Origin of the sequence: Oceanobacillus luteolus (assembly GCF_042678205.1) — a bacterium.
In the GTDB taxonomy this organism is placed as follows: domain Bacteria; phylum Bacillota; class Bacilli; order Bacillales; family Amphibacillaceae; genus Oceanobacillus; species Oceanobacillus luteolus.
Genome location: NZ_JBHUDE010000017.1, coordinates 57,672 through 115,342, shown reverse-complemented (window position 1 = coordinate 115,342; position 57,671 = coordinate 57,672). Strand labels below are relative to the sequence as shown.

The following is a 57,671-nucleotide window of genomic DNA, read 5'->3' as shown; positions in this document are numbered from 1 at the left end:
GACAGGTGAATCCGCCTGGCTATTACTAGGATATACTGGATTTGTATTTATGACAGGTTTATCCGGTATTTGGGTAGCAATAGGCATTGCCATAGGTGTTATTTTCGCCTGGCTTTTCCTGGCTAAAGTATTTATGAGGGAAACGCAAAAATATAACGTGTTAACGATACCAGATTATTTGGCGGTACGATTTGGCCAAAAGGCGAATCTCATTCGGTGGTTGGCAAGTATACTCATTGCAGGATTTCTCATGTTCTACGTCGGAGCTCAATTAGCTGGAGCAGGAAAACTATTTTTCACCACTTTTGATTTACCTATTGTATATGGTGTAATCATTGCAACCGTTGTTGTTATATTCACTGCATTCTCTGCTGGATTCATCTCAGTCGTCTGGACAGATATGATCCAAAGTGTCCTGATGCTCGTTACGTTAGTCGGGCTGCCGATTTTAGCATTAATTTATATCAATACGAATGACTTGTCCATCGCCCAGTCCATCCAAACAGCAGGCAGTTCGTTTGATTCTTGGTTTGGAGGCTTGACTGGATTTGCAATTGGTGTACTTTTCTTTAATAACTTTGCTTGGTTCTTTGGTTTTTTAGGTGGACAACCACAACTGAGTGCACGCTTCATGGCCTTGAAAAATGAAAAAGAAGCGAACCAAGGAGCTTTCGTTGCAATTGTATGGACAATCCTTGCCTATGGCGGTGCATTCATGATCGGAATTACAGCAATTGCTATGTACGACCAAGGATCATTTGCGGATGTGGAAACCATTTTGCCTACTATGATCCTGCAACTATTTCCAACATGGATTGCGGGCATTTTATTAGCTGGGGTGCTTGCAGCGATTATTTCAACTGCCAACTCGCAATTATTAGTCGTTACTAGTTCCGTAACAGAAGATATTATCAACAAGACCCTGAAATTAAACCTAACAGAAAAACAACTTTTATGGCTGTCTCGATTATCCGTTATGTTATTTGGAGTCATCGGGATGATCATCGCTCTTGTGTCGGAATCGTTGGTATACCTTGTTGTAAGTTGGGCTTGGGCAGGTGTTGGTTGTACCCTTTCCCCAGCTATCCTAATGACATTTTTCTGGAAACGTTACTCTAGCGCAGGTGTCATTGCAACGATTCTATCCGGATTAGTCTTCACTATTATATGGATTAGTACTCCGTTAGAAGCAATGATCACGTCCCGCTTCTCAACCTTTTTCATCGCGGCCCTATTCGGGATTGTATTCAGCTTGATATTTCCGGATAAAGAGGTGGAGGAAAAAGCGGACAATCTACAAGGCGCACTTTAGATTGGATTCTGGATTGAAGGAAGAAGATTTCAATCTCATTTGTTGTCAAATCAAAAAAAGTGGTTGAGACAAAACCAAATTTTTCTGCTAAACACGAGGGCTCTTGTTCGATTTTATAAGTGAACAGAGAGTCCTACTTTATGCATTTGGGTTATTGAATGGTTCTATGATGCATTTATCATAGAATCCCAAGTGCCTTTGTATGAATGGGTTGAATCTGAGAAAGTACACCGTCAACACCCCAAATCTAAAGAGCGATATGAAAAAACTTCACTAAAAAAGGATCTAAGCAAATTTGTGATTGCTTGGATCCTTTTATTACAGTTTTTGGCTAGTTATGTCCCAATCCCTTTTTCCTTATCTGTAACTATTTCACGGCCATATACGTAGTCCTAGTACACATAATAGCATTGACCTGTTTGCGCCCCATAAATACTTTTCTTGTATGCCAGAGAAACACTTTTAGATGATACCGGTTCATAGCCTACAAATAATGAACCATATTTTTCGGATGATTCTTCCAGCACGTTCGGACTCACTGTATTGATGCGAATTCCTCTAGGTAGCTCGATCGCTGCGGATTTAACGAAAGCTCGAATTCCGCCACTTGCCATGGCAGCTGACGCGCCGGTGACGAGCGGGTCATCCATTGTGATTCCGGTTGTCAGTGTAATGCTTCCTTTATCACGGATGGAATTCAAACCAAGAAGCACTAGATTGATTTGTCCAAGCAGTTTACTGTTTACCGTTCGTTGATTTTGTTCCGGTGTCATTTCTTCCACCAAACCAAAATGGGTCTCCCCTGCTGCGGATACTAAAGCATCAACCTGGCCTACCTCGTCAAACATGGCACGGATGCTTTCAGGCGACGAAATGTCGACCGATACATCTGAGTTGCTTCGACTTGCCTTGATGATTTCCACATTTTCCCCTTGCAATTCCTCGACTACTGCTTTACCTATCGTACCACTTGCACCTACTACTAATATTCTCATTCCTTCGCCTCCCCTTTTTATTATCTTTCAACCCGCCGGACCACCAGCCACATACATCACCTGTCCATTAACAAAAGACGCTTTCTCATCCGCAAAAAAAGCTACTGCATTGGCGATGTCTTCTGGTTTTCCGCCTCTACCGACAGGGATTTGTTTGATTCGTTCGTTTTTAAATTCTTCAAATGACTTGCCCACCCGTTCGGCGGTAGCTTTCGTCATTTCGGTTTCGATAAAACCGGGAGCAACCGAATTGACGGTGATGCCGAATTTACCGAGTTCAATTGCTAGCGTCTTCGTAAAACCTTGGAGACCGGCTTTTGCTGCAGCATAATTTGCCTGCCCGCGATTCCCTAAAGCGGATCTAGAAGATATGTTGATAATCCGTCCATATTTTTGCTCAACCATATATTTTTGAGCGGCCTTAGTAACATGAAAGGACCCCGTCAAATGCACATCCAACACTTGCCGCCAATGCTCACTGGACATTTTAAACAACAAGTCATCCCGAGTGATTCCAGCGTTATTCACTAGAATATCAACCGAGCCGAACTCGCCCGCAATCTGCTCGATGGCAAGGTCCGTTTGCTGTTCATCGGTGATATCCACCCTCAAGGCGAGGAATTCATATTGATTGTCTATAAATTCCTTCTCTGTCTCATACAAATTTTCATCGACGTCTAGAATGGCAACCTTTGCCCCTTCTTCAGCAAACTCTTTCGCAACCGCTTTTCCGATGCCACGGCTTCCTCCTGTCACTACTGCTACTTTTCCGGCGAACCTTCCAGTCATTTTTGTCCCTCCCTTACCGCTTCTTGCAAAAACTCGATATTGGCCAATCAGTTTTCTAGGATTCTGCTGGTGATAAATATTCCTCCATCGGAACATCATATTTATTACCTAAAGCCTTCAGCTCATCAAACATAGCCTGCGAGAGAGTCAACCCTTCCCTGGTATGCTTCTCTCTGTTCCTTTCCTCGATATCTCCAGGCATGTATACCTTTTCGAATCCTTCAGCAGGGGAACTTTTTACCGTTTGTTCGATACGATCATCCATCCTTCGTTTAAACGTTTCGATATCCACAAAGGATTCTGAATTGATCACCATAAATAGGTGGCCGAGATTCTGTGGTTCCTTATCCTCATACATCCGTGGAATATCCTTACCGAATAACGCACCGGTCATGACACCCGACATGATATCGATCATCATTGCAAGCCCAGATCCTTTTGGTCCTAATGGCAGTAGATAGCCATTCAATGCTTCTAAGGGATCTGTCGTGGGTTTCCCCTCCTTGGTGATTGCCCAGCCAATTGGGATATCCTCACCATTTTTGGCCGCCAAGTTTATTTTGCCGCGGGCTACATTGCTCGTCGCCATATCCAAAACAACCGGGTGACGATTCGTTGGAATGGCGATGGAAAGGGGATTCGTACCGAGCGTCGGTTCATTGGATCCCCAAGGGACCATAATGGGAGTCGTGTTGCACATGGCAATGCCGATGCAATTTTCTTCGGCGGCCATTTTCGTAAAATAGGATGCTGTTCCAAAATGGTTGGAGTTCGTTACGCCAATCGTTGCAGAACCATATTTTTTAGCTCTCTTGATCGCTTGCTGCATGGCGATTTTACCCGCATATTGACCCCAGCCGTTATTGGCATCATATAATGCGGTCGTTTCAGTTTCCCTGATGATTTCCAGATTCGTATTCCTGTTGACGATTCCCTCTTCCGTCCTCCGCAAATAAAGGCTGAGCCTCGTCACCCCATGGGAATCGACTCCTATCATATTTGCGTCAACCAAGCTATCAGCGATAACTTCCGCTTCCTCTGTTGGTATGGAATTTTTCTTCAGTATTTCCTCACAAAACCGTTTCAGGTTATTAGCAGCTATTTTCATCTGATCTTCTCCTGACTAAATTAAGATGGATGAACCCCTGTATAGCCCAACTCTTTCCATATATCCATCACTGTACGTTCCAATTTGCTCAAGATGAATGTTTCACGTGTTTTCGAATGGTCAATATAAGGGATACTCACTCCCATTGCGGCAATCATCTTTCCTTCGTAGTCGTAAATCGGATACGACATCCCAATCGTCGCTTGGTAATGTTCGGAATAACTGATGGAATAGCCGCGCTCCCTGATCTTTTCAAGTTCCTCTTTTATCTTTTCCTTTTCATCCAATGTATTTGGTGTGAATTTATTAAATTCCACATGATTCAAATACGATTCCACCTCGTCGTCGTCCAATCCAGATAAAAGGAGCTTAGGTGCCGACCCGGCATACAACGGGGCACGAGCACCAACCTTTCCGACTAAGCGTACCGGTTTTGAACTGTTCACGGTCTCTACATAAACAGCCTCGTACCCTTCCATAATCGTGAGATGGACGAGTTCATCGATTTCCTCATTCAATTTTTTCATATGGGGACGGGCGACTTTACTATATTCAAGTTGGTCACTTACAAATTTTCCGTACTCCAATAACTTCAAAGACATGCGGTACGTCACATCATGGCTGGATTTTCGGTCTTTAATCAATAGACCGGCCTCTTCCAACCCGCCGGCAAGCCTGAACACCGTCGTTTTCGGCATAGCGGCAATCTCAGCCAATTCATTGATGGTCATGACCGGCTTTTCCAAAAAACAATCCAACACTTGTATTGCCTTCACTAAACTTCTACTCAATACGATCCACCCCTAATTAACATCAGGATTTATAATTGGTTCAGCAATAAAACGTAACCGAGTGCAGCTATAAATACGGCAAGAAAGTATTTCCCATTCCAGATCACTCCCACCCTCACACCATTCGTCTGCACACAAGAACTGATGATGATGTTCAGTGCGTTCAACGGACTGAGCGTGGATGAAAACATCCAAGAAAAGATGCACATGAACGCGGCGGCAAATAATGTGACATCAACTTCTGGAACGAGGAGCAGGGGAAATATAATTGGTATGGCAATGATTTGATGGATGCCCAAGAGCGCCAACATCGTAATAAATGAAACGACAAGCAATGTAACCAATAACACTGACCATTGGGACGCCCATATAATCGCACCACCCAAACTGGAAGTGATTGGTGTATGCATTAAGGCGTTTCCGAAAAGACCCGCACTCAGAAACAGAGAGATTTCAATATTTGATCTGGAGATCAGCTGTTCTTTATACCGACTCATCTCCACCTTCATCCATCCCCATTTATTTCGAACGAGTGTCCAAACGAATGGAATCAAGATACAATTTATACTCACCAATAGAAGCATCGGCAATTTGGTCAGGTACTCCAAACCAATCAAAAGCAAGACTAAAAACAGTACGAATGAAATCAGCAAAACATAGTCACGCGAATTTTCTTGCTTACTTTCTAAGATAGGCTCTTCCCTTGTGGCTGCGATTTCACTTTTTTCCGGACGAAATAAGATAATTGCTGCCAACACCATGATGAGAGAAAATAGGATTCCGATAGGCATGTAGGTCACATAAGGAATATTCGCCATCGTAATGACGACGCCGACAGAAGCGAAAAATGGTGACCATACGACTGCTGGAGTAAATCCCCCGATATAGGCATGGGATAATAGTTTCGATTCCATTGGAGTCTTGCCTACAAATCCATGGACGACCCGGATTGCCCCCATATTCAAAATTGGAGCAAGCATCATCATAAAGCTGCTCACTCCAAAAAATGATTTCCGTTGATTTTCTTTCCATTCATCCAGTTTGGCGACCACCGTCTTGATCAACCCCTCCCCCTCAAGCGGGAGTGAAATCATCGGGGCGAGTAAAATAATCGATAACAGTGCGAGGTTCTGTGTAATACCATCCACTAGATGCAACCATTCGTTCCCGTAAATATAATGAATGAATACACCGGCCAGAAATAAAATTCCGGTAAACCATTTGTTCTTTGTTGCCAGTCTGCTGAATGCTAGGATAAATGCCGTTAAACAGAGTACAATGTACAACATATCCACTACATCATTTTTAATGAGCGCCTGTATGATGTAGAAGAAACACATCATCATAATAATTATAAAATGAAACATGGATCAACCAGCTTTCCCTTTTTACAGAAACATTCCACACCCTATATAATAGGAAGAAACAGAAATCAGGACGATTACGAATCGTGTTTCACAACACGGAAAGTCCCCGTGGAATGGGCAAGTTTATTATCGTCTTCATCATATAGTACAGCCTCGACCAATACGGTGGAACGGTTTTGATGGATTGTGTTTCCGACTGCATAAATCGTCCCGTCACTGACTGCTTTTAAAAAGCGGACATTCATGTCCAGTGTAATCACTTCATCATAGCCGAGTGAACGTGCCGAGAATCCCATCGCCGTATCCAAAATGGATGCATAAACGCCACCATGGACAGATTCCCTCACATTGATGAATGCAGGGATGATCGGGAGTTTCAGCGTCACACTTCCTTTTTCAGCCTTTTCCAGTTCTAGTCCGATGAAATTCCAAAAGTTACTCTGCTCAAAACCTTGTATGATCTCCTGCATATTTATCCCTCCACGGTTGAAAGGGCATCTAAATTGACAATCGTCTCTACATTTTCGCCTTCCACTGCTTTAATCAGATTCTTTGCTATTGTTGTACTCGTTTCCTGTGCCGCTTCTAAGCTGATTCCGCCCATATGGGGAGTCTTAACTATTTCATCTACTCCAAGGAATGGGTGGTCTGATGGTGCCGGCTCTTCGCGAAATACATCTACACCAGCAGCACGGAATTTTTTAGCCTTCAACGCTTCAACCAAATCCTCTTCATTGATGACGCCACCACGAGCGGTGTTGATCAGAACTGCATCTTCCTTCATCAAGTTGAAATAGTATGCATCGACCAACCCATCTGTATTATTATTCAACGGGATATGTAGACTGATTACATCACTTTCCCGGAAAACTTTTTCCATGTCTTTCGTAAGCTCCACACCTAGTGAATCTGCTATCTTCTGTCTTTCCTCAGGAATTCTCCGCACATAGGCCTGGACATCCATATTGAAGCCGTTCTTCATGATTTTTGCAACTTCTTGTGCGATGGAGCCGAACCCGACAAGCCCGAGCTTCTTGCCGTGTAATTCCGATGTGAATTTCCCATCGCGGTAGGAGTAATTTCCTTTCTCCATTTCGTTATGGAATTTTACCGTATTCTTCATTACAGCAAGGATGAGGCTGACTGCATGTTCTGCGGTAGCTATCGTATTGATTTTCGGAGCATGCAGGATGCGGATCCCTTTCTTTGTCGCATACTCCACATCAATGTTATCCAGTCCAACACCTGCCCCGGATATTGCTTTTACATCGGTGCATGCATCCAAGATTGCTGGAGTTATCCGTGCCGGTGCCCGGAGGATAATCCCATCGACTTTGGTCGATTGCAAGAAAGTTATAATCTCTTGTTCATTAAACTCATTAAATTTAGTCACGTTCGCGTTTGATTGTAAAACCGCTTCCCCATCTTCATGATACATAGGAAGAATTTGTAAAATGTGCATATGATCCAACCTCCTCATTAACGATTTAAAGATAGATGGTGATTCTAAAAGAATCACCATCCATGATTATCTGTCCAAATATTCAATAACCGTGGAAATTCCTTGTCCACCACCGATACATAGTGTTACGAGACCATATCTTTCTCCTCTACGTTCCATTTCATGGAGCAGTTTTGTCATTAGGATGGCGCCAGTAGCCCCAATCGGGTGTCCAAGTGCAATCGCACCACCATTTACGTTTACTTTATCGATATCCATCTCCGCTTCTCTGATTACAGAAAGCGCTTGGGCAGCGAATGCTTCATTCAGTTCTACGAGACCAATGTCTTTAATTGAAAGACCTGCTTGTTTCAACGCTTTACGAGTAGATTCCACCGGACCGATACCCATGATTTCTGGTGAAACCCCGCTGGAAGCCTGGCCGATGATTTTCGCTTTTGGCTTCAAGCCGTATTCATTGAGCTTCTCTTGATTCATCATTAATACGACAGACGCACCGTCATTTCTTCCGCTTGCGTTACCTGGAGTCACCGTACCGCCCTCTTTAAAGACTGCTGGAAGTGTCGACAATTTTTCCGGTGAAGTCAAGAAAGGATGTTCGTCCGTGTCAAACGTGACGGTCTTTTTCCTTTCCTTCACTTCGAATGGCACGATTTCATCCTTGAAGCGTCCGGACTTGATTGCATCATCTGCGAGCAGCTGGCTGCGATGTGCAAATTCATCCTGTTCTTCCCGGGAGATGTTATATTTTTCGGCAAGATTTTCGGCTGTTAGCCCCATTGTCAAATTCCCGTATTTCTCGATTGGCTGAGAGCACGGTTGGCTCTCCGTGTTTGGATCGAGCAATATACCGTTACCTGCACGGTAACCGAAACGAGCATTTCTCAAATAATATGGAGCCGTACTCATGCTTTCCGCTCCACCTGCTACAACGACATCGGATAAACCAAGTTTAATTTGCATATCCGCATTGTTGATTGCCTGTAAACCTGAACCACATTGACGATGCACCGTATAGGCGCTGACATCCACCGGCAAATCTGCACGCAATGCTGCAAGACGTGCAAGGTTTGATGTGTCTGCACTTTGCTTCGCCTGACCGAGGATGACTTCATCGACCTTAATATCCGTACCATTCCGCTGCATTAGTTCACGAATCACACTTTCAGCCAAATAATCAACGGTCACATCTTTTAACGTACCGCCCATTTTACCGATGGCGGTCCTCACTGAACCGACAATGTATGACTCATTCATTTAACTGCAACTCCTTTTTTCGCTTCACGCTTCAATTCATTTGCAATGATATTTTTCTGGATTTCCGACGTTCCTTCGTAAATCTTCGTGATCCGTGCATCGCGGTAGTAACGTTCAATCGGATAATCCCTCATATAACCGATACCACCATGGATTTGTACAGCAAGGTCCGCCACTTTATTGTAGACTTCAGAACCGTAAAGTTTTGCAATTGCCGCATCCTTGACGACACGCTGGCCTTGGTCTGTCATCCATGCAACTTTGTAGGTAAACGCTTCTAGCACTGCAATCTCTTTCGCCATCTCAGCGAGCATATGCTGTACTGCCTGGATATCAACAATCGGCTGACCGAATTGCTGACGCTCGTGGGCATATTCCAAGCTATGTTCTAGAAGTCTTTTACTTGATCCAAGATTTCGAGCTGCAAGTCCCGCACGACCGTTGGCAAGGATTTTCAACGCATTAATATACCCTTGTCCTTCTTCACCAAGCACGTTCTCTGCAGGCACTTCCATATCTTCAAAGAAAAGCTCTGCTGAATGGGAACCGCGAAGACCCATTTTTTCTTCCACAGCTCCAAGGACGAATCCTGGGAAGTCCTTCTCAACGATGAAGGAAGTGATTCCTCTTGCACCTTTTGAAGGATCCGTAACAGCCATTACGGTAAACACATGACCATCGACCGCATTTGTAATGTAGTGTTTAGATCCGTTAATGATATATTTATCACCTTTTTTCACTGCAGTCGTCTTCATATTTGCTGCGTTTGAACCAGCACTCGGTTCAGTAAGTGCAAATGCGGCAATCCATTCACCGGTAGCCATTTTCGGCAAGTACTTTTGTTTTTGTTCCTCCGTACCAAGCTCTACGATCCCGACCGTACCGATTCCGGTATGTGCTCCAATCAATGTCGTATACCCGTTATGCGTTTTACCGAGTTCTTCGTAGATGGCACATTTCCCGACCATATCAAGTCCGAGTCCACCATATTCCTCAGGGATTCCTAAACTGAATAGTCCCATTTCCTTTGATGCTTCTACAATATGCTCAGGAATTTCATTTTTTTCCTCGATTTCCATTGCAACCGGTTCTACTTGCTCCCTGACAAACTTTCTCACATTCTGTCTTAGAAATTCGATATCTTCCGAAAAATTAAAGTCCATGTTAACCTCTCCTTATTTGTTTTTAAATTCTGCTTGTCTCTTTTCAAGGAAAGCAAGCGTCCCCTCATTTTTATCTTCCGTGCTGAATGCTACGGCCTGGGATAGCTTTTCCATCCACATCGCTGTATCTGCATCGATGTCATAGCCTTTATGTACAGCTCGTTTAGCAAGCATGACAGCCACTGGTCCTTTCTTCAGTACGGCAGAAGCAACTTCTTGAATTTTATCTTGCAATGCTTCTTCTTCAACAAAATAAGACACAAGTCCAATTCTTTCCGCTTCTTCCCCGTCGATGATCTTGCCTGTCAAAATCATATCAAGGGCGCGACCTTTACCGACCATACGGGAAAGCCGTTGGGTTCCACCTGCAGCTGGAACAATGCCTAGATTTAATTCAGGCAAGCCGAACTTAGCGTTTTTCGTTGCCAGGCGAATGTCACAGGCCATAGCCAGCTCGCAGCCCCCACCAAGGGCATAGCCGCGGACCGCTGCTATCGTCACTTTACTGCAGTTTTCAATTTTGTTATATAAACCTTGCATCCCCGGAACAAGTGCCTCAAGGGGCTGTCTTTCATTCAATTGGCGTATATCCGCACCGGCGGCAAATGATTTTTCACCTGCTCCTTGGATGACGATTACTTTAACTTCATCTTTTCCTTCAGCTTCCGTAATCGCCTCGTCGATTTCTTGCAACATACTTGCATCTAAAGCATTTCGTGCTTCCGGACGGTTTAACGTCAGCCAATAAATTCCGTTTTCCAATTGTACGTCTACATTCCTATATTGAGTAGTCACGATTTCCCTCCTAATTGTAATCATAAAAGCCGCGGCCTGATTTCTTACCTAGGCGACCTGCTTTTACATACTTCACTAACAGGGGTGATGGGCGATACTTTTCACCTAGTGTAGCGTGCAAATATTCCATGTTTCTTAGGCGAGTATCCAGACCGACGAGATCAGCCAACTCCAACGGACCCATCGGATGGTTCAGACCAAGCTTCATCGCTGTATCGATATCCTCTGCGGAAGCTACCCCTTCCATCAGTAGATTCATCGCTTCATTACCAATGAGGCAATTCATCCGGGATGTAACAAAACCAGGAAATTCATTTACCTCAACAGTAGTTTTATTAATCTTCTCGGCAACTTCATGAACGAAATTCACCGTTTCATCTGAAGTTTCCAATCCTCGAATGACTTCGATCAGCTTCATTTTATGCACCGGATTGAAGAAGTGCATGGCAACGACCTTATCCGGCCTTGAAGTCTGTGCACCGATTTCCGTCGGACTCATCGTCGATGTATTGGATGCAAGAATCGTTTCAGGTGGACAAATTTCATCCAGTTTTTTAAATACATCAATCTTTATATCCATTTTCTCGAGTACAGCTTCAACGACCAATTCTGCGTTTTCCGCTGCAGTGTTTAAATTGGAATCAAAAACTAGATTGTCTTTGGCAGATTGATAGACTTCCTCCGTTAAGTACCCTCTTTGTAAACTGCCATCCAACAGGTTATAAATATCATTCTTTGCTCTTTCTAAAATCTCATCGCTAATATCATTGACATACACGCTATAACCACTAATTGCAAAAGCATAAGCGATTCCTTTTCCCATGACGCCAGAACCGACAACGGTAACTTTACTCATGTAATCATCCTTTTTGACTTTAGTTTTATATGAATCTGCTGAGTGTTCATTTACTTAAATTATAAGAGGGATGCACCCAGCTACTATATTCACTTGGTTCACGTTTCATTCTGCAATAATTCTTTACGATAAAAACGTTGTAGAGTATAAACGCCAGCAAGAACAACAAGTCCAATCAGATCTGTAAACAAGCCTGGCACAACCATTAAGATGGAACCAACTAGCAGGATGAGCCGTTCATACCAAAACGCATGTCTTAGCAGCCATCCTTCCACAGCTGCAGCTACACCAATGATACCGATGATTGCTGTAATTGTAGCCACGATGATTTCCAATGGACTTCCTACCAATAATAGAACTTCTCCATATACGAAAATAAACGGTACGATAAAGGCAGCAATTCCAAGCTTCACTGCTGACATACTCGTCTTCATCGGATCCGCTCCAGCTATACCAGCTGCAGCAAATGAAGCGAGTGCCACCGGTGGTGTAATTGCGGAAACGGATGCAAAGTAAAATACAAAGAAGTGAGCGGCAAGTGGTGAAACACCTAGTTCAATCAAAGCTGGAATGGTTAACGGAACTTGCACAATATATGCAGCAACTGTCGGAAGCCCCATCCCTAAGATGATACTTGTAATCATGGTAAGAATTAGTGTAATAAATAGTACTCCACCAGACACGCTGATGATAAGACTGCTAAATTGTAGTCCGATACCAGTAAAGCCGATAACTCCAATAATCAAACCAGCAGCTGCACAAGCAATAGCCGTTTCTAAGGAGGCTCTAGCACCAAGATCAAGTGCTTTGACGACTGATTTCATATCCATTTTTGCCACTCGATTGATTAATGCAACTAAAATCGTAGCCCCGATAGCGAATAGACCTGCTCTCATTGGAGATGTCCCTGTACTAAGCATGACGACAATTACGATGAGTGGCAGAAAGAAAATAAATCCTTTTTTAAATACGTCCCACGTCCGTGGCAATTCATTCTTATTTAACCCATGTAGACCTGTTCGCTTTGCACGCAGATCTACCTGCATAAACACACTGACATAATATAGGAGCGCTGGGATAATGGCCGCGAGAGCGATTTCTATATATGGAACACCTAAGTAACTGGCAATGATAAAAGCGGATGCGCCCATGATCGGCGGTGTTATTTGTCCCCCTGTGGAAGCAACGGATTCAACCGCACCTGCAAAATGTCCTTTATACCCTGTCTTTTTCATCATCGGGATGGTGAAGGCACCTGTTGTAACCGTGTTGGCAACCGCACTTCCTGAAATCGTCCCCATGATGGCACTTGCTAAAACAGCAACCTTTGCTGGGCCACCCCGATATTTCCCCATACCTGCTACTGATAGATCAATAAAGAATTGACCTGCCCCGGAAACTTCCAAAAATTTCCCAAATAAGATGAACAGAAAGATAAATGTAGCAGATACTCCGAGAGGGGTACTGAAAACCCCTGATGTCGTATAATACAAATGGTCAATAATCCACTCCATGGTGAACCCGCCATGGGATATTGCGCCAGGCAAGACCTGCCCAAAGAATCCATACACTAAAAAGATTAGGATAATGATAACGAGTGCATTTCCTACTACTCTTCTCGTTGCCTCAATCAACACTATTCCTGCTACAATACCTAATAATATTTGCAGCGAAGAAAGTGGTTCAATATACGTCATTCTTGCTGATATATCCACGGCATTGAAGACAAAATAACTGTAAACAACACCAGAAACTCCGATAAACAACCAATCATACCAAGGTATACTTTCTGATTTGGCCGCCTTTGCCGCTGGTTTATAAATTGCAAAGACGAGCATCAGGGCAAATCCAAGGTGAGCAGATCGCTGCATAATGGATTCAAAAATACCAAACAACGCGGTATATAAATGAAATAGCGACATGGCGATGGCTAGGAGGGAAATAATCAAGCCTGCCTTCCCTTTTAATGGACGCAGTTTTCCCGCCTTATTACCGTCATCATCATATTCATCTGACTTTTTCTCTTCTAGTTCGACCTGTTGCTTTAGGCTCTCCATGTTTTCACTCTCCTTTACCCCAGTGAATCACTTCTTTTGTTTTATTCCATAGCTCCAACTTCTTTGTAGTATCGAATGGCGCCAGGATGCATTTCACCAACGTTGTTTTCTACGGAGTATTCCGCGTCAAAGTCATTCAGTGTAGCGGAGAGTGTTTTCCATGCTTCATCATTTTCCACTACAAGTTTCGTCAGATTATACACATCTTCTTCCGGCATCGTGTCATTATTTACGAGTAATACAGTATACGGAGCCACTGTTTCAACATCTTCTTCCTGCTTCGGATACGTACCTGCTTCAATCGTATATGGAACATAACCAGGATTATCTTCATACAGCCCATCGATGATTTCTTGATCAAGTGAGATTAATCGGATTCCGACCGTCGTGTCCATCTCCTGCCAAGTAGCAGCCGGTGCAGCTAAGTTTCCAACCCAAGCATCAATATGGCGGTCTCGCATTAAATCTGCTGCTGCTTCTGTACCGGTATATTCAATCCCATCCAAATCATCATAAGACATGCCAACGAGATCTAAGATTTTCTGAAAAGCAATCTCTCCACTATAACCTTTAATTCCAGGGCTCACTTTTTTCCCTTTCAAATCTTCAACCGAATATATATCGGAGTCAGCCCGGACCACAATCTGAACAGGGTTCGGATATAGTGTTGCGACAGTACTGAAGTTATCAATCACTTCTTCAAATTCACCTGTTCCATTATTCGCTTCCGAAATAGCTTCACCATTGGTAAATGCAATATCAAATGTTCCATTGCCAAGTCCTAAAATATTTGCAGTTGATCCGCCTTCTACGATTGAAACCGCTGAATCCGGGAAGATTTCGTTCATCTTATCACTCATCGCACCTGCAAGTGTGTACCAGACACCACCTACTGTAGCAGCACCAAATCCAATTGTGTCTGGAGTAGTTAAGTTACCTTCAGCATCCGCTTCGCCCGCACTATCTCCATCATCACAAGCGACTAAAGCAATCATCAGTATTGAAACGATAAACAAGGTAAGATATTTCTTCATCTTCTCTGACTCTCCTTTTTTTCATGACTATTTGTATTGCTGAAATACCAGTACGACAATTGCTCCGTCCCACTCACAATGTTACCTCCGATATAAAACGCTTTCATTTCAATGATAACGTTTTGCTATCATCCATTAACTACTGAATCTTGATAAGTAAACGGAGCTCCTGTTATCTCTTGTAATTCCTCCAATCTCAAGTCGGATAGTTGCTCGACCAGCTCAGCGCCATTCTCTGTAAACTTGAATACTGCATGTTCCGTAATCAGCATATCGGCTCTACCATTTCCGCTTGTTGGAAATGTCAGCTTCTCTACAAGTTTCGGCTTACCATCTTTTGCTTGGTGCATAGATGCAACTATGATTCGTTTTGCTCCAGCGACTAAGTCCATTGCGCCTCCAACACCTAAAATATCTTTTCCTGGAATCGCCCAGTTGGCAATTTCTCCGAATTGATCAATTTGCAGAACTCCCAACACCGCGACATCAATATGACCACCGCGTATCATGACGAAGGAATCGGAACTGTCAAAGATGGATGCACCTATATCCAATGTGACTGGGTGTTTACTCGCACTGATTAAATCCATGTTGACGTTCTCCTCATCTGGCGTGGGACCCATACCAAGGATGCCGTTTTCCGACTGCAGTTCCACTTTTTTATCCCCTAAGTAATCAGGAATCAATGTCGGAATTCCAACCCCAAGATTGACCATATCCCCATCTGATAATTCTTGTGCTACCCGCTTTGCAATCTTAATTCTACTCTCCAGCGACAACGTATCTCCCACCAATCTTCACATAATTATTCATGACCAAATAATCTACATAGACATGCGGCGTGACGATTTCATAAGGACTCAATTCTCCCACTTCAACAATTTCATCAACCTCTGCAATAACGGTTTTGCCCGCAGTAGCCATGACGTGGTTGAAATTTCTTCCTGTATAATCATAGACAAGGTTACCTTTCGCATCCGCTTTCAAAGCTTTAATTAAAGAAACATCCCCCTTAATCGCCCTTTCCAAGATATAAGTCTCACCGTCAAATTCTTTTTCTTCTTTTCCTTCCGCAAGTTTCGTTCCGGCCGCTGTTTTTGTATAGAAACCGGCAATCCCTGCTCCTCCACAACGAATGCGTTCAGCTAGTGTCCCTTGTGGTACCAGTTCAATCTCCAAATTTCCTTTGGACCACTCGTTTACTGCATCACGATTGGATGTGAAATATGAACCGACTGCCTTTTTCAGGCAACCTGTGTGCAGAAGGATACCAAGACCCTTATCCTTCTCACCTAGATTATTACTCACTACAGTTAAATCTTTCTTCCCTAACGTGGCCAATTCATCGATCAACGTGAATGGAGTTCCTGAAAGTCCAAACCCGCCGACAAGCAATGTATCACCATCGTTTATCAAATTCGATAGTTCAGAGCGTTTAATTACTTTACTCAACAATCTTCCTCCCCTCACACTCATAGAAAGCAGAAATAATACTTGAAGCACAGCGAAAGCTATTAATCATTCCATTTTACGGAATCTTCATTCTGCATTCTGTTAGACATATTATATTTAAAGGATTATCAAAAGTCAATGATTTTTAAATTTTTTATTAATTTAAATTACACCCTAGTTTTTAAAACCATAATGAAGTCGCTGTTTATTTACTTTCTTTCGATGAAACAGGGGTAAAAATGACTAAAGGAGGTAAATTCGTATTAAATATAAAAGACCCACCTTCCTCATTCGTTAGGAAGACGGGTCATATATAGTATTTTATAAAGGCTTTAATTCACCACACAAAGAGATTGACCAACATGGAGCACCCTATCCACCTCTTCGGCAATCAACATCGCTGTACGTGACTGAGCTTCCACGGTCAAACCAGCAATATGTGGAGATAGTCGGATCCCTTCCACCTTTAGCAGCGGGGAATCAATTTGTACAGGTTCCTTCTCTAGGACATCCAGATAAGCACCTGCAATTTCCTTAGCTTCAACTGCTGCTGCCAAGTCCCCTTCATGCACAATTCCACCCCTAGCCGAATTAATGATATAGACATGGTTTTTCATCGATCGCATATTATCACGATTGATCAGATGTCTCGTTCCATTCGTAAGTGGCACATGAACCGAAATGAAATCAGACGTCTTCAACAGTTCCTCTAGGTCGACTTGTTTAATTCCAGTCTCCTGGACAACATGGTCAAACGGAGCAACAAAAGGGTCGAAACCGATTACATTCATGCCGAATGCTTTAGCACGTTTGGCAACACGATGGGCAATCTCCCCCATACCGACGAGACCAAGCGTCCGATTATTTAATTCATAGCCAGTAAATAGCTTGCGATTCCAATTCCCTTCTCGTACATCCGCATCAGCAGCTTGTAATGGACGTGATGCATCAAGCATTGCCGCCATCACATATTCAGCCACAGATGTTGCATTGGCATTTCTTGCAGATACTACAGGGATATTTCGCTCTCTTGCACCTTTTAAGTCAATATTATCTAGTCCGACACCGAGACGTCCGATAACTTGTACTTTTTCCGCTGCATTTAAAAATTCCGTATCCACCTTCGTTTCGTTTCTCACAATTACCGCATCATATGCTGGAAGCAAGCCTAACAATTCCTCCCGTTTTCGGCTCAACTCCATATCATAATCCACGGTATACCCCTTTTGTCTTAACGTCTCAATCCCATCATCCCACATTAACTCCGTCACAAGAATTTTCATGAATTTCTTCCCCCTTTGTATAAAAGCGATCATGTACAAATTTCATTGCCTAATTATAGTGTTTGTTTTTTGATTTTGCAATATATATTATTGTGGTTTTATTCTGATATCTTCTTTTACAGAATTTTACTTAATCAAACGGAAGATGCTTTTAACCATTCCGTACCTCTCTGAAATTACGGGCAATTTCTTCAATGACCGGTCTTCTTTTTCTTGTAGTAAAATCAATCATGACCTTTGTGACTTCTGCTTCACAAATGATTTCATCATCTTGATTGATGATTTGTTGTTGAAATACAAAACTAGTATTACCTAATTTTTTTGGAGCTGTGATTACCCACAACACATCATGAAGCAGTGCTTCTTTTTTATAAAGAATATCTATTCTTAGAACGACCGTACCTAGATTAGCCTGATGAAAATCTTCATACGAATACCCTGCATTTTTTATGTACCAGGCTTCTCTTCCATGCTCCAAATAATTCAAATACACACTATTATTAACATGGTTCAATCCGTCAATATCCTCTTCACTTACTATGATCTGTTTTTCTGCATCCATCAAAACCCCTCCATGTTTGGTTTTAGATTAAACATAAACGAACGTTCTATTGTAGTCAAGCTCAGTTATGGAATATTTAGAAAATAAGATATAATAAGTTCATAGAGGAGCATACCTAAATTGAATTTACCTGCAAATAATGAAATAATATAGTTATAAATACGACTAGATACATAAGGATTACAGGGATGGAGGGGTAACAATGAAAATTACGGAACTACAAACGCAGGAAGAGCGGGCAGAGTTGCTCAAGGAGACGGTAAAACCTTTTAAAGAACGTGCTCAAGAACACGATGAGAACTTAACTTTTCCTTTTGAAAACTTCAAAGAATTAAAGGATATAGGCTATCCTGCTCTTACGTTGCCTAGAGAATATGGTGGCGGAGGAATTTCACTTACTGAAATGCTTCACTTACAGGTAATCATCGGAAAGGCTGATGGATCAACCGCTCTTTCCATTGGATGGCATATGGGCATCATTAAACACTTAGGTGAAAATAAATCATGGAACGAGGAAACGTTCCAAAGAGTAGCAAAGGATGTAGTTGAAAATGGAGCCTTATTAAATAATGCAGCATCAGAACCGGCTACCGGCAGTCCGACACGTGGAGGTAAACCGGAAACATACGCGAAAGAAACGGAAAATGGTTGGATCATCAACGGAAGAAAAACATTCACAACTCTTGCTCCGATCCTAGACTATTTTGTCGTCAGTGCATCGATTGACGGGACCGATGATGTCGGTAATTTCCTGATCCAACGGGATCTGACAGGTGTGAGCATTGATGAAACTTGGGATAGTATCGCTATGAGAGGAACAGGCAGTCATGATCTTGTTCTTGAAAATGTTCATGTAGAAAAAGATGCGTTGGTAGAGTATCGTAAACCGAAGAAAGAAGCGGCCGGATGGCTCTTGCACATCCCAGCTTGCTACCTCGGCATCGCTCTGGCTGCTCAAGAATACGCCAATCATTTCGCACGGACCTATTCACCGAATAGCATGGATAAGTCAAAAACGATTTCAGACTTTCCTAATGTGAAACAAAAAATGGGAGAAATGGAGTTGTCTGTTCTAGAAGCAAAACATTTCCTCTTTTCAGTCGCGAGAAAATGGGATGAAGCCGATGATGAAACAAGACAAACAATGGGATCAGAACTTGGTGCCGTGAAATTATCTGTCGTCAATAAAGCAATCCACATTGTCGACTTGGCGATGCGGATTACCGGTGCACGCAGCCTGTCACAAGCTAATCCGTTGCAACGCTATTACCGTGATGTACGTGCAGGACTTCATAATCCACCGATGGATGATATGACGATCATGAATTTGGCGAGCGGCTGACCCCACAAAAGTACTGTGGGGTCTTTTCCCTTCGGATAAATGATACAATACTTTTATATCCATTAAACAGAAAGGGTCATGACAAGTGAAAAAACGATTAGGTGGAAGCCGAATCATTAAAACAGGCTTAGCAGTATTATTGACAGCTTGGGTTTGCGAATTAATTGGTTGGCCACCTGTCTTCGCAGTAATTACAGCGATTGTAACGATCGAACCAACTGTTTCAGACTCCATCAAGAAGGGGATTGTACGTTTTCCAGCTTCAGCAATCGGTTCAGCCTATGCCGTCATATTTATCTCCTTATTCGGCAATTCCCCTATCACCTATACGTTAGCAGCTGTTCTTACTATAGCCACTTGCTTTAAATTAAACCTTCACGCCGGATTACTTGTAGCAACCTTGACATCTGTAGCGATGGTTGAAGTAATACATGAGCATTTATTTATTGCCTTTTTGATTCGATTAGGTACGACGACCATTGGACTTGTTATTTCAACCGCAGTCAATATGTTTATCCTACCTCCAGATTACAGAGAGGACATTTTTACTAACATCGGAAAAATTACGAATCATACTGCCTACCTGATAAATAAGATATACTCAGACAGTATAAGTGTAAATAAAGCCAATAGGACAAAATCATCTACATTGCTCATTAAATTGGAAAAAAAGCTTAACAACACCCTTAGACTGATTCAGTTTCAAAAGGACGAGCTAAAATATCACCCTTTAGTGGCTAGTGAAGAAAAGTTATTTCTTCAACTGGAGGAACAGGCAAAATTACTGCAAAAGATGCACGGTCGCCTGGAGTACTTACTTCATCATCCAATGGATGACTTAAATTGGAATGAGGAAGAAAAAGAATTGATTCATACCGTTGTACAGGAACTGGCAGACAGTTTACAAGACAAACGTAGATTTGATTTATCCATACATCTTGAAAATAAGCAAAAAATCACTTCTAGATTTTGGCAAGACCGTACGAATTTCATGAAAAATACGGAAAGTCACTCAACAACCATTCAGCCTGAAATAATCCTTCTATACGAACTATCAACGCTATTCAACTTAGTGGAACGATTTTTAAAAGAAGATAGGGATAACTCAAAAGAGCCAGAACGGATGATGACATAAATCAACCGTCTTGGCTCTTTACGTATTTGGGGATTCACTCCACTCTATTCACTTACATTTCCCTCAGCTGGAATAGGTGTTTCTGCTAAGATTCTTGCCATGTGAACAAGATTATGGCTTGCTGTTTTTGCGTTCTGCTGTGTAAATTCATTTTCTTGTCCATTTGCTTCGATATAAGAAGCTCCAGGTCCTGCTTCGCCCACCCAATAAGCAAGCGGATTAGGCGGTAACGTGAAGCCATAATGTCCTAAACTGAAGAGTATATCTCTAGCCGCATGTTTGGCACCATCTTCATTTCCAGTCACTACTACACCAGCAACTTTATTATAGTAAATAGGTTGTCCTTTTTCATTCGTCTCCGAACCCGATCCACTAATTCGTTCCATGACCATTTTAGCCACACTCGCTTTTTCTCCAAGCCATATTGGCGTTCCAACAAGCAGAATATCTGCCTGCTTAATTTTGTCAGCAATAAGCGGCCACTCATCACCCTCTCCCATATCTGCCTCTACGCCAAAAGCTACATTGTAATCAACCACTCGGACCGTTTCTGATTCCACTCCATTTTGGTCAAAGACCTGAATGAATTCCTCTAATAATGCATCTGTATTGGATGTCTCAGTAGATTTCTTTAATGAACAGTTTAAGATTAAAGCTTTCACGAAAACACTCCTTTTTTATCTTTGATATATAGGTCCTGTTCCCTGTTTTACTGAAATATAATCTTATTTCACTATGTCGCTTGATAATACAGGATGAAATACTTGTATGACACGCTCAATTCCACGTTTCATTCTCCATACATAAGGGAATCACCTGCAGTATAGACATTTATATAGCAACTTATCAATTAATGACAAGAAAGGATTGGATTCATTTTGAGTAAATATCTTTATGGGAACACACCGACTTTTCTCGGCGCAAAGAATCTATCTGCTGGAGAGTCTCTAGAAGATGTGGATGCTGTAGTTTACGGAGTGCCTTGGGAAGGTGCCGTCACTTGGGGTGATTATACAGGATGCGAACTAGGGCCAAAAGTCATGCGTTTGACATCTGGAAGATATAGCGGCTATTTGCCGGAACTTGACCATATTGACGTATTTGAACATGTGAAGCTTGGAGATGTCGGAGATGTGGATGTCGTTCCAGCAGATGTCGAGGAAACGATGAAGAGAATTACTGATTTTACGAGCAAGCTTTGGCAAAGCGACAAATTTCTAATCGGCCTCGGTGGTGACCATGGAATCACATTTCCGATCGTAAGAGCACTGGCAGAACAAGGTAAAAAGGTCGGTATCCTTCACCTGGATGCACATTACGACAACCTCCCCTCACATAATGGAGATCAATATGCACGTTGCAGTCCTTTCGCCCGTTTGTACGAACAAGAAGGTGTGCGCAACGAAAGCATCATCCATACAGGTATTCATGGACCAAGAAATCTTCCTGAAGCCGGAAGAAATGCACGGGATGCAGGTGCGGTCACAGTGACGATTAATGATATCCGTAAGCAAGATGATCTGGCGAAGTATGCCCGTGAACTATACGCAATGGCTAGCAAAGATGTCGACTGTGTCTACTTAAGCATTTGCAGTGATGTATTGGACTTTGCTTTTAATCCCGGTGGTCCTGTCGACGGCAACGGATTAACCTCTTATGAGCTTGTGACACTTGTTCATGAAATCTGTAAGCAGGGTGTCATCGGCATGGACTTTGTAGAAGTATACCCACAGCAGGATAACAACCAAAATTCTGCCCACTTTGTTTCTACAGTTATTTTATATGCCTTGGCAGGGTGGATCCATTCGAAAAAGTGATAAAGATGAGTAGAACGCATAGAGATAAAAGTAAGACATGTAATAAATTGGAGGAAATTTTATGGCATTGACCAAAAGCGAGGAAAATACAGAACCACAGAAAAGAACGTGGAAAGACAGGCTGAAAGTCATTGGACCCGGGGCAATCGTTACTGCGTCCTTCATTGGTCCAGGAACGGTCACCACTGCGACTAGGGCCGGTGCATCATTTGGTTTTGCATTATTATGGGCGATACTTTTTTCCATTATCGCCACAATTATACTACAGGAAATGACGGCAAGACTCGGAATCATCTCGCGCAAAGGACTTGGTGATGCGGTCCGCGAACAATTCGTAAATCCCATACTTAAATACGGTTCCATGTGGCTCGTCATCATTGCAATCAGTATAGGATGTGCCGCTTACATGGCCGGTGACCTGCTCGGCACTTCACTAGGCATTTCGACATTAACCGGTATTTCACCAAACATACTTGGACCAATAGTAGGGGTCATCCTTTTGATTCTAGGCCTTTCCGGCAGTTATAGACTGATTGAGAAATTAATGATTGTACTTATTGTCACTATGTGTCTTACCTTTATCACTACGATGTTTATGACAAAGCCAGACTTAGGAGAATTATTCCAAGGTGCATTTATGCCTAACATCCCTGCTGGATCAATCATTATGATTATTGCACTAATCGGGACAACAGTCGTTCCCTATAATTTATTCCTGCATGCTTCCAATGTTCAAGAACGTTGGAACAAGCCCTCAGATTTAAGAGATTCACGTTGGGACACCATCATTTCCATTAGTGTCGGAGGATTGATTACTGCAGCAATCATCATCACTGCGGGCGCTACGATTAAAGGTCTGGAAATAAAAAGTGCCGCAGACCTTTCATTACAGCTCGAACCAATATTGGGTGAATGGGCACTTGTTTTCATGAGTATCGGGTTGTTTGCAGCCGGATTCTCTTCCGCGCTTGCCGCACCACTTGGAGCAGCAATGACAGTGAGCAGTGTGTTAAAATGGGGCAACAACATGAAAGATAAACGTTTCAAAATTGTATTCGTAATCATCATTTCAATTGGTATTATCGGTTCGGCACTGAACCTGAATCCACTTAGCGTCCTGCTTTTTGCTCAAGCATTGAACGGAATTCTACTTCCGGTCATTGCGATCATGCTGCTTATCATCATGAATAATAAAAAATTCCTCGGTAACTATACCAATACTTTAAGGGCTAATATTTTCGGAGGAATTGTGGCACTGATTTGTACGGGATTAGGTATCTACAGCTTAGTGGATGCGATTCAATCGTTTCTTAGTTAATATGTGAATCAAAAAAGCTAGAACAGGTGGATGTTGCTATCCAGATGTTCTAGCATTTTTTACTTTCCTACCATACTTGATGGGATTCGATGATATAGCGGCGATAACAAGACATGCAAAATAATATAGCTGACAATACCAGCAACATTTGCAGCAACATCAATTAATTCTGCACCACGGCCGAAGAATGGCTGTATGAACTCGATCAGTAGTCCATACGTAAATGTTAGAAGGAATACTATTACGAACTTCTTAGTCACTTGCCGCAGCAAGGACGCCAATACGAAAAACAACAGGAAGTGACCTGTAAATTCAATGTTGCTGAATTCTCCATGTAAGAAATTAGACCAGCTTGGATTTGGATGAAACTGGAAATGTACATCTCCCGAAAATACGGCAAAAGCTGGGGTGGAACAAAGCATCAAGAATATAGCAATCATCCATATCAAAATTACGAATACCATAGGTCTTCCCTCTCTAATCATGTTTATCCGGTTTCCATGAATGATATAAACTTTATCTTATTTAAGGGCTCATAGCAAGGGCGGGAACTTCCTGTGAAGATGGGTGAGGTGGTAAGGTGAGCGCCTACGGAGCTGGAGTGAGCGAATTTATTATAGGTCCGAGCGGGTTTCAATTGAGGGCGAGCGCCTTTTTATAGTCTGTGAGCGGAATTCACGTAATGACGAGCGCTTTTCCCATAAAAGTGAGCGGATATTTAGGAATATGAGCGCGTTCACTAGGATAGTGAGCGGGCTTATCTTACCTTATCAAGAAAGAATCCGTGTAATTCGAAACAAACCGGAAATCCTATATATAAGGAGGCGAAGATATGGGCAAGAAAGAATTAAACCAATTTAAAAATAACGTCATGAAAGCAAAGGGGTATAATGTGAACAGCGAGAAACCTGATGACGTTAAATACGAGGTTGCCAAAGAGCAAGGAATCCCCTTGCAGGAAGGCTACAATGGACATCTAACTTCCGAGCAAGCGGGAAAAGTTGGTGGCCCGATAGGAGGAAACATGGTAAAGGAAATGGTAAGAATGGCACAGGAACAGATGAGACAGAAAAAATGAATCTTTTATGTATAGAGTTCCCCACTTGAGAATTTACCCTTTCGCTTAACTATAAATAAAGGAGTACAAGGACATAGTCCCCTGTACTCCCTCATTATTCTTAGATACTTATTCTACGTTCAAATACAACTTACCTTCTGCTTGCTCCCTTGTTGTATTCTTAAAGTCATCAACCACTTTGACTTCGATGACCGCTCCATCAGCAACAACATTGCTTGTCGCTGTGTAGAATCCTACATAGTTACCAGGAGATGTTTCCATCATCGGCAGCTCTGTAACATTCCTCGCAATGCCAAGATTCGTCAATGGCATGTGGATAGAGAAGGTTGCACGTAATCCTGGTTCACTTTGGAACTCAATTTTAACTGATTGACCTGCTTGTAGTTCTACATCTTCAGTCGGTGTCAAGTTCGTAATTTCAGGTGCAGTGTACTTGGCAAACACAGTTACTTCCTGAGTCGTCTCATTACCGGCCAAGTCAGTTGCCACAACCTCAATCACGTTTTCACCTTCATCCAAAATGATTCGTTGAGAGAATGAACCATCTTCAGAAACAGTTGTTGTGCGGCCGTTTACCGTCACTTTATCAAGGTTGGCATCTTCCACTGAACCTTCGACCGTTGTCGTTTCCCGATTGGTCTTCTCACCATCTTTTGGACTAGTAACCGCCAATTCTGGTGCTTCGGTATCCAGGGTTACCGTTACTGTTTCCGAGTTTGCAGCGTCCTCGCCGTCAATATACGTTACTGCGACGAATTCGTTTGCTCCCTCTTCCAGCTCTGTGTCGATTGCGAAGCTTCCATCTGATTCAACTTCGACAGAATCGATAACCTCACCATTTTGCTGAACTTCAAGCGTGGTTTCCGGAGAAGCTGTTCCTTCTACCGTAACTTCCGCTTCATTTGTAACTGTTCCGTCCGCAGGTGATGTGATAACTGGATCATCAACACCATAAGCTACACGGGCACGAATCATATAGTTACCTTCTGATGCAGGAGATGGTGACCAGCTTCCTCCAACACCTTGGTAGCTTCTCCCCGCATTTTGACTGCTTTCATCTGTCGCTAGACCAGGGACGTTAGGATTTGCCTGAGTTTGTACGTAAACCATAAAGAAGTCCCCATCCACTTGGATACTTTCTTCTCTCAAGTCCACGACCGTCCACTCATTTAGATCCCGAATTGCTTCTGCTTCAATTGGACCAGCCAATTTCTCAGCAGGCATCCCGTCTTCTCCAGCAGACCAGACTTCAACTGCAAATGGTGTATCTCCCGGTATCGGCCAATCTGTACCATGGAACTGGAACACACCATCCGTTACAAGCGCTGTATCCCTGCCCTCAGGAAGAGACATTTTCACAGCCCATTTGTTTCCTGCATCGTAAAATGCACGAGCGTTTTCAGCTGTTCCATCATCATAATAAATCTCGCCGCCTGGTACGGTGTAGAATGGCTCCAGCTCAATATCGAGTGAAACGTCACCACTCAGGTCGACTTCAACTTCTTTAGATTGATAGTCTCTTGCAACAACTTTTAGTGTATACGTTCCCTCGTAACCGGTTAATTCATAGTTACCGTCTTCATCCGTTACGACAGGTTCCACATTCGCATCTTCCGCTAAAAGAACTGTAGCTCCTTCGATTGGATTACCAGTACGTTCGTTGGTAATTGTTCCACTTACCGTTCCTTGTGGAAGTTCATCCAATACAAAGTTGGCAGTGACACTTTCATCTGCTGTCACTTCAACATTTTTTTCTTCTGACGCAAAACCGTAAGCCTCTGCTACAACTGTGAACTCACCTGCTGCATGCATTAAGCGGTAAGAACCATCTTGTGGGTTTGTGCTGACCGAACGATTCGTTTCCAGCACACTCACTTGAGCAGCAAGTGGAATGCCACTTGATTCTTCTGCAGTTTGCTCAGCATCTTTTGCTGAAGCAGAATCAGCATCTTTTCCAGAGGATTTAGATGGCTTTTCAGCGCCTAGGGACGCTTTCTTTTCTGCTTCTTTCTCCGCTTCCTTCTTCTCTAATTCTTCCTTCGTTTCAGTTGGTAAATATTTAGCAATTTCTTCAGGCGTCATGTTGGTCGTTTCGCCTTCTGAAGTATCGGTTAATGCAACATCATCGATATACCAGCCCGGTCTTACTACACTTCCATCAGAGTAAGCATAGAAACCGATATAAACCTGCTGACCTGCATATGCTGATAAATCAATGTTTGCATCCTGCCAAGTTTCTTCAATGCCGCCAAATAGTTGAAGCTCTGTCCATTCCTCTAAATCAGTGGAAATGACTACTTGACCATAATCCCAGTCTCTTCCAGTAGAAGAGGAGCGTTCAAAGTTATGCCAGCTCTTGAATTGTAAATAAGATTCTCCTTCAGGCAAGCTGATTGCCGGCATTAACAAGGTTGCATCCATTCTTGACGGATAATTTGCATCAAGATCTGTAGCATATACATTTTCACCGGATACTGCTTCACCTGGTCCAGAGGTTGGTACTCCTCTTTCCCATACATCGTTTTCCCCGAATGACGTCCAGCCGACAGCTGTATCTTCAAAGTCTTCGGAGTATCCGACTGTAATTGGATCCGCGAGCGTTACAACATATTCCGGAGTTTCCACTTCATTTCCAGCATAGTCACTCACTGTCCATTTGTACGTGAACTCGTCCCCTGTAATAAATTCACTTGGAACAGTTACCGAGAACAAGCCATGTGTCGCATTATCTTCAACAAGTTCTGTTTCAAGGTCTTGGAATTCACCATTATCATCTAGATAATGTAGTACCGCGTCACCAATCAACAAGTCATCATAGACATCGATGCTTAAACGTAGTGGCATACCCTCATACGTTTCAACAGGTGACTCATGTTCAAAGGTTGGTGCTACATCATCATCGGCATATTGAGATACATCTGTTAACGTGACATCATCAATATACCAGCCCGGTCTATGAACACTACCATCGGAATGCGTGTAATAAGCAAGATAGATACGCTCTCCTACGTAGTCACGTAAGTCCACTTCCACACTGGACCAGTAATCTTCAATCCCATAGAAGTTGCGGATTGGCTCCCAGTTTTCCATGTCAGTGGAAATGACCAACTGACCATAATCATAGTTCGTACCTGACGAACTTTGCTCAAAATTATGCCAGCTCTTCAGTTGCAGAAAGGCATCCCCATCTTCCGGCATATCAATAGGCGGCATAACTAATTCCGCACGCATATTACCGGTATAGTTATCAGCCAGATTCGTGGCATAGACATTTTCTCCAGAAACTGCTTCACCTGGACCTGAGGTTGGTGCGCCCCATTCCCAAACGTTATTCGTTCCAGTTTTCAACCAGCCAACCGGCTCGTTATTGCCTTCGAAATCTTCAGAGTAACCAATTGTAATACCGGACATAACGTTGACAGTATATTCTTCTGTTGTCACTGTATTATTTCCGAAGTCATTGATGACGAAAGTGTATGTGAATGTCCCTTCTTCAATCGCTTCACCTGGCACAGTGACGGAATACTCACCAGAACGGAAGTCACCAGCCGTACGTGTTGCTTCTAAAACTTCATCACCATAGTGAAGTTCTACCGAAGTGACGCTCACATCATCTGAAACCTGAATCGTTAAATCTAAATCCAATTGGGAATACGTTTCTGCAGGTGCTTCATGCTCATACGTCGGAGGAGTTGTATCCTCTCCATCCTTCGTAACCTGCCCTTCAATGGTTCCTAATCCGGAGATTACAGAAGAAACTGCAGCAAATGCATCGACAATTCCATGCCCGTAACCGTTATTCGGGGACTCTGGGAATTGATCGTCGGTTCCTGCAGCCGAATCAGCTGTTTCCATCAGTACTTCTTCTATCGTATCCACGTCAAGACCTGCATTCGCTGACCTCAACAAGGCAACTGTTCCGGCAACTGCTGGTGATGCCATTGAAGTACCGTTGTACGCAGCATAACCGCCACCCGGAACTGAGGAACGAACTCCTTGACCTGGAGCTGCGATATCCGGTTTGATTTCATCATATGGTGATGGACCTAATAAGGAGAAAGTGGCCCGTTCATCATTGGAATTCGTCGCACCGACTGCAAAAGATTCTGGATAGTTTGCCGGCACAGCTACTGATCCCGGTCCACCTGGATTGGACAATGTCGTATTTCCAGCTGCAAAAGCAGGGAAAATATCTGACGCTCTCCATGCAGTTACTGCATCACGATACCACTCATTCAGACCTGGTCCGCCACCCCAAGAGTTGTTCACCACATCTGGTGCTTTCGTTACGTCACCGCCTGGAGCTAAAATCCACTCTGCCGCAGCAAGTAAATCCCTGTCATAAGCTCCCAATGGCGTAAATGCTTGAACAGAAATCCACTTCGCACCTGGCGCAACACCCACTTGGTTGGAACCGTCTGGCTCACTACCTACCATCGTTCCAGTTACGTGTGTTCCATGACCGTCATCGTCATACGGTACATCTCGTCCATTTACTGGATCAAAGAAACTGTACGTATGATCAACTTCGCCGGTAGCTGGGTCATATCCTCGATATTTATCGCGAAGTGCCGGATGTTGCCAATCAACACCAGTATCGATACTCGCAACAACCGCTCCTTGACCGTCAACACCCATATCCCAAACTGCCGGTGCGCCGATGCGCTCGATACTCCATTCGACGGATGCTGTTTCATTTTGCGGAGCTTCTTCTATATCTACCGTACGAATCAACTCACGCTTTTCGTTTGGAAGGATCTTTTCTACTTCTTGGAAAGAAGCAACTTTTTCTGCAACTTCTTTTGTCGCTGTAACAGCTATACCATTAACGATAAAATACGGTTGAACATCTTCTGCTTGTCCATTCTGTTCTGCTTCTTCAAGGTAATCCAACACATTTTGTTGGGACTCCAATGCAGTCTGCTTCAATGCAGAAATAACGGCAGATCGCTGTGCATGTTCCTGATTCATTGCCGAAAGATTTGCTTTTTGTGCACTCACTTTAGCTTCTTCGGCAACCTTCATCGTATCAGTCGTCTCTTTAAACTTAATTAAAAACGTTACCCTCTCTTCTTTTTCCAACTCTTTTTGTAAGCTATTGCTCACTTTGTTCTCTACGTTAACGTTGGAGTCGTTTAGAGAGTGACTAATCTTTCCGTTCGACTGTGCAAAGGTCAAGCCTGGAGTAAATAATGTAAAAATCATGATGATGGACGCGAAAATACTAAATGCACGAGCCTGTCTTTGTTTTTTCCTCAAGATTCATCCTTCCTCTCATTTTTTTGTTTTCTAAATTTAAACTCCTGCCCCCCTTTTATCTACTTGTAAACCTACTGCCTCAGTCTAGTTGTTAACATAACTATAGTAGAATGAGAGAAAAGATAAAGGCGATTCTTGTCGAAAAAAACTCTTGTTTTTGTAATTGATAGATTAGTAATGAGTTTTCCTAGTTTTGTTCATAGGTAGAAACCCTGTTTTAATCGATCAAAGATACAAGATTCCCTTAAAATATAACTTTTCTACTATTTCTTTATAAGCAGCCGAATGACCTGTTTCTAAAAATAATGATATTTACTCATTCAATTAACGAAAAAAACGCTATACTTTCTCAACACATGAAATAGGGGACTTATGAACTATTAAGATGCATCCGAAAGGAGTACTTCATTTTCAGATAACATGAGGTAATATAGGCAAAAGACTCATGTGAAAGGAGGCCGAAATTTCCATTAATTTCTATTACTTGATTTCATTTCTACTCAGACTTAAAAAGTGAAGCTTGTTATATGAATATATTATCCATACAAGTTACTAGCTTAACCTGTAATTGACAATGAAAAGTAACCCGTAGAATGATATATATTCGTACTTATATTTTTCTAATAGGTATCATATCTTTATAAAAAAATAAAATCCATATTGCGTATTTGCAATATGGATTTTATTTGAGACAGAAACTATTTTTCATCTATTACTACATCATCTAAATTAATGCTTCTTCACCTTTTTCTTGCTTAAATAACTTATTATCATACATTTTAATAAATGGCAGCCAAACAATAAATGCTGCAAAAGCGGAAATCAATGCAAGAATTATCGCCATATAGTCTCCTCCTGTACTTAAGAAAGCACCCGCACCTATCGGAGTAGGCCAAGGAAGTTGCGCGATAACAGGTCCTATAACATTTAGTTTAATTGCCCAGTAACCTACTGAAGCTGATACCATTGGTGCTAGGAAAAACGGAATTGCTAAAAACGGATTATATACAATCGGTAATCCGAATATTAATGGCTCATTAATATTAAAAATACCAGGGGCTAGAGCTGCCTTGCCTAAAACTTTTAATTGCTTTGATTTAGCTAAGAATGCAATGAAAATACACAGCCCTAAAGTGGCTCCAGATCCACCAATATATACAAATGCATTCTGGAATTCGCCAGCGAATGGAATATTTTCCCCATTTATGTTAGATTGCAAGTTTGTAAGAACGATTGGTGTTAAGAAGCCTGATATAATAGTTGCACCATGTATACCTACAATCCAAAGTGCTGAGATAAGGAAGTAAATAACTAGAATACCTAACCAGCTACTTGTTAAATTAACCACGAAGCCAAATGGAATAGCAACAATCTTAAATATGTCTGTCCCTACTGCAACTAGAACACCGTTAATTAATAAAACAACGAAAGCTACTAAAAATGCAGGGATTAATGCCGTAAACGATCTGGATACACCCTCTGGTACTGCTTCAGGCATTTTAATAACCCAGTTTTGTCTCACACATAATCTATATATTTGTACTGCTATAATAGACATGATGATGGACGTGAATATCCCTGTGGCTCCTAATCGACTTACACCCTCTGCAATCATTTCCCATCCATGAACAATTGTATTATTTTCATCGATTTGATGAATCAGAGACATTTTCCCATTTTCAATAACTAACTGAGGAACAGTCATAAAAAATGCAAATAAAGATAGTAATGCACCATTTAATGGGTTTAAGTTTAATTCTTCTTCTTCAGCATATATTTTTGTATACTCATAACCAATAACAAGCCCAAAGTATAAAGCTAATAATCCCATAGTTGCTTTGTTAGCTAACATATACAAATCGCTAATTCTAAAAAATGTATTATCAAAAAGGTTCTCTAGAAATGTAAATGTATCTGGTAATACGTTTAATACTAAGAACATCGATCCTACAATTACAAACGGAATAGAGGCCATCCCTGCAGCCATAATTGCACGAACTATACGAAAGGATGCGATTTTACCCATGGGACTCATTAGATACTTTTCCAAGAAAGCAAATACTTTATTTTCATTTTCCATCGTAATTCCCCCGATCTATTCTTAATAAATAGCCTCTTCATATTCCTTTATACATTCATACTGTTTATCTTCATTGTGCTGAATTGAATGTAAACGCTTAACAATAATTGCACTTAAAAATATTCCTATCATCAAAATCGCTATAATGAATAGTTTAGACTGCTCTTTTTCTATTAAGAAAGGATAAAATATAGTAAAGGTAGAAGAAAGATAAGTCGGAAATAGCAATATAATATTTGTAACAAGTTGAATGTAAAAATAATACTTTGTATACTTAGCATTATTAGTATGACTGCTAAATATCTTCACCTGTTCCGCAGCACTAACGACAAAGACAATAAGTAAAACAACTGGAATTAAAAATAGTGACGATTTACTCATTCCCAATAGAATTAACCAATATAAATTCGTAAAAAAGAATAGTGACGAAACATATCTTACAAGTAAATATCTATTAAAATACATTGTCTTTACACTTAAATTCTTTCTATTGCGTTCTATCTGTGACATTCCACTATTTTTCATTAAAATCCCTCTTCTATCAATTCAGCTCCTCGCTACTTGCAAAAGCAGTAGCGAAGAATCTGTATATTACGTACTTATATCTAATTCTCACTTAATCAACCTGTCTTCAACATATATCAATCATTTATCCAGTTCTTCCAAAATAACATTTGCTAGCTTTTCAATCCCCATTGGAATAGGAACATACGCCTGGGGCGGGATATTTACAACTGGTCTGCCTACACGATCTCCAGCTTCTTTAAGCCTTTTATAATACATTTTTGTCTGAGGGCTTATCAAAAATAAATCAAAGTCATTTTTTTCAATCAACTTCTGACCCTCACTAGATCCTGCTGCATCTATTTCAATATCATGCCCCTTATCTTTAAGAAGTTCTGACGTTTTCTTTGCCATTAACGAAGATGACATACCACCTGCACAAATAATTAATGCTTTTTTCATTTTTATTCCTCCGTTGAATTATTTTTTTATAAATTTCTTTGATTTATATTGCGAAATATGCAAAGATAGCGTTTACACGTCATTAAATCCTTTTCCCATTGCTCTCAATAACTTCCTTATACCAATAGAAGCTTTTCTTTCTCATACGGCGAAGGTCATGTACCCCTTCTTCATGCTGATTAACATATACGAAGCCATAGCGTTTCTGAAATCCGTTCAACCAACTTAACAAATCTGTAAATGACCATACGCAATAACCAATCATTTCCACACCATCAGTAATCGATTCCTGAATTGCTTTTATATGTGTACGAATATACTCAATGCGATAATCATCATTAATTGTGGAGCCGTCTTCCACCTTATCGTGTTCACCAAGTCCATTTTCACTGATTAAGATTGGTAAACCATATCGGTTTGTAATTCTGCGAAGGCCTATTCGCAATCCCTGTGGGTCTATATTCCAGTCCCAATTTGTTCTCTCCAAGTTCTCATTCATAACAGTTTTATAGAGGCCTGGTATTCCTGTATCCTCCATCGTCCCTTTTTTACCAGTAGTATTAAAATGACCTTCCAAAGTAGCGCCATCTAAAGGATTTTCTTCATACGTTGTTGTTTGATAATAGTTCACACCCATAAAGTCAGGCTTTCCTTCTTTTAGTAATTCAAAATCGCCTACATTTACTTCTGGCGCTATTCCTCTACGTTCGAGGTAATCCCAACTTGCTTTCGGATATACACCCCAGGCATAGACATCCATCCACCAATGATTTGTTAATTCCTCCGCATTTTCTGCCGCTAGAATATCTGCTGGTTTTGATGTAGCAGCATATGCGGGTGAGTAAGCAAAACTTGGACCAATTTTCCCATCAGGAATATAATTTCGAAATTCTTTAATAGCAATCGCATTTGCTAAATTAGCATGGTGGTTCACTTGATAATATAACTTATCATCTTTCACCCCAGGCGGGTGCATCCCTGTTTGATATCCTAGTCTAGTGAATATATTTTGCTCATTCAAAGAAACCCAATATTTCACACGATCTCCAAACTCCTTAAATAATGTAATACTATAATTTTTAAAGTCCTCGACAATTTGCCTTGACTCCCAACCACCATATTCATCTTGAAGTGCTTGCGGTAAATCCCAATGATAAATGGTTAATATTGGCTCAATATCATGTTTAACCAGCTCATCAATTAAACGATTATAAAAATCTATTCCTTTTTGATTTATTTCACCTTTTCCTTCAGGAAAAATACGTGTCCATGCTACAGAGAATCGGTAGGTTTTCATACCCATTTCAGCCATTAAAGCTATGTCTTCTTTATAACGATGGTAATGATCAACAGCTACATCGCCGTTTGTTCCTTTGAATGTTTTTCCCGGAATACGGACAAATTCGTCCCAATTAGATTTCCCTTTTCCATCCGTATCCCATGCACCCTCTACTTGATAGGCAGCAGAAGCCGCTCCCCATAAGAAATCATTTGGAAATGGTTTAAGCTTTTCATGTAACATTGTAAAAGCCACTCCTTTTTTTGATCTTTCTATCGTTCTGAAGGCAGCTCGCCATAACCATCTACCTCACTAATTTACTGTTTCACTTTGAAAAAATTGTGGTAAATAGTCTTTATGTGCTTCCAACATTTCATCCACTATTTCTTTTGCGATTGTATCAGAGGGCGTAAGCGGGTTAATCGCTAGAGCGAGAATTGCTGTATTATAGTCCCCTGTCACAGCTGCTTGAGCTGCAACCCGCTCAAAAGATTTGATTTGTTGAACGAGCCCACGTGCCGCTACAGGAATATCTCCCATTGTTAATGGGATTGGTCCGTCTTTTGTAATGATACTGCTTATTTCAACAGCTGAATCCGCTGGAATACTTGCTATTGCTCCATTATTTTTTGTGTTTACAGGTTGAATGTCACGTTTATCTGTATAAATAGAAGTAATCAAGCGAACTGCGGCATCTGAATAATATGCTCCCCCACGCTCTTCTAATTGTGGTGGTTTAGTATTTAACTTCTCGTCTTTATATAATTCAAATAGTTCATCTTCCAACTTTTGAACAATTTCCGCTCGAGTTCCTTCATTTTTCGAGCTTTCGAGTGCTTTATCTACCATTTCTTGAGATTTATAGTAATACATGTGATACGGACACGTAAGAGCATCCAATGCCTGAATAAATTCTGGTTCCCACCCCATACCATCTATGTTTTTAACAAAACTACTATTTTTTGGATCAGATAACTTCTCAATTACTTCTTCTTTGACACTAACACCATCAACATAAATGTCTAATCCATAAACCATATGGTTCAATCCTGCAAAATCAATACGTATACGTGAATGATCAACATCTAGTAGTTTAGCAATCCCCATTTCCATTCCAATAGGAACATTACATAGGCCGATAACTTTTTCAATGTTAGAATAACGAAGAACAGCTTCTGTCACCATCCCAGCTGGATTTGTAAAATTAATTAACCATGCATCTGGACAAAGTTCCTCCATATCTCTACAAATATCTAAGATGACCGGAATAGTACGTAACCCTTTAAATAATCCTCCCGGACCGTTTGTTTCTTGACCAAGAACACCATATTTAAGTGGGATACGTTCGTCTTTTTCCCGTGCATTAAGAAGACCAACACGAAATTGCGTCGTGACAAAGTCTGCATCTTTTAATGCAGCTTTTCGGTCTAGTGTTAAATGAATATCAATTGGGAGGCCTGCCTTTTCAATCATTCGTTTGGCGAGGTTCCCAACAATTTCAAGTTTCTCTCTACCCTCTTCAATATCAACTAACCACAATTCTGTTAATGGAAACTCATCATAACGTTTAATAAACCCTTCGACTAGTTCTGGAGTGTAACTTGATCCCCCTCCAATTGTAGTTACCTTCAACTTATGATTTGTCATGGTTATCCCCTTTCGAATTATTTCATTTTATGATGAAGTTCAATCATTTCTTCAGCTAAATCCGTAACAGTCATTGCGTTCATTAGATGGTCTTGTGCATGGATGAGTAATAAGCGAATCTCTACTTTTTCCCCACGAGCTTCTCCTTGAATGAGATCTGTTTGCGACCGGTGCGCTTTTTCCAATTCCTCATTTGCTTCCTTAATTTTTTGGTTAGCTATATCAAACTGACCAGCTTTAGCATGTTGGATTGCTTCCATTGCCAAGCTTCGAGCATTTCCACCATGTAAAATAATTTGAAAACTTATTTCTTCTATGTTCATTGCTGCTCTCCTTCCCCTGAGCTGACCCGCTACAAAGTAATGGGAATATTTATTGCTTTTATCTGCTTACATATACAATAATTCGAAATCGCTTTCAAATAAATCTATACTTTTTCCTTAGCATTAAGGAAAATATTACATCGAAATATTTCAGAATGAAAAACTTGTATATATTGCATAAAAAATACCGAGCAAATCAGCTCGGTATTTTCAACCAACCTACACATTATTGTATAGTATCTCTATAAAGTTTCCTCTTTGCTCACAATTTATCAGCTGTTTCACTTTTTTTTCATTATCAATCATTCCAATTAGATATTCATACATACCTGCTAAATTCGATGTTTTATTCTTTCCTAGACTTAATAGACAAACAAATTGAACACGATTCCCTCCCCAATTAATAGGTCTCTTCAATGTGCAAATAGCCCAAATGGTTTCATCTGAATGTGGACTCATCGGATGCGGAATTGCAACCAAGTTCCCAAAGCTAGTTGGCGATAATCGTTCTCTTTCAATTACTGATTTACCGAAAGTGCTATCCACATAGCCTGTTGATTCTAATTTACTTACCAAAAATTGAATAACATCTTCCTTTGTGTGGAAATCTTTTTGAAGAAAGATAAGCTCCTCTTTCGCATAGACGTTAAGATTTTCATCTCTCTCATGTAAGTGATCCTCTATTTTACTGATGTCGTCTACTCCTAATATTGTATTCACGTATATAATTGGAACAGGTAACTTTTTCTCAATCGGAATAGTTGTAATAATAAAATCAATCTGTTCTAAAGAGGTTTCACTTAATCTATAATAATCAATTGCATCTACAATTATTAATTGATTAAAGTACTTAGATTGTAATTTATACTTTAATAACATTGCAGTACCCATTCCAGTGGCACATACAATAATACAACGCTTTACATCTTGATTCATTTGTTGTCTATACATGGCCACTCTTATGTGTAACGCAATATAGCCAATTTCATGTTCATCAATTTCTATATCTAATCTATTATTTAATACTTCACTTGCTAAAATCGCAGCATCAAATGCAAGTGGATATTTTGCTTTGATCTCGTCAAGCAATGGATTTCGTAAATTCATCCCATAACGCAGACGATTTATTGCTGGTCTTAAATGTAATCCCAAAGCTATAAGTAAATCTTTATCGTTTTTTAATCGTAATTTAAATCGTTCATCAATTTTCATTATAATTTCGTTGATTGTATTTCTTAATTCACTTTCAACAAAGGATTCAAACTCTTGGCTGCTTAAATTATTTGTTGCAAGTTTATTAGTACCTAAGAGATGAATGGCAATATACGCGATTTCTTGCTCAGGAAAAGAAACATCAAAAGCTGATTCAATTTTTTCTACTATCTTCTTGGCCACTCTGTATTCTTTTTTTGAATATATCCCTTCAAATTCTTTAGGTGGAAGAGATATATAATTTTTATCGTAAATTCGCTTACAAGCGATAGCGAAATGAATACTTAAATTATTTAAGGCAATATCAGATAAGTCAATCTCATTCTCCCGGATTTCCTCTAGAATGATACATTGGATCTTATTTAATACTTCTGTTGAAAGAATTGAGTTCGTCACGTTTTGTATATTAAATTTAGCCGATTCTCTATTTAATAAATACTCTGACAAGCAAAACCTAAAATTCATCTCATTTCCTACTACCTTAACTCCATAATATGGCCTACTTTCTATCTCGAGTTGAAAGCTTTTTAATATTTTCCTTACTTCAATCAAATCATTCTGCAGTGTAGATTTGCTTATATATAGTTCATCCGCAATGTCATCTAATTTAATATAATTATTCGCAAGAAGTAGTTTTCTAATAATATTATTGACACGCTCTTCAGGTGAATTGGGTGGTTTATTAGCTAGATTATTAGATTTATTAAACACCTTTTGTAAAAAAAGCTTGAATGTTTTCTCGTCATTAATAACTAGCTCATACCCAACTCCTCTTGTTGACTTAATGTATCCACCACCTTGTAATAAAATATCATTTAGTTCCTTTATGTCATTCCGAATCGTTCTTGATGTTACTAGAATAGCGTTAGCTAAATCATTACTAGTAATTGGTGATTTGATAGATATCAATTCTTTTAATATTAGCATCATTCGACTAGTCAGCATCCCAATCACTCCTATATATTATATATAGTAAATGAATAATCAGACATGAGCATCCTACATTCATTTTATTTCGTTGAATAATTTTTCACAAATATTAGGTGAAATTCGAATAAAGATACTTAATTAAAGTTTAAGGCACGGAATGATAGAAGGATATTATTAGAAGTTTCACTAATCGTATAGGAAGAATTTGAATAAAATGACTATCCCCCCCAGATGGGGGGGCATGAAAGAATAGCTACTTAAGCAAAATATACGTGGAGTATCCCACAATTCTATAGTTACTCACACTAATTTAGTATTAGGATACTTCTCGTTATATTGCTCACTGAGAATAAATCACCGAACGTTTAAAAATATTTCCTGCTTTTGTTTTTCCTTCGATATCAATCGTAATTGTATAAGTGCCGTCTTTTTCATCTAGTTGAAGAGATTGCGAGAGTGCGTCACGGCCTGTTGCCTGCCATTGTGTATGATTTTTCGGATTGTTCGTTTCGATGACATGGTAGGTCGCTACGAGACTATCCTGGTCAATCTTAGAAGATTCAGCATGAAGTAATACAAGATTATTCCCGAGCAACATATTTCCCTTTTCCGCTGACAACAAGTGATCACTTTGATAATCAGCTACGAGCAAATATGCATTTTCTTCTGCAGGGGATAGCGTCTTGATTTTCCATTCACCACTTACAGGAGATGGTACCTTTATAACATATCTACTCGCACCCTTGAAGATTCCTTCTTCCATCTGCACCTCTTTAACTGACGCATCCACTTTTTCCCCTGTTGGAGAAAGCAATTCCACTTCCGTGAGCGACTCTGCAGTCAATATCTGAAGTCCCAAGGAGTCCACGTCCTCCTCGACATATACAGAAATCTCATCTTGTTCAGTTAACGGCCCTCCATCGACCCAGTGATTCGTTTTCGGCATAGGAAAATTCTTCTCTTCACCTATTGGTGTTGAGTTATTTGTTGTGACGAGTTGATGTCCGCTCAAATAATCTCTGAAAACAGGAAAAGTTGCCCCTGAACGGACGGATGTGTGGTTCCAATCGCCGATTCTTAATTCCTGTCCACCAGGCAAATTACTACTTGCCACCGTGACAACTCCATCGTTTGGACCATAACTGGATAAATACACTCCGCCAAACCAATTGGCAGAGAAAGGCGTTCCCCAATTTGTCCCACCGATTGTATAATAATTATGTTGATAAGCATTTCCGTTTGCATCCGTCTGCGCTCGAAAATCCGCCATATACGCTGTCTGCATGGAAGCTGTTCCTTCCCCCTGCATTCCGATCAACTCAGCAAGCCAACCCGCTCCACCACTATAGGCAAGATCAGCAAGCTCCGAACCGTGATGTGGACTGGAAAGTGTGATGACATTTTCTACGTAGGGTCCTGCATCATAATACGTTAGAGCCGTCTGCGTATCGACTCCACCTTTACTGTAGGCTACAACGGTAATCTGTTTCCCGTTAAAAGCGTTGGAGATTTCTCGAATCTTAGAAGCTAACAAACTTCCATTATTCCACATATCGGCCGACTCGCCGCCCGCATCATGAAGCTGGATAAATGCCGTTTGATACCCGGCTTGATAGGCCGTCTCATACATATCATTATTTTCCCAGAAGATTTGGGCCACATTATTTAAACCAGGGACAAATAATAAAACAGGGGCATCTGCAATCAGATTGTCAGGAGTTTCTCCACGATACCATTCACCAGGGGTTTCATCATTTCCGTTCCCTCCTTTTCCAGAAACGGTATTCGACGATGAATCTTCTACCAAGACAGGTGGCGGCACTTCCTCCTGTGCAGATACTGTTTGTGTGCATCCAAGGTGTATTCCAGCTGTCAAAATGCCAAGGAAACAAACTGCCAGGAAACGATTTAGTCTTTTCATTTTTCACTCTCCTATTATTAATTTTATGTGAACACCATGACACTTGGTGTTAACAAAGGAAGGACAGCTAAGAGGAATAGGATAAAGAATGAGGGGTCTACGCTGCGCAGAAATGCTAAATATTTTTATTGATAAGTAAAAATTTAGCAAATTCAAACTCTAGTATAATACATACAGAAATGAATAAAGAGAAACGAAACTACTAAATGAAGCAAGTTAGCTAGGCATATTCAACCGGGTCTATCAGAGTTATGAAACAATGAAGAACAATTCATCTACTAAATAAAGGTCTAAAAGGACATAAACAAACAACCTTCATGTTTAAAAACATAAATATATGCCGAGACTTCATCTACCTTAACCTTACAGATTCCGCCATATGCGTCACCAAAAATCTCCAACTATGATAGAATTAGAAAGTTGAAAAATCTATAAAAAGGAAGGTACATGATGGCACAGTCAAAACTGACAAAACAACAAATTTTCACTCGTATTATTCTACGACTTTTCTTAATCACACTTGGCGCAGTAATTTACGCCCTTGGACTTGAAGGATTCCTCATTCCAAATTCCTTCATGGATGGAGGAGTGACGGGGGTCTCTATCATCGTCTCCAGCTTAACGGACGGTAATCTATCCCTCTTCCTCATTCTGTTTAATATTCCGTTTTTATTTTTCGCTTATAAATTGATGGGGAAAAAGTTTACGATTTTCAGCTTGTATGGAATCATCATTCTATCCATTTCAACAGCAATATTCCGAGATATCCCTACTTTTACCGACGAAATGCTTTTAGCTACGATTTTTGGAGGAGGCATGCTTGGGATCGGACTTGGCATCGTCATCCGTTATGGGGCGGCAATGGATGGTTCAGAAATTCTAGGTGTTGTGCTTGCAGGTAAATTTCCGTTTAACGTTAGTGATTTTATTATGGCATTCAATGTCATTGTTTTCACAATCGGCGGCTTTGTATTCGGCGGAGAAGCTGCAATGTATTCTGTCGTCGCTTATATCATCGCCGCAAAAGTGATGGATACGGTTGTCGATGGATTCAATGAACTGAGTGCCTTCCACATTATCACTGATCAAGCCGATGAAATGGGAAATGCCATCGTTGAGGAGCTTGGCAAAACAGTTACCTACTTGAATGCAGAAGGCGGCCATTCCGGTGAACAATTGAAAGTCATTTATGTCGTTGTATCGATATTAGAAGAATCCAAACTACGAGATTTAATCGATGACGTCGATGAGCATGCATTTGTTTCAGTGAGTACGGTGAATGAAGTTAAGGGTAAGTTGTTTAAGAAGAAGATGGCGTAAGTTTGGGAGAAAGACTGGTTTTTTGCCAGTCTTTTTTATGTGGTGAAGTGTACACTTGCGCTGATCTCTTAGGGCGAAACAAGAGATTATAGTGGTGAATCATACAAGAGAGTGCTTCTATTGTCATGATGCATGCTGAATCGGAGATAAAACTTACTAGAGAGCCGTCCTATGGTCACGAAACAGGCTGATATGGTATCAAAACGTACAAGAGAGAGCCTCTATTGTCATGAAGCATGTTGATTCGGTAGTAAAACGTACTAGAGAGCCGTCCTATGGTCACGAAGCAAGCTGATATCGTGGTAAAACGGACAATAGAGAGGTTCTATTGACACGAATCAAGCTAGTATGGGAGTGTAATGTACAATAGAGAGCTTCTATTGTCACGAACGAATACTGTACGATAGCAAAATAGACAAGAGAGCAGCAATTATTAAAACGTATACCACGCCCCCAATCAAAAACCTGAAGAGAAGTTCTCTTCAGGTTTTCTCACTCTCATAATCACTTAAGCATATACTTTATCTTTCTTGAATCGGTTAAAGCTCAACGGTTCTGTTGGCATAATCGTTTCAGATTTTTCATTGATGATCTCTTCCATCAGTTTACCTGTACCAGTCGCTAAGCTGATTCCGTCCCCTTCATGTCCTGCTGCGATGTAAAATCCTGGAACTTCGTCGACAGCTGAAACAATTGGTAAATGGTCCTCCGTATACGGTCGGAAACCAGTGTACGCACGAATGATTTTGAAATCATTCATCTTCGGATAAAATCGGAGTGCACGTCTTGCCATCGTTTCAACCACATTAATGTCAATCGTTGGATCATAGCCAACAAATTGACGGCTGCTTCCAAGCAGGAAGTTTTGGCTTTCTGTCGGCTCCAAAACGAGAGCAACACCGTGTTTAGCAGTACGCTCATCAGCGATACGTTCACGGCCAAATTTATTCATAAGGTAACCAAATTCCATGACATTTCGCATCATGACGGGCTCTTGTCTCGCTCCGACAAGAATATGTCCTTTTCTCGGAATGATCGGAATATCCACATCGAGCATTTTTCCGATGAATGGTGCCCAAACACCAGCTGCGTTAACGACTTTTTTCGCACGTACATTTCCATTTGTTGTTTGGATAGTAAAGTCCGCATCGTCCTTTGAAATATGCTTCACTTCAGCTTGTGTTTTTACGGCTAATCCATAATCTCTCTCTGCTTTATCGATTAACGCATAGCAGAACATATACGGGTTAATTAAAGAGTCTGTTTCACATTCCAATCCGCCTGGGATGTCATGTGCGAAAAATGGTGATTCATTACGGATATCTTGCTGATCCAACACGTTAAACTTCAAACCGTTTTCCGTTTGTGTTTTAACCCAGTCAACAGCAGCCTGCATTTCATCATCATTATCACAAACTAGAATACTACCAGATCTTCTATATTCAAATGGTCGATCTAACTTTTTGGCCAAGTCTTCAATCAATTCTTGGCTTACCCAAGACATATGGCTGTCGAATCCGGGATCCTTATCAACGATGGATACGTTACCATCACAACGGGAACTTGTACCGCTTGCAATATCATTTTTCTCGATCAGAATACAGTCCAATCCTGATTCAGCAAGATAATAAGCTACTGAACAGCCGACAATTCCGCCGCCAATAATGGCAACTTCATAATTTTTTGTAGGCATACATCATAACCCCCAACCTATAATTAAAAAACAATTTAAAAGCTACCCTAAACTATCTCCGTTAATTATACGTATTCCAATTCTTTCTCCACTTCTTGTGCTTTTACCAAATCATCATATGCTGCGGATACTTTCGCACGGCCTTCTGGAATATGCGGGTGGAATTGGATACTTGCTGCATCCCGAGTTGCTTTCACTTCGCTGATAGCTGTTTGTAATTTACCAGTAATCTCAGAACTATTCTTTTCTTTGTTGACGATAGCCAGACCGGCAACTTTTCCTTGTTCACGGGCAACTTTCGAACTTTCAATTCCAGTAATATTCCCCGCGACATAAATTCCAGCTACCGGTGTCTCCATTTTTTCATTATGAACTGGCACATGACCACCAAGTTCCTCTGAATAAATGAATGGACAGCCGACCACTCCTGCAAGTTCTGCTAAAGGATACAATCCGCCAGCTATACAAACAAAATCGACCGGAATTTCCTCTTCAGAATTTCCGATGATGTCCCCATGCATCGTGACATCAACCATGGTAACGGATTCAACTTTGTCTGTACCATTGATTTGTTTAATTGCTTTATTCAAATAGATTGGCATACCCCACATCTTGATACCACTTTTAGGATAGTATTGCACGACTAAATCTTGAACCCATTTCCATTTTGCAAATCTGCTTCCGAATTGAATAAACTTCGATGGTGCCAAGTGTGCAATTCGTGACAAGCGCTCCATCACAAGGCGCGGATGTGCTTGATCTTCTGAAACGACATTACGAGTTGGCAGAGCCATACTATGAAGATCTACCCCGGCAAGCTGCAACTCTCTTGCAATCGCTGCAGATAATACGTTCACACCAACGACAATTCCCTTTTCACCAACTTTTACACGATGAACGTTTGTCATTACTTGTGCAGCACCAATCGACATGACACCCGGTAATGTCCAGCCAGGAATAGGAGCTGGTGACTCTGCAGCACCTGTTGCGATAAGTACATTCTTAGTGACAAATTTTTGTTGCTTTGTATGTACAACAAATTGCTCTTCTAATTTTTCTATATGATAGACGGAATAACCTAAACGAATGTCTGTATTCAGACTTTCCGCTTTTGTCTGTAACGCCTTGCTCTCTTCAATTCCGTTCCACCATTCACCACTCGGCTCTTGATGGAGCTGTCCAAGAAGACGGCCTCCAGCTTTCGGAAATTCATCTAATACGACGACATCTAAATCATTTTCTCTGCATTGGATGGCAGCCGCTAACCCTGCAGGCCCAGCCCCAATAATAACAACATCTAATTGTTGCATTACTTCTGTCCCTCCTGCTCTTTGTACTCCGCGTATGTTCTTGGCTTCACGCCTTCCTTAGAAGGGTCTAATGGATGAGGCTGAACCTGCCCGCTTTCAACAACCATATTCTCCTGGATAGGAGTTAAACATGCCCGCACATTATCTTCCCCATCAACCGTTACCCGGCATTCAAAACAATGGCCGATATTGCAATAGATGCCACGAGGATTACCAGTTTCCTCATGCTTACGTAATGTACGAATTCCATGAGCTAAAAGAGCCGATGCAATGGTATCGTTTTCAAATCCTTCATACGTTTTACCATCAAATTGGAATGTTACCTTTCGTTTTTGATCAATTTGACCTAACACCGGATGGTCTACTATTCTATTATTCATCTTTTGCCAGGCCTCCTAAATCTGTCAATGAAAGTGGTCTCACTGGAGGAGCGACCTTTAATGGAAGCTCATTTGTAGGATCTTCCCCTGTTATATCAGTTAATACCTTGTCAACAGCTTGACGGCATGTACGCCCACCACAAAAGCCCATCCCGGCTCTTGTCAGCAACTTGAGTTCACGTGCTGAACTGTTGTATTTTCTTGCTGTTTCTTCTAACTCTTGTAATGTTACTTCCTCACATCTACAAACAATTGTGTCTTTCATTGTAAGCCCCCTTGCTGTTAAAAGTTTGTTTATCACTTGTATTCTATCACCAAATTCTTTGAAAATATAGCAAAAATATCGTTTAATAGTTTTTTTACTATAAAATGCGACATGACGGGATACAGGTAAAGTTTTCCACCCCATATCCACGATAATTAATGGTCAAAATCATCAACAAAAGTGCACCTTTCATTCACGAAAAACTAGGACTAGTGATGGACACTCACCAGTCCTAGTTTGACATTATATTTCAGAATTAACAATAGGATAGATGGCGTTATTTCGTAATAGTGGCAGAAGTGAATCTGCCTCTACATTCCATTATAATCCTTTTTTCACTGCCGTTAAGGAAGTATCGATAATCGAAATCATTTTCTCTACTTCATCTTTTGTAATACAGAATGGTGGTGCAAATGCGATGGTATCTTGACCTTCATAAATGATTGCCCGGCCGATCATATTATGCTTCAGAGCTTCCTCTACTACCTTAGGTGCAAGCGGTTCTTCAAATGTTGTTTTTGTATCTCTATCTTTGAAAATTTCAATGGCACCGAGTAAACCAATTTGACGAATATTGCCGATTTCATCATGAGTTTGCTCTAGATATTTGAATCCTTTCAGTAATTCAGCACCCATTTGGTTTACATTTTCATTTAATTTTTCCTGTTCAATGAGTTCCAAGTTTTTAAGAGCGACTGCGCAGGCAGTATTATGACCGCTGTACGTATATCCATGGTAGAAGTTGCCCTCTGTCAGCTCTGTCAACTCTTCTTTAAGTCTATCAGTAAATACTACCCCTCCAAGCGGAGCATAACCGCTAGTCACACCTTTCGCAAACACCAACATATCAGGCACTACACCAAAGTTGTCGATACCAAAAGTTGTACCGGTTCTATAGAAACCATTGATGACCTCGTCTGCAATGAATAAAATATCGTTTTGATCGCAAATCTCACGAACTTCTTTAAAGAAGTCTTCTGATGGTGGCAGGTTCACCCCGCCAGAACCTTGAACTGGTTCAGAAATAATGGCTGCAATGGTTTCGGCACCTTCACGTTCGATTAATTCCTTCAGTGCGTCAATCGATGAATCTACATAGAGGTGTTCTTGAGATAGCCCTGGGAAATCTCTGAACGGGAACAACTCAGTCGCAGGTGAAGCACCAAGGGATACTCCATGATAAGATTTTCCGCGAGAGATGATTTTTGTTTTCTTTTCATAGCCTTTCATTTTCCAGTAGTAACGTGCCGTTTTAAATGCCGTGTCATTCGATTCTGAGCCACCACAAGTGAAAAATGTGTAGTTGAGATCTCCAGGAGTCATTTCGGCGATTTTTGCTGCTAAACGAATGACTGGTTCATGGCTATTCGTTGCGAATGTGGAGCTGTAAGCCAATTTTTTCATTTGCTCCATTGCCGCAACTGCAAGCTCCTCTCTTCCATGTCCGATGTTAACATTCCATAAAGAAGACAGACTATCAATGACTTCTCTTCCTCTTATATCTTTTAAATAGATTCCTTTTCCTTCTGTAAAAATAAACCCTGGCCCATCTGCCTGTTGTTGTTTGAATGAGGTGGATGGATGAAAGAAATGCTTCTTATCCAGTTCAGCCAATTCTTCATATTGCTTTTGTAAGCTTTCCGTTTCTCTTAATAACATATTCATTTTCCCTCCAGGTATTATTATATTTTTTCAGCTATTAAGCTATTGGATTTCCTGATTAATAGCCTAGTTAAAGGTGTTGCTGCATAGGATTACATAGATTTTCTATAATTCAGCTTAAAACTTACGACCTTTGGCTCTGTCATCTCCTGGATGGCATATTTCACACCTTCTCTTCCCAGTCCAGATCCTTTGACACCACCAAATGGCATACCGTCAATCCGATAATCACTACTATCGTTGATCATGATTCCACCAACATTCATTTTCTCGATGGCTTCAAATGCTTTTTCGATATCTCTTGTGAAAATTCCCGCTTGCAGGCCATAGTCAACGTCATTCGATTGTTGGATCGCAGTAGAAAAATCATCCACGGCATATAGTAGTACAACCGGACCAAATATTTCCTGCTTTGCAATTTTGCAATCTGCCGGAACATCCGTTAAAACAGTTGGATAATAAAATGCTCCTTCCCGCTTGCCTCCAATTAAGAGATTTGCACCTTTATCAACTGCTTCATTCACCCATCGCTCTACTCTCATCGCTTCCTTTTCGTTAATCATCGGACCCATATCTGTCGTTTCCAGCATCTTATCTCCCACACGATATTGATTAGTCTGGACAATGAACTCGGAGCAGAATTCATCATAGATTTCCTGTTCAATATAAATCCGTTGGACTCCAAGACAGTTTTGACCCGTGGCATAAAAAGCTCCCGATACCGTTGATTCTACTGCCTCTTGAACATCGGTATCCTTTAAAACGATGACAGGTGAGTTGGATCCCAGCTCCATGCTTATCTTTTTCAATCCTGCTTTATGTGCAATCTCTTCTCCTGTTTCTAGGCCACCTGTAAAGGAAACCATTCGAATCGCCGGATGAGTGACTAGCATATCGCCTATTTCTCCACCATGCCCTGTAATAACCGAGAGCACTTTGGCCGGTAAACCTGCAGCTTCAAATGCTTCCGCTAATAGCAGAGCGCTAAGCGGCGTAACAGTTGCCGGCTTGACGATAATGGCATTTCCTGACGCTATAGCGGGACCGATTTTATGGGCAACTAAGTTGAGTGGGTCATTAAAAGGTGTAATGGCGGCAATGATTCCAATTGGAAAACGATAATAATAGCCCAGGCGATCTTCACTGCCTTCTCTTTGATCGAAAGGAATGGTTTCTCCATGGATACGCCTTGCCTCTTCAGCTGATATCTGCAATGTTTGGATACAGCGTTCCACTTCAGATCTGGCTTGAACAATGGTCTTACTACCTTCCAATGCAATAGTTTCCGCATACTTTTCACTATTCTTTTTAATATAATTAGCAGCCTCGTTTAAGATGCTGACCCTTTCGTGGACCGGCATCGCAGCAGCAATTTCAGCCCCTTCTTTCGCTTGTTCGATGGCGTATAACACATCTTCCTCCGATGCTGCGGGAACACTGGTTATAAATGAATCGTCTTGCGGGTTCCAAACTGCAATCGATTCGTCTTTACTGACCCATTCACCTGCAAGAAACATTTTCGTGTGGAGCACTTCGGTTTTCATAACATCACACCTTCCTGAAAAATGATTAAAAGATTACTGCTTCAATAATCTTAGAGCAGATGCTGCAAGAATGGATACGCCCATCGGAAGACAGCGCTCGTCAATATCAAACGTATTTGTATGCAAGTCACGTGAGATTCCATCCTGCATAGCACATCCAAGAAAGAACATGGCTCCTGGTATTTGTCTTGTCATATATCCAAAATCTTCACCACCAAGACCAAATGGTTTTTGCACAATCTTTAGCTCTGGGTACAGTTCTGTGGCAGCATTTCTTATCACTTCATTCACTTCGCGATCATTATTTAAAGCTGGTTCACCTCGTTCTACAACGAATGTATAGGAGCCTCCGAAAGGCTCCACCACTTTAAATGCTTGCTCCACCTCTTTGGCGAGCTGATCTCTGACTTCAGGTGAGTAACTTCTCAATGTACCTGTGATCGATACTTCTTCAGGAATGATATTGCTGGCAGTTCCCGTCTGGATTTGACCAATGCTTGCAACAGCTGTATCCAGTGCAGATATTTTCTTGGAGATGATTCCGTAAAACGCTTGCAAAAAGGAGCCTAGCATCCAAATCGGATCCGTTCCCAAATGCGGATATCCACTATGCCCTCCTGTCGCTTTTATTTTTCCATGGAAAACATCGACATTTGCCATACTATAGCCATCATTCATTTGGATGGTCCCTACAGGTTCCCAAGGACACATGTGAAGAGCAATAATCGATTCGACGTTTTCCAATACCCCCTCCTGAATCATGCGGGGTGCTCCAGATAAACCTTCATGGTCCGTCGCTTCTTCCGCAGGCTGGAAAATTAGTTTTATCGTCCCTTGGAATAATCCTTCTCTAGCCTTTTCCGCTAGTATTTTCGCTGTTCCAAGTAAAATTGCTGTATGGGCGTCATGGCCACATGCGTGCATCACACCGGGATTTTTTGATACAAAACTATGTTGATTTTTTTCCATAATCGGCAAAGCATCCATATCAGCACGAATCGCCACTGTTTTCCCTTCACCAGCAGAAATGGTTGCTACGATTCCAGTATTTGCAATATGTTCTTGAACAGAAACTCCTTCTATCTCCTTCAATTTTTCAGCAACAAAATCTGCCGTTTGATATTCCTGAAAGCTTAATTCTGGGTATTGATGAAGATGTCTCCTCCAGCTCACAAGCTGACCTTCAATTGCCATCACTTCTCCAATAAGTTCATTCGTTACCATCATTAGGTACTCCCCCCTGCCTGCCAACGCCTATATAATTAACGTGGAGATGGTATCATCTTTTATAATCAACTCTCTTGGAAAATTCGTAAGCACTTCACAGCCCGTTTCTGTCACTCTGAACGTTTCACTTATTTCAATTCCATAATCCTCAAACCATAGGCCCGGTATTAAATGGAATGTCATATTCGGCTCTAAAACAGTGAGGTCTCCTTTACGGATACTTGCTGTATGTTCACCCCAATCAGGTGGATAACTTAAACCGACGGAATAACCAACTCTTGATTCTTTGACCAGTCCATGCTGTGAGATGATTTTTGACCAGGCAAATTCGATCTCTTCACAAGTAACACCTGGTTTGACCACATCAAGGGCTGCATTTAATCCCTCAACCACAACCTTGGATACATCCAATGCTTCCTCACTTGGCATTCCAAGTGATACAGTACGGGCCAGCGGTGCATGATAGCGTTGGTGGCATCCGGCAATTTCAATAATGACCATTTGATTATTTGTATATTTCCTATCCGTCCAAGTGATATGTGGCGTAGATGTATTTCTTCCAGAAGGAAGCATAGGTACAATCGCTGGGTAGTCTCCGCCGAAATCATCCGTCCCCCGGACTAAATCCCGATAAATATCGCCGACGGCATCACACTCTCTAACACCCTCCTGGATGGAATTCACAGCAGTTTGCATGCCGATTTCTACAATTTTTGCTGCTTTCTTCATGTATTCAATTTCTTGGTCGGATTTGATAATACGTACATAGTTGACTAGTAAACTAGCATCAGAGAATGTCGCATTAGGAAGATTTCTTTTTAGACATTCGTATGATTTTATAGAAAAAAAGTAAGAATTCATTTCAATTCCAATGGACCGGTTGGATTGACCAATTTGCGTTAAAATTTGAGCAGCAAATTCGCTAGGATGCTTTGTTTTTGATTGCACATAATCTTCTGGGTAAGGGATAATATTTTCATGATAAAGCCAGGTAGTAGCTTTAGCAGCATTCGCATCCATTTGTCTGCCTATCCATATCGGCTGATCCTCATCGACCATCACAACTAGCATCTGATCTACATAAAATGACCAGCAGTTAAATCCAGAAAGGTAATTCATATTGGAAGGGTTAGTCACGATTAAAACTTCAATCCCTTTTTCCTGCATACTTTTCTTTGTTTGATCTAGTCGTTTTTTATACTCTTTCAAACTGAATGGCAACATCATGTTCCCTCTCTTTCTGATGTAAATATTATTTTATAAGATTGTGATGATTCCCTAACTTAATTATAGAAGGAATACTCCAATAATACATTCGATAATTTGTATGAATTTTATAAAATATTTTCATACAGTTTGATTTATATTGTTCTTTATACAGATTTACCTCATGAAAATGCTGATAAAATAAAATCAGGCACTCTGCCGAACAGAGTGCCTGTAGCTTTTAATCTATATATTTGTATTAAAGCCCATTTATAGGTGAAGGGCTTGATTTCTCAATTTGTTCTCTCTTAATGACACCTGTCGACCAGACCCGAATACTAAAATCCAACAGAAAGAGATCATCTGGATTAACGAGTGATAGTCCTGTCAGTGATTCAATCTTCCTTAACCGATATAAGAGAGACTGACGGTGAAGATTGAGTTCTCGTGCAGTTTGACTTACATTTCCGCTATTGCGGTTGTATCCTTTGAATGTATGAATTAAATCCATATCCCGTTTTTCATCATATTGTATTAATGGTAAGAGCGGACCCGCGATTATTTCTTGCACTTCTTCATTTATCGCCAAATTAAGCAATAACCGATTCATACGCATTTCATCAAATTTTAGCCGTTTACCTATTCCAATTTGATTCCTTCCCATATCCAATGCCGCTTTTGCTTTTTTGAAACTTTTAGGAAACTCTCCAATACCTTCTCTATGTTTTCCAATTCCCCACGAAAAGGTCAAACCAGGAAAGAAATGATGTAATCTACGTTCAATCAAATCTAAAAAATGATTAACGGAATCAGTGGTGGATTCTTTCGTTACTTCTAAAAAGATGATGATAAGGTCATCTTCATAAGCAAATAGCATTTGATGTTTAACAGCTTCTGCCGCATAAATCAATTCTTCTTTTAGATAGCTGATCATCTGCTCCAGTTCATTCTCATTATTTAAATTTCTATTATAATCTTTTTCCATTAATGTATCTAAATTCTCTGGATACCCTACAATACATTCGTAAGGTAGTTCTAAATTACATTGAAATTGCTCGGCTTTCGTCGTTTTATATTCCTCGGACAAATTCTCATCCTTAATCACTTTTAACAGAAATTCATTTTGCAAGTGCATCTCAGCTTCTGTAGCGACATTATTTCGGGTAAACCATAATGCAGAAGCCATCGTTGCGTGTTCTATTATATGAATCTTTTCCTGATTTAACGGATCGTTTACATCAGATAAAACGCAAATTTCCCCTTCATGTTCCCCATTTGTTTGAATCGAAAGGTGATACAAGTTGTATTCTTTATCTGTTATCACTCTAATTTTAGACTGCAGCGGATGATTCGATCCTTCCTGTTTGATTTGCTTTTTAAATTGATTCCTTATCGCAAAGACCTTGGACTGATCCGCACTGCCAGCAACCGGTTTTCCTTTCTTGTTTAAAACTAAAATAGGAAGATTCAGCTCTTGTTCGACATAACTTGAAATTTGCCTTAAGTCTTTCCCATCTAAAATCATTTGAATCAATTTTTGTGGAATACCATTTGAACGCTTTAGATCGAGCTGCTGAATTTGATTTAATTCCCTCATTACTTCTTGGATGATATCAGCAAAGCGGATTTCCCATGGCAATTCTATGATAATAAAGTTTCGCTCTTCTGCGAATCGAATGATTTCATCAGGTATCTCAAATATATAGCGTCCTGTGGCAATCGCCAATGCAGATGCCCCTGAATCATATACATCTTTCACAAACTCTAATAAAATATCAATATCCTCGTGACAGCCAATTCCTGTCGTGAGTACAAATTCATTTTCTCTTACAAAATTTTCAACAGGGTATTCTATAACCGAAACCCATTCCACCATTTTATTATTTAATACAGCTTTACCTGTCTTTAATGTAGACGTTTTCAAAAGGGGGAGTTCGATAATATCACGGACATGCAACATTTCACAATCTCTCCTCTCAAATGTCACCAATAGATTATATTCTGGAACGACCAAATAAACACACACGAAATGATTGAGATACACTTCCATCATACAAGAATCCCAATTGGTTATAAACATCTTTGCTAATAAAATGTAAAACACCTTATAACTTATAGATTTATAAGGTGTTTTACTTCTTTATTTAATGTTCGTTTTTGCAGGAGAGTTTTGGGTGTACGGAGCTTCTATATGCATCTCCGCTGGTTCTTCTTCCTTCCACCAAAGAGCTTGAACTGGATTTTTCAGTATCTCATCAACTTCGCTCTGATCTTCAATAGTTGGTGCAGAACCGCGCAACGATCTGCCGGCTGTTTCCTTTACAAAGAGACTGACTACTATAAGACCGACTATACAGGCAGCTATCAAATAATATGCAGGAATCATACTATTGTCTGTCATACTTACCAGCCAAGCTATAATAAGCGGGGTTGTCCCACCAAATAATGAGGTAGAAATATTATACGTAATTGCAAGTGAACCATAACGTACTTTGGTAAAAAATAGCGACGGCAATGTTGCAGGTAGAACACCTTGGAAAGCTGCGAGCATGATACCAAGGATGAACAATCCAGAGAAAACAATGAGACCATTACCTGAACCCATCATCATAAATGCTGGTATTCCAAGGATAATGTTTCCGATTAAAGCCCCGATCACAATTTTGTTGCGACCAATGCGATCGCTCCAATGACCCATTATTAAGATGATAGGAATAATCGAAATCATCACTAGAAGTGAATAAACCAATCCCTTTGTTTCACCGTAGCCAAGTTCTTCAGTTAAATAGGATGGCATATAGGTAAGGACCATATAGAGCGCTGTATTATAGAAGAAGACTACTCCTAAACAAATTAGCAGTGGCTTCCAATGATTCGTTAATATTTCTTTAAGCGAAGCACGATGCCGATCTTCTTCCTTCGCTTCTTCCAATGCCATAAATGCAGGCGTTTCCGATAAGCGGGAGCGCATATAGAAACCAATAACTCCCAACGGCCCAGCAATTAAGAATGGCAGCCGCCATCCCCATTCCACCATTTTTTCAGGACCGAGGATGTAAGTCAACAATGTAACTAATGCAGCACTAGAAGTAAAACCCACGAGTGTTCCAACTTCTAAACCACTTGCTAAAAAACCACGTCTTTTATCCGGCGTCGACTCGGCTATGTAAGTCATAGCACCTGCATATTCTCCTCCGGTTGAGAACCCTTGAATTAATCTGGCAAACAGCAACAAAATAGGAGCTGCAACACCTATAGTAGAATAGCTTGGAATAAGACCAATAAACACGGTAGACGCTGCCATCATAATTAGTGTAAGCGAAAGGATTTTCTTTCTACCAATCCGATCCCCCAACATCCCAAACACCAAACCTCCAACTGGACGTGCAATAAATGCAATGGCAAATGTAGCAAATGCATAAATCAATTGATAAGCAGGATCGATCTCAGGAAAGAACACTTTACCAATCGTAACAGCCAAATACGCATATAGACCAAAGTCAAACCATTCCATGGCATTACCAAGTGATGTAACGAAAACCGTCTGTTTAGCAGCCTTCCTGTCTACAACAATAATATCGTCTTTTTTTAAGTTACTCATATTTTTTCCTCCAACTTCATCTAAGTATAGGGAATAACAATTTGAAATCTGCCGTACTAATTATTTGTTATGTGACTCATAGATAATAATAGTTAAATAGAAAAGATAGACCACCCCATATAAGCGCTTTCATTATATGGTTCGAACTTGATAATTCATTTCTGACAAGTGAATTTCATTTCGTATCAAGATTTCACTTTACTGTGTTTTCACTATATTAACAGTAGTTAAAAAACTAAACAATGCACAAATTGTATGAAGAATATTTTCTACCTTTTAGACAATCTAACTAGAGATTTAAAAATGATTCCCTCCACTTCATATTGCATTTACAACGTCGATGAATATTTATATCTAGTCTGGTAGTTACGAAGTGTACCGTACTAAATAGCTTGCCCTAGACATTGCAACCCGTTATAAGATTCATAAAAATCTAATGTTTTTTACAATAAGATGAAGCGATTGTTAAATTGTTTTTGCCAATTCTTTGAATAAGCAGATTACCTCAACGTTTTGTTAGCTACCATCATTTTTTCCTTTGACATCATAATGATATTGGTTTGTTATGAGAACTCCACAGTTTTCTTACATATTTCAGTTATTCTATAAGGGAAGTCAAATGTTAAGGAGGTCCATAGATGAAGATCAAACATGTTCTTACCGGTGTACTTTCTGTTGGTATCGCATTGACGTTAGCTGCTTGCTCAGGAGAAGCGGAAGACCAAGAAGACATGATGGAGACCCCACCAGCTGAGTCGGAAACGACCCCAAGTACAGGGGAAACGGATCCGGGAACAGACACAGAAATGGAAGAAGAGGAACCTGCTACTGGTTCAGAGCCAGGATCTGAACCAGGTGATGCTGAGGATCCAAACGCTGAAACGGAAGATGAATTAGAAACAGAAGAGCCGACAGATTCAGAGGAATGATAGTGGCTCGAAAGTTAAATTTTATGTTAGATGACTCCCCCTTTATATAAAAGATAATGACTGTCTGTCTATGTGCAGGCAGTCTTTTTATGTTCATTGTTGGATAAAACATCAATGGAAAAATAAAGGACAGGCCATTTCTGTCATCGTCTATTCGATGACAGAAATGGCCTGTCCCTACCTCGATTTATCTACTTAAAATAAGAAACTTTCTTCAAGGTTGCACAAAGTGGCAGTGCAACAAGAATTCCAATCACACTTGATGTGATATCTCCAGGGATGGATGCTAACGGTGTTATCCAGTTGCCATAAAGGATTACTTCACCTAGATAATATACAGCGATCATTACTGGAGTGGATACGAGCATCGCAGTCAGGTTGAAGGCAAAACTGTTCCCTTTTCTACCATTAGCCCAAGCAATTTTTCCGATAATATAGCCCTGCAATCCACGTGCCACAATCGTAATTGGTGTCCAGATTACCCATCCACCTAACAAATCAAATAATCCCATTCCAATCGCTCCGGCAATGGCTCCTTTTTTCGGACCAAAGAGTATGGAAGCGATAAAGAGCATCGCTGTTCCTAAATGTACAAGCCCGCCATTTGCAGCAATCGGTAGTCTGATATTAATAAAAGTAGCAATAAAAATAAGTGCGACTAACATAGAGGTAAGTATTAAATCTTGTGTTTTCATTCGTTGCTTCGCATAATTTGGTGTCTGCTCCATCTCGATATTCCTTCCCAAGTAGAATTTTCTTATTACTTTAGCAAAGAATTGGCATAATCCAAAGTGTCAATTTATGAATTTTTAATGGGGTCAGTTTAGATTGGCATATATTTATTGAAAGGCCACCCCGGGTTCATGACAATCTGGCCTGCAAATGGTAAAATAGGAAAAGTTTCAATTGTTCGCCTAATGGAGGTTACTATGAAAAAAGTTGCTGTCATACAAGACTTATCATCCTTTGGAAAATGCTCATTAACAGCTGCGATACCTGTTCTTTCCGTTATGGGAGTGCAAGCATGTCCATTGCCAACAGCGGTTCTTTCTGCACAAACGGGTTATCCTAGTTATTTCTGGGAAGATTTCACATCCAAAATGAATCAATTTACGGAAGAATGGAATAAGCTCGAGGTAACCTTTGATGGAATATTCACTGGCTTCGTAACAGGCGGGGAGCAGATCAATAATATATTCCATTTCTTGGACACCTTTTATAAAGAAGAAACACGTTTACTCGTAGATCCAGTCATGGGAGATGACGGAGAAGTTTATGATATATTTAGCGACGGCCTGCTGGAGAGAATGAAGGACCTGGTGAAGCAAGCAGACGTCATTACACCAAATGTAACCGAATGCTGCCTATTATCGGGGCTTTCCTTTGAAAAACTGCAGAACTACTCAAGTGCAGAAGATTACATGAAAGCACTGGAAGAAACAGGTAAACATCTGCGCCAAGCAACCGGAGCTGAAGTGATTATCACCGGCGTGAATCCCCCTGCGCTTCCTGGTGACAAGCAGTCCATTGGAAATCTTTATATTGATAAAAACAACGCCTTTTACCAAGGTATGGAATATAACGGGAAGAGCTATTCTGGTACTGGTGATTTATTTGCATCCGTCATTATGGGAAGTATGATGCGTGGGGAAAACCTGAAAGATGCAGTCCAGCTTGCAGTAAAATTCCTCACTGAAGCTATTCATGATTCTTCGGTGGAAAGCGTCCCTGAAATCGAAGGAATTAATTTTGAAAAGTATTTGGGGATGTTGTTGTAATACGGAATTATGTTAATCTTAAAACTAAGAAATGAATCTAGTAACGGAGGGAATCATATGTCTTACTTCGCAGCGTTTTTAAAAATGAAAGACCTTGAATTGAGCCAAACGTTTAGACCCTATCATTTATCTTACTTGGAAGAGTTAGAAGAACAGGGAAAGATTT

At 40.8% G+C, this 57,671-nt stretch carries 49 protein-coding genes (2 of these 49 cut by a window edge); 10 read left to right on the top strand and 39 right to left on the bottom strand.

Annotated elements, in window-relative coordinates:
- A protein-coding gene (locus ACFSBH_RS04765) for a sodium/proline symporter (protein WP_379596308.1) crosses the window boundary here: on the top strand, positions 1 to 1,312 show its 3' portion. Its footprint begins 164 nt before the window's first position; only the last 1,312 of its 1,476 coding nucleotides appear in the window; its start codon lies off the left edge, out of view; it ends in the stop codon at positions 1,310 to 1,312.
- A 392-nt stretch (positions 1,313 to 1,704) separates the two neighbouring features.
- Here the strand turns inward: ACFSBH_RS04765 and ACFSBH_RS04760 are convergent, their stop codons facing one another.
- The 17 genes from ACFSBH_RS04760 to ACFSBH_RS04680 form a co-directional block, all read right to left on the bottom strand.
- Positions 1,705 to 2,307, bottom strand: coding sequence for a short chain dehydrogenase (locus tag ACFSBH_RS04760; protein WP_379596306.1), 603 nt, complete (start codon positions 2,305 to 2,307; stop codon positions 1,705 to 1,707).
- 27 nt (positions 2,308 to 2,334) lie between these two features.
- Positions 2,335 to 3,096 (bottom strand): SDR family oxidoreductase, encoded by a 762-nt coding sequence (locus ACFSBH_RS04755; RefSeq protein ID WP_379596304.1) that lies wholly within the window; start codon positions 3,094 to 3,096, stop codon positions 2,335 to 2,337.
- A gap of 55 nt (positions 3,097 to 3,151) precedes the next feature.
- The gene (locus ACFSBH_RS04750) at positions 3,152 to 4,204 is read right to left on the bottom strand and encodes an Ldh family oxidoreductase (RefSeq protein ID WP_379596302.1); all 1,053 of its coding nucleotides are present in this window, start codon (positions 4,202 to 4,204) and stop codon (positions 3,152 to 3,154) included.
- 20 nt (positions 4,205 to 4,224) lie between these two features.
- Entirely contained in the window at positions 4,225 to 4,995 is a 771-nt protein-coding gene (locus ACFSBH_RS04745; protein ID WP_379596300.1) for an IclR family transcriptional regulator, read from the bottom strand.
- Between the two features lie 29 nt (positions 4,996 to 5,024).
- Positions 5,025 to 6,362: a hypothetical protein gene (locus tag ACFSBH_RS04740; protein WP_379596298.1), complete on the bottom strand. Its 1,338-nt coding sequence runs from the start codon at positions 6,360 to 6,362 to the stop codon at positions 5,025 to 5,027.
- A 74-nt stretch (positions 6,363 to 6,436) separates the two neighbouring features.
- Positions 6,437 to 6,832 carry a PaaI family thioesterase gene (locus ACFSBH_RS04735; RefSeq protein ID WP_379596296.1) on the bottom strand — a complete coding sequence of 132 codons (396 nt, stop codon included), beginning with the start codon at positions 6,830 to 6,832 and terminating at the stop codon, positions 6,437 to 6,439.
- Positions 6,833 to 6,834: 2 nt separating this feature from the next.
- On the bottom strand, positions 6,835 to 7,824 hold the full coding sequence (locus ACFSBH_RS04730; protein WP_379596294.1) for an NAD(P)-dependent oxidoreductase: 990 nt from the start codon (positions 7,822 to 7,824) through the stop codon (positions 6,835 to 6,837).
- A gap of 66 nt (positions 7,825 to 7,890) precedes the next feature.
- Positions 7,891 to 9,081 (bottom strand): thiolase family protein, encoded by a 1,191-nt coding sequence (locus ACFSBH_RS04725; RefSeq protein WP_379596292.1) that lies wholly within the window; start codon positions 9,079 to 9,081, stop codon positions 7,891 to 7,893.
- The gene (locus tag ACFSBH_RS04720; protein WP_379596290.1) at positions 9,078 to 10,244 is read right to left on the bottom strand and encodes an acyl-CoA dehydrogenase family protein; all 1,167 of its coding nucleotides are present in this window, start codon (positions 10,242 to 10,244) and stop codon (positions 9,078 to 9,080) included. Before ACFSBH_RS04720 ends, ACFSBH_RS04725 begins: the two co-directional genes overlap by 4 nt.
- Positions 10,245 to 10,256: 12 nt before the next feature.
- On the bottom strand, positions 10,257 to 11,039 hold the full coding sequence (locus ACFSBH_RS04715; RefSeq protein ID WP_379596288.1) for an enoyl-CoA hydratase/isomerase family protein: 783 nt from the start codon (positions 11,037 to 11,039) through the stop codon (positions 10,257 to 10,259).
- 10 nt (positions 11,040 to 11,049) lie between these two features.
- The gene (locus ACFSBH_RS04710; RefSeq protein ID WP_379596286.1) at positions 11,050 to 11,895 is read right to left on the bottom strand and encodes a 3-hydroxyacyl-CoA dehydrogenase; all 846 of its coding nucleotides are present in this window, start codon (positions 11,893 to 11,895) and stop codon (positions 11,050 to 11,052) included.
- 98 nt (positions 11,896 to 11,993) lie between these two features.
- Positions 11,994 to 13,952, bottom strand: coding sequence for a TRAP transporter permease (locus tag ACFSBH_RS04705; RefSeq protein ID WP_379596284.1), 1,959 nt, complete (start codon positions 13,950 to 13,952; stop codon positions 11,994 to 11,996).
- Between the two features lie 41 nt (positions 13,953 to 13,993).
- Positions 13,994 to 14,986 (bottom strand): TAXI family TRAP transporter solute-binding subunit, encoded by a 993-nt coding sequence (locus tag ACFSBH_RS04700; RefSeq protein WP_379596282.1) that lies wholly within the window; start codon positions 14,984 to 14,986, stop codon positions 13,994 to 13,996.
- A 128-nt stretch (positions 14,987 to 15,114) separates the two neighbouring features.
- Complete coding sequence (locus ACFSBH_RS04695; protein WP_379596280.1) at positions 15,115 to 15,765, bottom strand: 3-oxoacid CoA-transferase subunit B; 651 nt, start codon at positions 15,763 to 15,765, stop codon at positions 15,115 to 15,117.
- Positions 15,749 to 16,441 (bottom strand): CoA transferase subunit A, encoded by a 693-nt coding sequence (locus tag ACFSBH_RS04690; RefSeq protein WP_379596278.1) that lies wholly within the window; start codon positions 16,439 to 16,441, stop codon positions 15,749 to 15,751. The genes ACFSBH_RS04695 and ACFSBH_RS04690 overlap by 17 nt, the downstream gene beginning before the upstream one ends.
- A gap of 329 nt (positions 16,442 to 16,770) precedes the next feature.
- Positions 16,771 to 17,721: a hydroxyacid dehydrogenase gene (locus ACFSBH_RS04685; RefSeq protein ID WP_379596276.1), complete on the bottom strand. Its 951-nt coding sequence runs from the start codon at positions 17,719 to 17,721 to the stop codon at positions 16,771 to 16,773.
- A gap of 151 nt (positions 17,722 to 17,872) precedes the next feature.
- Positions 17,873 to 18,283, bottom strand: a complete 411-nt coding sequence (locus tag ACFSBH_RS04680) for an acyl-CoA thioesterase (RefSeq protein ID WP_379596274.1) — start codon at positions 18,281 to 18,283, stop codon at positions 17,873 to 17,875.
- Positions 18,284 to 18,485: 202 nt separating this feature from the next.
- On the opposite strand from ACFSBH_RS04680, the gene ACFSBH_RS04675 reads away from it, so the two are divergent.
- Both ACFSBH_RS04675 and ACFSBH_RS04670 read left to right on the top strand, forming a co-directional pair.
- On the top strand, positions 18,486 to 19,625 hold the full coding sequence (locus ACFSBH_RS04675) for an acyl-CoA dehydrogenase family protein (RefSeq protein WP_379596272.1): 1,140 nt from the start codon (positions 18,486 to 18,488) through the stop codon (positions 19,623 to 19,625).
- Positions 19,626 to 19,710: 85 nt separating this feature from the next.
- Entirely contained in the window at positions 19,711 to 20,760 is a 1,050-nt protein-coding gene (locus ACFSBH_RS04670; protein ID WP_251514550.1) for an FUSC family protein, read from the top strand.
- Positions 20,761 to 20,804: 44 nt separating this feature from the next.
- On the opposite strand, the gene ACFSBH_RS04665 is transcribed toward ACFSBH_RS04670, so the two are convergent.
- On the bottom strand, positions 20,805 to 21,422 hold the full coding sequence (locus ACFSBH_RS04665) for a flavodoxin family protein (protein ID WP_251514552.1): 618 nt from the start codon (positions 21,420 to 21,422) through the stop codon (positions 20,805 to 20,807).
- 216 nt (positions 21,423 to 21,638) lie between these two features.
- Here ACFSBH_RS04665 and ACFSBH_RS04660 point away from each other — a divergent pair, with 216 nt between their 5' ends.
- Positions 21,639 to 22,577 (top strand): agmatinase family protein, encoded by a 939-nt coding sequence (locus tag ACFSBH_RS04660; RefSeq protein WP_251514554.1) that lies wholly within the window; start codon positions 21,639 to 21,641, stop codon positions 22,575 to 22,577.
- A gap of 61 nt (positions 22,578 to 22,638) precedes the next feature.
- Entirely contained in the window at positions 22,639 to 23,895 is a 1,257-nt protein-coding gene (locus tag ACFSBH_RS04655) for an Nramp family divalent metal transporter (RefSeq protein ID WP_251514555.1), read from the top strand.
- Between the two features lie 59 nt (positions 23,896 to 23,954).
- On the opposite strand, the gene ACFSBH_RS04650 is transcribed toward ACFSBH_RS04655, so the two are convergent.
- Entirely contained in the window at positions 23,955 to 24,359 is a 405-nt protein-coding gene (locus ACFSBH_RS04650; RefSeq protein ID WP_251514556.1) for a VanZ family protein, read from the bottom strand.
- 368 nt (positions 24,360 to 24,727) lie between these two features.
- Here ACFSBH_RS04650 and ACFSBH_RS04645 point away from each other — a divergent pair, with 368 nt between their 5' ends.
- The gene (locus tag ACFSBH_RS04645; protein ID WP_251514557.1) at positions 24,728 to 24,973 is read left to right on the top strand and encodes an alpha/beta-type small acid-soluble spore protein; all 246 of its coding nucleotides are present in this window, start codon (positions 24,728 to 24,730) and stop codon (positions 24,971 to 24,973) included.
- A gap of 108 nt (positions 24,974 to 25,081) precedes the next feature.
- Here the strand turns inward: ACFSBH_RS04645 and ACFSBH_RS04640 are convergent, their stop codons facing one another.
- The 9 genes from ACFSBH_RS04640 to ACFSBH_RS04600 form a co-directional block, all read right to left on the bottom strand.
- Positions 25,082 to 30,232 carry a S8 family serine peptidase gene (locus ACFSBH_RS04640; RefSeq protein WP_379596268.1) on the bottom strand — a complete coding sequence of 1,717 codons (5,151 nt, stop codon included), beginning with the start codon at positions 30,230 to 30,232 and terminating at the stop codon, positions 25,082 to 25,084.
- 724 nt (positions 30,233 to 30,956) lie between these two features.
- The gene (celB, locus tag ACFSBH_RS04635; RefSeq protein WP_251514559.1) at positions 30,957 to 32,312 is read right to left on the bottom strand and encodes a PTS cellobiose transporter subunit IIC; all 1,356 of its coding nucleotides are present in this window, start codon (positions 32,310 to 32,312) and stop codon (positions 30,957 to 30,959) included.
- 21 nt (positions 32,313 to 32,333) lie between these two features.
- Positions 32,334 to 32,837 (bottom strand): hypothetical protein, encoded by a 504-nt coding sequence (locus ACFSBH_RS04630; RefSeq protein ID WP_251514560.1) that lies wholly within the window; start codon positions 32,835 to 32,837, stop codon positions 32,334 to 32,336.
- A 120-nt stretch (positions 32,838 to 32,957) separates the two neighbouring features.
- The gene (locus ACFSBH_RS04625) at positions 32,958 to 33,278 is read right to left on the bottom strand and encodes a PTS cellobiose transporter subunit IIB (protein ID WP_251514561.1); all 321 of its coding nucleotides are present in this window, start codon (positions 33,276 to 33,278) and stop codon (positions 32,958 to 32,960) included.
- Positions 33,279 to 33,360: 82 nt separating this feature from the next.
- Positions 33,361 to 34,800 carry a glycoside hydrolase family 1 protein gene (locus tag ACFSBH_RS04620; protein WP_251514562.1) on the bottom strand — a complete coding sequence of 480 codons (1,440 nt, stop codon included), beginning with the start codon at positions 34,798 to 34,800 and terminating at the stop codon, positions 33,361 to 33,363.
- A gap of 69 nt (positions 34,801 to 34,869) precedes the next feature.
- Positions 34,870 to 36,204 (bottom strand): 6-phospho-beta-glucosidase, encoded by a 1,335-nt coding sequence (locus tag ACFSBH_RS04615; protein WP_251514563.1) that lies wholly within the window; start codon positions 36,202 to 36,204, stop codon positions 34,870 to 34,872.
- A 17-nt stretch (positions 36,205 to 36,221) separates the two neighbouring features.
- A complete protein-coding gene (locus tag ACFSBH_RS04610; RefSeq protein ID WP_251514564.1) occupies positions 36,222 to 36,527 on the bottom strand; it encodes a PTS lactose/cellobiose transporter subunit IIA in 306 nt (101 codons plus the stop codon).
- Between the two features lie 219 nt (positions 36,528 to 36,746).
- Positions 36,747 to 38,684: a BglG family transcription antiterminator gene (locus ACFSBH_RS04605; protein ID WP_379596264.1), complete on the bottom strand. Its 1,938-nt coding sequence runs from the start codon at positions 38,682 to 38,684 to the stop codon at positions 36,747 to 36,749.
- Positions 38,685 to 39,009: 325 nt separating this feature from the next.
- Positions 39,010 to 40,590: an esterase/lipase family protein gene (locus ACFSBH_RS04600; protein WP_379596262.1), complete on the bottom strand. Its 1,581-nt coding sequence runs from the start codon at positions 40,588 to 40,590 to the stop codon at positions 39,010 to 39,012.
- Between the two features lie 450 nt (positions 40,591 to 41,040).
- Here ACFSBH_RS04600 and ACFSBH_RS04595 point away from each other — a divergent pair, with 450 nt between their 5' ends.
- The gene (locus ACFSBH_RS04595; protein WP_251514573.1) at positions 41,041 to 41,910 is read left to right on the top strand and encodes a YitT family protein; all 870 of its coding nucleotides are present in this window, start codon (positions 41,041 to 41,043) and stop codon (positions 41,908 to 41,910) included.
- A 508-nt stretch (positions 41,911 to 42,418) separates the two neighbouring features.
- Here the strand turns inward: ACFSBH_RS04595 and ACFSBH_RS04590 are convergent.
- From ACFSBH_RS04590 to ACFSBH_RS04545, 10 genes are all read right to left on the bottom strand, one after another.
- Positions 42,419 to 43,603 (bottom strand): NAD(P)/FAD-dependent oxidoreductase, encoded by a 1,185-nt coding sequence (locus tag ACFSBH_RS04590; RefSeq protein WP_251512644.1) that lies wholly within the window; start codon positions 43,601 to 43,603, stop codon positions 42,419 to 42,421.
- Positions 43,604 to 43,668: 65 nt separating this feature from the next.
- Positions 43,669 to 44,913 (bottom strand): NAD(P)/FAD-dependent oxidoreductase, encoded by a 1,245-nt coding sequence (locus ACFSBH_RS04585; RefSeq protein ID WP_379596259.1) that lies wholly within the window; start codon positions 44,911 to 44,913, stop codon positions 43,669 to 43,671.
- Positions 44,913 to 45,293 carry a (2Fe-2S)-binding protein gene (locus tag ACFSBH_RS04580; protein WP_379596257.1) on the bottom strand — a complete coding sequence of 127 codons (381 nt, stop codon included), beginning with the start codon at positions 45,291 to 45,293 and terminating at the stop codon, positions 44,913 to 44,915. Before ACFSBH_RS04580 ends, ACFSBH_RS04585 begins: the two co-directional genes overlap by 1 nt.
- Positions 45,286 to 45,558, bottom strand: coding sequence for a (2Fe-2S)-binding protein (locus ACFSBH_RS04575; RefSeq protein WP_251512650.1), 273 nt, complete (start codon positions 45,556 to 45,558; stop codon positions 45,286 to 45,288). The genes ACFSBH_RS04580 and ACFSBH_RS04575 overlap by 8 nt, the downstream gene beginning before the upstream one ends.
- 321 nt (positions 45,559 to 45,879) lie before the next feature.
- On the bottom strand, positions 45,880 to 47,217 hold the full coding sequence (locus tag ACFSBH_RS04570) for an aminotransferase family protein (RefSeq protein WP_251512652.1): 1,338 nt from the start codon (positions 47,215 to 47,217) through the stop codon (positions 45,880 to 45,882).
- Positions 47,218 to 47,312: 95 nt separating this feature from the next.
- Positions 47,313 to 48,764 (bottom strand): aldehyde dehydrogenase family protein, encoded by a 1,452-nt coding sequence (locus ACFSBH_RS04565; RefSeq protein ID WP_251512654.1) that lies wholly within the window; start codon positions 48,762 to 48,764, stop codon positions 47,313 to 47,315.
- A 33-nt stretch (positions 48,765 to 48,797) separates the two neighbouring features.
- Entirely contained in the window at positions 48,798 to 49,991 is a 1,194-nt protein-coding gene (locus ACFSBH_RS04560; protein ID WP_251512656.1) for a M20 metallopeptidase family protein, read from the bottom strand.
- Between the two features lie 27 nt (positions 49,992 to 50,018).
- Positions 50,019 to 51,215 (bottom strand): M24 family metallopeptidase, encoded by a 1,197-nt coding sequence (locus tag ACFSBH_RS04555; protein WP_251512658.1) that lies wholly within the window; start codon positions 51,213 to 51,215, stop codon positions 50,019 to 50,021.
- A 241-nt stretch (positions 51,216 to 51,456) separates the two neighbouring features.
- The gene (locus ACFSBH_RS04550) at positions 51,457 to 53,157 is read right to left on the bottom strand and encodes a PucR family transcriptional regulator (protein WP_379596253.1); all 1,701 of its coding nucleotides are present in this window, start codon (positions 53,155 to 53,157) and stop codon (positions 51,457 to 51,459) included.
- 180 nt (positions 53,158 to 53,337) lie between these two features.
- Positions 53,338 to 54,798, bottom strand: coding sequence for an MFS transporter (locus ACFSBH_RS04545; protein WP_379596251.1), 1,461 nt, complete (start codon positions 54,796 to 54,798; stop codon positions 53,338 to 53,340).
- A 638-nt stretch (positions 54,799 to 55,436) separates the two neighbouring features.
- Between ACFSBH_RS04545 and ACFSBH_RS04540 the strand changes: the two genes are divergently transcribed.
- Positions 55,437 to 55,727, top strand: a complete 291-nt coding sequence (locus ACFSBH_RS04540; protein ID WP_379596249.1) for a hypothetical protein — start codon at positions 55,437 to 55,439, stop codon at positions 55,725 to 55,727.
- Positions 55,728 to 55,918: 191 nt separating this feature from the next.
- Here the strand turns inward: ACFSBH_RS04540 and ACFSBH_RS04535 are convergent, their stop codons facing one another.
- On the bottom strand, positions 55,919 to 56,455 hold the full coding sequence (locus tag ACFSBH_RS04535) for an ECF transporter S component (protein ID WP_251512667.1): 537 nt from the start codon (positions 56,453 to 56,455) through the stop codon (positions 55,919 to 55,921).
- 201 nt (positions 56,456 to 56,656) lie between these two features.
- Here ACFSBH_RS04535 and ACFSBH_RS04530 point away from each other — a divergent pair, with 201 nt between their 5' ends.
- Complete coding sequence (locus tag ACFSBH_RS04530; RefSeq protein ID WP_251512670.1) at positions 56,657 to 57,505, top strand: pyridoxamine kinase; 849 nt, start codon at positions 56,657 to 56,659, stop codon at positions 57,503 to 57,505.
- A 57-nt stretch (positions 57,506 to 57,562) separates the two neighbouring features.
- Positions 57,563 to 57,671 carry the beginning of a YciI family protein gene (locus ACFSBH_RS04525; RefSeq protein ID WP_379596246.1) on the top strand. 158 nt of this gene lie beyond the right edge of the window, so 109 of the gene's 267 nt are visible here — the first part of the coding sequence; the start codon lies at positions 57,563 to 57,565; its stop codon lies off the right edge, out of view.

What these genes read in the sequence shown, in the direction of transcription:
- ACFSBH_RS04760 (WP_379596306.1), bottom strand. Translation starts at nt 2,307, where the DNA reads ATGAGAATATTAGTAGTAGGTGCAAGTGGTACGATAGGTAAAGCAGTA.
- ACFSBH_RS04755 (WP_379596304.1), bottom strand. Translation starts at nt 3,096, where the DNA reads ATGACTGGAAGGTTCGCCGGAAAAGTAGCAGTAGTGACAGGAGGAAGC.
- ACFSBH_RS04750 (WP_379596302.1), bottom strand. Translation starts at nt 4,204, where the DNA reads ATGAAAATAGCTGCTAATAACCTGAAACGGTTTTGTGAGGAAATACTG.
- ACFSBH_RS04740 (WP_379596298.1), bottom strand. Translation starts at nt 6,362, where the DNA reads ATGTTTCATTTTATAATTATTATGATGATGTGTTTCTTCTACATCATA.
- ACFSBH_RS04735 (WP_379596296.1), bottom strand. Translation starts at nt 6,832, where the DNA reads ATGCAGGAGATCATACAAGGTTTTGAGCAGAGTAACTTTTGGAATTTC.
- ACFSBH_RS04730 (WP_379596294.1), bottom strand. Translation starts at nt 7,824, where the DNA reads ATGCACATTTTACAAATTCTTCCTATGTATCATGAAGATGGGGAAGCG.
- ACFSBH_RS04725 (WP_379596292.1), bottom strand. Translation starts at nt 9,081, where the DNA reads ATGAATGAGTCATACATTGTCGGTTCAGTGAGGACCGCCATCGGTAAA.
- ACFSBH_RS04720 (WP_379596290.1), bottom strand. Translation starts at nt 10,244, where the DNA reads ATGGACTTTAATTTTTCGGAAGATATCGAATTTCTAAGACAGAATGTG.
- ACFSBH_RS04710 (WP_379596286.1), bottom strand. Translation starts at nt 11,895, where the DNA reads ATGAGTAAAGTTACCGTTGTCGGTTCTGGCGTCATGGGAAAAGGAATC.
- ACFSBH_RS04705 (WP_379596284.1), bottom strand. Translation starts at nt 13,952, where the DNA reads ATGGAGAGCCTAAAGCAACAGGTCGAACTAGAAGAGAAAAAGTCAGAT.
- ACFSBH_RS04700 (WP_379596282.1), bottom strand. Translation starts at nt 14,986, where the DNA reads ATGAAGAAATATCTTACCTTGTTTATCGTTTCAATACTGATGATTGCT.
- ACFSBH_RS04685 (WP_379596276.1), bottom strand. Translation starts at nt 17,721, where the DNA reads ATGAAAATTCTTGTGACGGAGTTAATGTGGGATGATGGGATTGAGACG.
- ACFSBH_RS04680 (WP_379596274.1), bottom strand. Translation starts at nt 18,283, where the DNA reads ATGGATGCAGAAAAACAGATCATAGTAAGTGAAGAGGATATTGACGGA.
- ACFSBH_RS04675 (WP_379596272.1), top strand. Translation starts at nt 18,486, where the DNA reads ATGAAAATTACGGAACTACAAACGCAGGAAGAGCGGGCAGAGTTGCTC.
- ACFSBH_RS04655 (WP_251514555.1), top strand. Translation starts at nt 22,639, where the DNA reads ATGGCATTGACCAAAAGCGAGGAAAATACAGAACCACAGAAAAGAACG.
- ACFSBH_RS04650 (WP_251514556.1), bottom strand. Translation starts at nt 24,359, where the DNA reads ATGGTATTCGTAATTTTGATATGGATGATTGCTATATTCTTGATGCTT.
- ACFSBH_RS04645 (WP_251514557.1), top strand. Translation starts at nt 24,728, where the DNA reads ATGGGCAAGAAAGAATTAAACCAATTTAAAAATAACGTCATGAAAGCA.
- celB (WP_251514559.1), bottom strand. Translation starts at nt 32,312, where the DNA reads ATGGAAAATGAAAATAAAGTATTTGCTTTCTTGGAAAAGTATCTAATG.
- ACFSBH_RS04630 (WP_251514560.1), bottom strand. Translation starts at nt 32,837, where the DNA reads ATGAAAAATAGTGGAATGTCACAGATAGAACGCAATAGAAAGAATTTA.
- ACFSBH_RS04625 (WP_251514561.1), bottom strand. Translation starts at nt 33,278, where the DNA reads ATGAAAAAAGCATTAATTATTTGTGCAGGTGGTATGTCATCTTCGTTA.
- ACFSBH_RS04620 (WP_251514562.1), bottom strand. Translation starts at nt 34,800, where the DNA reads ATGTTACATGAAAAGCTTAAACCATTTCCAAATGATTTCTTATGGGGA.
- ACFSBH_RS04615 (WP_251514563.1), bottom strand. Translation starts at nt 36,204, where the DNA reads ATGACAAATCATAAGTTGAAGGTAACTACAATTGGAGGGGGATCAAGT.
- ACFSBH_RS04610 (WP_251514564.1), bottom strand. Translation starts at nt 36,527, where the DNA reads ATGAACATAGAAGAAATAAGTTTTCAAATTATTTTACATGGTGGAAAT.
- ACFSBH_RS04605 (WP_379596264.1), bottom strand. Translation starts at nt 38,684, where the DNA reads ATGCTGACTAGTCGAATGATGCTAATATTAAAAGAATTGATATCTATC.
- ACFSBH_RS04600 (WP_379596262.1), bottom strand. Translation starts at nt 40,590, where the DNA reads ATGAAAAGACTAAATCGTTTCCTGGCAGTTTGTTTCCTTGGCATTTTG.
- ACFSBH_RS04595 (WP_251514573.1), top strand. Translation starts at nt 41,041, where the DNA reads ATGGCACAGTCAAAACTGACAAAACAACAAATTTTCACTCGTATTATT.
- ACFSBH_RS04590 (WP_251512644.1), bottom strand. Translation starts at nt 43,603, where the DNA reads ATGCCTACAAAAAATTATGAAGTTGCCATTATTGGCGGCGGAATTGTC.
- ACFSBH_RS04585 (WP_379596259.1), bottom strand. Translation starts at nt 44,913, where the DNA reads ATGCAACAATTAGATGTTGTTATTATTGGGGCTGGGCCTGCAGGGTTA.
- ACFSBH_RS04580 (WP_379596257.1), bottom strand. Translation starts at nt 45,293, where the DNA reads ATGAATAATAGAATAGTAGACCATCCGGTGTTAGGTCAAATTGATCAA.
- ACFSBH_RS04575 (WP_251512650.1), bottom strand. Translation starts at nt 45,558, where the DNA reads ATGAAAGACACAATTGTTTGTAGATGTGAGGAAGTAACATTACAAGAG.
- ACFSBH_RS04570 (WP_251512652.1), bottom strand. Translation starts at nt 47,217, where the DNA reads ATGTTATTAAGAGAAACGGAAAGCTTACAAAAGCAATATGAAGAATTG.
- ACFSBH_RS04565 (WP_251512654.1), bottom strand. Translation starts at nt 48,764, where the DNA reads ATGAAAACCGAAGTGCTCCACACGAAAATGTTTCTTGCAGGTGAATGG.
- ACFSBH_RS04560 (WP_251512656.1), bottom strand. Translation starts at nt 49,991, where the DNA reads ATGATGGTAACGAATGAACTTATTGGAGAAGTGATGGCAATTGAAGGT.
- ACFSBH_RS04555 (WP_251512658.1), bottom strand. Translation starts at nt 51,215, where the DNA reads ATGTTGCCATTCAGTTTGAAAGAGTATAAAAAACGACTAGATCAAACA.
- ACFSBH_RS04550 (WP_379596253.1), bottom strand. Translation starts at nt 53,157, where the DNA reads ATGTTGCATGTCCGTGATATTATCGAACTCCCCCTTTTGAAAACGTCT.
- ACFSBH_RS04545 (WP_379596251.1), bottom strand. Translation starts at nt 54,798, where the DNA reads ATGAGTAACTTAAAAAAAGACGATATTATTGTTGTAGACAGGAAGGCT.
- ACFSBH_RS04540 (WP_379596249.1), top strand. Translation starts at nt 55,437, where the DNA reads ATGAAGATCAAACATGTTCTTACCGGTGTACTTTCTGTTGGTATCGCA.
- ACFSBH_RS04535 (WP_251512667.1), bottom strand. Translation starts at nt 56,455, where the DNA reads ATGGAGCAGACACCAAATTATGCGAAGCAACGAATGAAAACACAAGAT.
- ACFSBH_RS04530 (WP_251512670.1), top strand. Translation starts at nt 56,657, where the DNA reads ATGAAAAAAGTTGCTGTCATACAAGACTTATCATCCTTTGGAAAATGC.